Here is a 55,961-nt window from a genome sequence, read left to right as displayed (position 1 = left end):
ACTTTAAGCAGCACGAAGCGCACCAAAAGAGTGCGTAAGGTCACCCCATGACAGGTTGCAATTCACTCCAGGTCCAAGCCTTCAACACCGACGATGTCGCTGAGCAAATCCGCGCCACGCCGGGCTGGGTCCAGCATTACCAACAGATGTCGCCGGGGCATTTCGCAGGCCTGGTGCGCTATCTGGATCTGCAGGGCGTGGAGATTTACGAAGAGTCGATGAACACCCGGGTCGAGCAGAATTTCAGCGCGCCCCTGGGTTCGTTGTCGTTCTGTTTCGATCGCGGCGACAACGCGCTGTACGTGTTGAATGGCGAAAGTCGCAACATCTGGATCACCCCGGAGAACTACCAGGAAATCGCCGTGGTGTTCGGTCCGGAGTTCGTAAAGCGTCATAGCCTGGACATCGCCCGGCTCGAAGGGCTGTTCATGGCGCCGCTCAACTCCCGGCAGAACGCGCTGTTCTGCCGCTGGCTCAGCGGGACCTTGACGCGGCTGTCGCAGACCTTCGATCCACCGAGCCGAGAATCTTTGACCCAGCAACTGCTGGAAGACTGTCTGTTCATTCTCGACAACGCCTGTGTCGGCCTCGACCAGGGTGCCTTGCAGCGCCGCGCGGGAGAGCGGGCGATCATGAAACGGGTAGGGGAATGGGCCGCGGACACTCCGGAAGAACACCTCAACCTGCTGGAACTGTCCCAGGTGGCCGGGGTTTCACTGCGCCAGTTGCAGCATGCGTTCAAGACCTACACCGGCATGGCGCCGACCCATTGGCTGCGCCTGCGTCGCCTGAACAGCGCTCGGCGTGAACTGCTCAGTTGCACGCCGGCACAGACCACCGTGGCCGAGGTGGCGATGCACTGGTCGTTCTGGCACCTGGGGCGGTTTTCCAGCAGCTACCGCGCGCTGTTCAACGAGCTGCCGAGTGACACCCTCAAGCGTGCTAGTACCACTCAGTCAAGTGGTCGCGGCCGACGTTAGAACGTCGGCGGCGTAATCACCCAGATCACCACCGCATCCACCTCACCGGGATTGCCATAGCGATGCGGTTCCTGGCTGGAAAAGCTGAAGCTGTCGCCTTCGTTGAGCTGGAAATGGCGCTCACCGACCCACAGCTCAAAACTGCCGGACAGCAGGTAACCGGCTTCCTCACCGTCGTGGCTGTAGCTTTGCTGACTGTAGGTACCGGGCGGGAAACGCGAGTGGAGCATTTCCAGTTGGCGGTTGGCTTGCGGGGTCAGCAACTGATCGACGATGCCGTCTTCGTAATGCACGTTCAGGCGGCTGTTCTTGCGCACCACCACGCCATCGTCTTCGGGCGCGGTGACCGCTTCACTGGCGAAGAACCACTGGATGGTGACGCCGAGGCTGCGGGCAATGTTGAACAGCGCCGGGATCGACGGGTAGGCCAGGTTGCGCTCCAGCTGGCTGATGTAGCCGGCGGTGAGCTCGCTCTGTTGCGCCAGTTCCGCCAGGGTCATGCCCCGGCGTTTACGCAGGCCGCGAATGCGCGTGCCGAGAAAATGCGGTTCGGCGTTGCCTGATGCGGGCTGGGTCTTGCTGTTGTTGCTCATGGAAAGTTCCGAACCGAAGGCTACGCCACGCCCCTTGTAGGAGCGAGCTTGCTCGCGATGGACTTCAGAACACCGCGTCTTATCCAGAAAACACGCGTCATTGTTAACGACCATCGCGAGCAAGCTCGCTCCTACAGAAAGCGATCATTTGAATGTAAAGCCCCGGAGTATAAACAGCCTTAAAGCTCCCACGCGACTTTCAGGCCTTCATAAATCGCTTCTTCGGCGGTGCGCGGCGCCAGGCAGTCGCCGATCCGGCGCAACTCCACCAGCCCTTGCAGTTCAGCACCCAGGGTATCGACCGGTTGATGGCCCTGGCACAGCACCAGGGTGTCGATGTTTTCCATCAGCATCGGCTCGCCGCTGGCGGTGTGTTGCAGGTACACCGTGTTGTCATCGCAGCCATACAACCGCGCGTACGGCGTGATTGGCACACCCAATTTATGCAGCTCGCCGGCCAGTTGATCGCGCACGTACAGCGGCAGGTTTTCCCCGCAATGGGTGCCGTTGACCGCCAGTTGCACCTGGTGCCCGGCGCGCACCAGGCGTTCGGCGATGCCGGGACCGATCCAGTCGCAGCGCCAGTCGACCACCACCACCGAACGGCCGACCTGTACTTCATCGCGCAGCACCTGCCAGGCGTCCACCACCTGCAACTCGCCACCGCGCTCGAAGGCCGGCCAGTAGGGCTCGGCACCGGTAGCGACGATCACCATGTCCGGTTTTTCCTGCTCCACCAGCGCGCGGTCGACCCGGGTATTGCGCACCACGCGCACACCGGCCAGTTGCATTTCCCGTTGCAGGTTGGTGCTGGCACCGCCGAATTCGCTGCGTCGTGGCAGCAGCTGCGCGAGCAACACCTGACCACCCAGTTGTGAGCTGGCTTCGTACAGCGTCACCTCATGCCCGCGCTGGGCCGCGACGGTGGCAGCTTTCATCCCGGCCGGACCACCGCCGGCGATCATGATGCGTTTGCGCTGTGGCGCTTGTCGGCGTTCGCCGAAGATCAGTTCGCGCCCGGTCTCCGGGTGCTGGATGCAGGAAATCGGCAAGCCCTTGTGGAAGTGGCCGATGCACGCCTGATTGCAGGCAATGCACGCCCGCACGTCTTCGACGCGGCCGGTGTCGGTCTTGTTGGGCATTTGCGGGTCGCAGATCAGTGCCCGGGTCATGCCGCAGACATCGGCCTGGCCGCGAGCCAGGATCAGCTCGGCTTCCTGGGGCTGGTTGATGCGCCCGGTGACGAACAGCGGAATGTTCAAACTGGCCTTGAACGTCCCGGCTTCTTTTGCCAGGTACGCCGCTTCGATCGCCATGGGCGGCACGATATGCACCGCGCCACCTAGCGACGCCGAAGTGCCGGCGACAATGTGCACATAATCGAGCTGCGTTTGCAGCGACTGCACGGCGGCCAGGGATTCGTCCTCGGTCAGGCCTTGCGGGTCGCGCTCGTCGGCGGAAATGCGCAGGCCGACGATGAACTGCTCGTCGGTCGCCGCGCGCACGGCCTTGATGACTTCGCGCAGAAAGCGCAACCGCTGTTCCAGCTCACCGTTGTAGCCATCGGTACGCCGGTTGACCCGCGGATTGATGAACTGCGCCGGCAGGTAACCGTGGCTGGCCACGACCTCGACGCCATCGATCCCGGCCTGATGCAGGCGTCGGGCGGCGGCGGCATAACCGGCGACAATCTCGTCGATCATGGCCTGATCCAGCGCGCGGGGCATCACCCGGAACCGTTCGTTGGGCACCGACGAGGCGGAGTAGGCCACCGCCAGCAGGCCATCGCTGGACTCCATGATCTCCCGCCCCGGATGGAACACCTGGGACAACACCACGGTGCCGTGGGCATGGCAGGTTTGCGCCAGTTGGCGGTAACCCTCGATGCACGCATCGTCGGTGGCCATCAGCACATGAGAGGTGTAGCGCGCACTGTCATGCACGCCGGCCACTTGCAGCACGATCAGCCCGGCACCGCCTTCGGCACGCGCCCGGTGATAGGCGATCAATTGCTCATTGACCAGGTTGTCGGTGGGCATCGAGGTGTCGTGACCGCTGGACATGATACGGTTTTTCAGGCGCTTGCCACGGATCTCCAGGGGTTCGAACAGGTGCGCGAAGGCGGGTGTCGAGGTCGGCATGGTGCGGGTACTCCAGGCAGGCTGACCTGTGTAGGAGCGAGCTCGCTCGCGATGGACTTGAAAGCGACGCGTTCATCCAGATAACACGCGTTATCGTTAACGTCCATCGCGAGCAAGCTTGCTCCTACAGAGGCATTCAGGTTTTCGGCGTTGTTATAATTGGCCTATAAAAATTTACCTTCAGTAAAAAATCAACTTGTTTTTTTACTGTGCCTTGCAGTTCTTTCGCCTCGAGCCCGCTCCTGGGCCGAAAAGCCGCCGGGGAGGTTGTGCTGCTGGATCGAGTGGCGCCGGGGTATCGGGACTGATCCGGAATCACTGTTGAAAGGACTGGCCTCATCGCGAGCAGGCTCACTCCTACAGGAGAAGAGGGTGTACGCAAAATCTGTGAACTACCCAAATACTGTAGGAGTGAGCCTGCTCGCCATGGGCGCGCCACGGTCTATCAGACTGGCAACCGACTGGAGAAATGGCCCGCTCTTGCTGTACATTCGTTCAGCCCGCCGCTTACCCGCGCGGGCCTGAACGACTCAACCAAGGAGCGTGTCGCCGATGAATCAGGAAACCCGTTTTTCCCGCATGGAACCGGAGTTGCGCAAAGCCAACCTGATCGAGGCGACGCTGGTGTGCCTCAAGCGCCATGGTTTCCAGGGCGCGTCGATCCGCAAGATTTCCGCTGAGGCCGGGGTCTCGGTGGGGCTGATCAGTCATCACTATTCCGGCAAGGACGAACTGGTGGCCGAGGCCTACATGGCGATCACCGGGCGGGTCATGACCCTGCTGCGCGACGCCATGGAGCAAGCCGCGCCGAATGCCCGGGAGCGCTTGTCGGCGTTTTTCCGCGGATCGTTTTCCGCCGAGCTGCTCGATCCGCAATTGATCGATGCCTGGCTGGCGTTCTGGGGCGCGGTGAAAACCGCCGAGGCCATCAACCAGGCCCACGATCATTCCTATGGCGAGTATCGCGGCATCCTGCGCAAGGTGCTGGCGGAACTGGCCCGGGAGGAGGGCTGGGAAAACTTCGACGCCGACCTCGCCGCCATCAGCCTCAGCGCCTTGCTCGACGGCTTGTGGCTGGAGTACGGGCTGAACCCAGGTACCTTCACCCCGGTGCAGGGCATCCAGATTTGCGAGGCCTGGGTCGACGGGTTGCAGGCCGGCGGACGCCAGCGCTTCTGCGTGCAGACGAGCGACTGTTGATCAGTCGTTCAGCAATCGTTACTCTCTGGCGCCGATGCAGGAAAACACTCTAATAAGAAACTGGCCTTCGGGCCTGAGCCGGACACCAAGCGATGACTCCTCGGGTATTGATCGTCGATGACGATCCGCTGATTCGCGATCTGCTGCACGCCTACCTGTCCCAGGAAGGCTACTACGTCCATTGCGCCGCCACGGCGGAACTGGCGGAAACCTTCCTCGCCAGCCAGACCGTCGACCTGGTGATGCTCGACATCCGCCTGCCGGGCAAGGACGGCCTGACCCTGACCCGCGAATTGCGGGTGCGTTCGGAAGTCGGGATCATCCTGATCACCGGGCGCAACGACGAAATCGACCGCATCGTCGGTCTCGAATGCGGCGCCGACGACTACGTGATCAAACCCCTCAATCCAAGGGAGCTGGTGTCGCGAGCGAAAAACCTGATTCGCCGGGTACGTCACGCGCAAACGCCACAGCCTGCCGTCGCGGTGGCCAAGCCGGTCAAGCAGTTCGCCGACTGGTCACTGGACACCGACCGCCGTCGCCTGATCGATGCGTCCGGCAGCGAAACCCTGCTGACCCACGGCGAATACCAGTTGCTCAGCGTGTTCCTGCGCAACAGCGGCCACACCCTCAGCCGCGACCAGTTGATGGACCAGATCCGTAACCGCGAATGGGTGCCCAACGACCGCTCCATCGACGTGCTGGTCGGGCGTCTGCGTCGCAAGTTGCACGACGACCCGGCCGAACCGCAGTTGATCATCACCATCCATGGCGCCGGTTACCTGTTCACCGCTGGCGTGGCAGCCTGAACCTGATGGCGCGATGGCTTTGCCTGCTGGCGCTGCTGGTGGCCGGCCATGCCGTCGCGGCGGACAAGGTTCGCTATTGCGATTACCCGGTGTACCCGCCGATCTCCTGGAGCGACGGCAAGCAGGTGCGCGGCCTGGCGCCGAGCGTAGTGAAAAGCCTGTTCGGCCAGTTGGGTTACGAGGTCGAGATGGTCGTGCTGGGCAACTGGAAACGCTGCCTGCTGGACGCCGCCGAAGGCCGGGTCGATGTGGTGCTGGCCTACAGCACCGTGCAACGCGAACAGAGCATGCTGTTCTCGACGGTGCCGGTATTGCGTGAAGAAGTGGCGCTGTTCATCAACCGCCAACACCCGGTGAAATTCGAACAACTGGACGACCTGGCCCATTACCGTGGCGGCCTGTTGTTCGGCGAGAGCTATGGTGTGGCGTTCGATCGCATGGTCGCGCGCAACAACAATATCGAATGGGTTTCCGACAGCCACCAGAACTTCGGCAAGCTGATTCGCGGGCGCATCGATTTCATCACCCAGGAGCGGCGCACCGGTCAGCTGTACGTGGAGAACCTGCCCGGCGGCCAGGACATCGTCGCCTTGCCCAAGGCATTGAGCGTGGATTATCTGCGGGTCGCCGTGTCGCGGCGCTCGCCCTTGGCCGCTCGCATGCCCGAGATCAATGTGCAGTTGCAGCGCATGGTCGATGCCGGTGACATCGAGCGCTGGCTCAACGAAAGCGAAGTGACCTACCGCGACATGATCAACCTGCCGGCGGATGCGCAATGATTCGCGCCCGTTCCGGTGGACTGTTGCGACGCCTGTTGCTGTTCATTCTGTTGTTCAGCCTGTGCTTCACCGTACTGGCCAGCAGCGTGCAACTGTATATCGAGTATCGGCGGGAAATGCGCGACATCGATTCGCGCATGGAGCTGATCCGCGCCGGCTACCTGGCCAGCCTGGAACGCAGCCTCTGGGACTTGAACCAGGAACAGTTGAACGTGCAGTTGCGCGGGCTGGTGGACTTCTCCGACGTCGCGCGGGTGCACTTGACCAGCGCCGATTTCGACCTGGTACAAGGTAATCCGACCCCGGCGGGACCGCTGCGTATCGAGCGCTTTGCCCTGGACTATCAGCCGCCGTCCGGCCCGCTACGTAACCTTGGCGAACTGGAAGTGAGCACGGATCTGGGGGCGGTGTACCAGCGTCTCTACGCCACCGGTTTAACCAGCCTGTTGTGGATGGCGGTGTTCCTCTGCGGTCTGGCCGTGGCGCTGTCTGGATTGTTTTATCGACTGGTGACCCGGCACCTGAAAGTCATGGCCGAGTTTGCCCGGCGCATCGCCGCCGGTGAATGGCAGGAACCCCTGCACCTGGATAAGCGCCGCGGCAGCGACGAAATCGACACCGTGGCCCACGCCCTGGACGACATGCGCCGGGCGATCCTGCGGGACATCGAGCGCCGGGAAACCGATCGCCTGGCCTTGCAGGATAACCGTGACGAGCTGCTGAAAATGGTCGAGCGCCGTACCGCCAGCCTGATGCGCGCCAAGGACGAGGCGGAAGCGGCCAACCTCGCCAAGTCGCGGTTTCTGGCGACCATGAGCCACGAACTGCGCACGCCGCTCAACGGCATTCTCGGCATGGCCGAACTGTTGCGCGGCGCGCCTCTGGATGCCCGGGACGGCAAACGCCTGGACGCTTTGCACAAGGCCGGTGAAGGCTTGCTGACGATCCTCAACGAAGTGCTGTATTTCGCCAAGCTGGAGGAGGGCGTCAGCCATCCCGAGCCGGTGGATTTCTCGTTGCGCCAGTTACTCGATGAGGTACTGACACTGTTGGAACCGCGCGCGCTGAACAACGATACGATCCTCAGTTGCCGCATCGATCAGCGTATTGCCGAGTATCACCACGGCGCCGAGCAGTTCCTGCGCCAGGTGCTGAGTAACCTGCTGGCCAACGCGATCAAGTTCACCGAAGGCGGCGAAGTCAGCGTCGAGGTGGCGCTTCTCAGCGAAACCGGCGAACAGACGGGGCAGCGGTTGCGGGTCAGTGTCACGGACGACGGCATCGGTATTGCCCCGGCGATGCAGGCGAAGATTTTCGAGCGTTTCACCCAGGCCAGCGAAGAAGTCGCCCAGCGCTTTGGTGGCACCGGGTTGGGGTTGGCGATCTGCAAACATCTGGTGGAGCAGATGGGCGGCTGCATCGGCGTGGACAGTGAAGAGGGGCGCGGCAGTTGTTTCTGGTTCGAGCTGTCCTTGCAGCCGGCCAGCGACCTGGCTGAGGCTCCGCCGGTTCGCGCGGCGGGGCCGGCACTGAACATCCTGGTGGTCGAAGACGTGGCGCTCAACCGCGAAGTGGCCAAGGGTTTGCTGCAGCGGGACGGCCACCGGGTATGGCTGGCCGAAGAGGCGGAGCAGGCGCTGCAATACTGCGCGGCGCGGGTTTTCGATCTGCTGCTGCTGGACGTGCATCTGCCGGGCATCAGCGGTGTCGAGTTGTGCCGGCAGATCCGCAACAGCGACGGGCCGAATCGCCGCACCCGCCTCTTCGCCCTGACCGCCAGCGTGCAGCCGGCGCTGGTGCGCGGTTATCTGGAGGCCGGCATGGACGGTGTCCTGGCCAAGCCCTTGAAGCTGGAAAACCTGCGCCAGGTGCTGGAAGGGCATGCGCCTGTGGCCGAGTCGCTGCTGAGCGATGAGGTAATGGACTGGCCGCTGTTGCAGACCCATCGCAGCCTGCTCGGCGAGCAAAAGGTCCTGAGTCTGCTGGCGGTGCTGCGCGACTCGATTCTCCAGCACCGCGATGCGTTGAGTGAAGCCATGGCCGCCGATGACTGCACAGAGGTCGCGCAACTGGCGCACCGTCTGGCCGGCAGCTGCGATTCACTGGGTTTTCGTGCCTTGGCCGCCACGTTGAGGGCGCTGGAGACCTTGGCGCTGGCAAACGATGAATCGGCGATCCAGCGCCTGAGCCCCACGCTCGATGAGCAAATGCAGCATTCGCTCGATACCCTCAAAGGCCTGTTGCAGAGCTGACGTACAAATTTGTTACGACTTTGTACAACTTCGATCTTCACGGTCAACGCGAACTTACATGGCTTTCCAATAATCGACGGCAACCGCCGCAGCGCGGTCTTCGAAGCTTATTGGAGATAATAATAATGAATTGCCGTAAAGCCGATCCCTCCCTGCGTCGTGACGTCCTGTCGCGCGCTGCACACCTCATTGACTGCTGAGGTGCCGACATGAACGAAAACACTGATCACAGCACTGAAAGTAAAGGCATCCAGCTGACCCGTGCCCTCAAGAGCCGGCACATTTTCATGCTGTCGTTGGGCGGCGTCATCGGCACCGGGTTGTTCATGGGGTCCGGCGTGACCATCAACCAGGGCGGCCCGGTGGGGGCGATCCTGGCTTACCTGGTCGCGGGTTTCCTGATGTACCTGGTGATGGTCTGCCTGGGTGAACTGTCGGTACAGATGCCGGTGTCCGGTTCGTTCCAGACCCACGCCACCCAATACATCGGTCCGGCCACCGGGTTCATGATCGGCTGGGTGTACTGGATGAGTTGGGCCACCACTGTGGGCCTGGAGTTCACCGCCGCTGGCATGCTGATGACCCGCTGGTTCCCGGCGGTGCCGATCTGGTACTGGTCGGCGCTGTTCGTGGTGGTGCTGTTCGGCATCAATGCCATGGCCACCCGCGCTTTCGGTGAGGCGGAATACTGGTTTTCGGGGATCAAGGTCGCGGCGATTCTCGGCTTCATCGTGGTCGGCGTGCTGGTGATCTTCGGCGTGATGCCCCTGAGCAGCGGCGCACCGGCACCGATGGCGACCAACCTGATCGGCGATTCGTTGTTCCCCAACGGCCTGTCGGCGGTGTTCGCGGTAATGATGACCGTGGTCTACGCGTTCCAGGGTTGCGAGATCATGGGCGTGGCCGCCGGTGAAACCGATCAACCGGAAAAAAGCATCCCGCGGGCCGTGCGCAACGTGGTATTCCGCGTGTTGATCTTCTACGTGCTGGCGATCATCGTGCTGTCGGCCATTGTGCCGTGGCAGCAGGCCGGCCTGATGGAAAGCCCGTTCGTGCAGGTGTTCGACATGGTGGGCATTCCCTACGCCGCCGACCTGATGAACTTCGTGATCCTCACGGCGATCCTGTCGGTGGGCAACTCCGGCCTGTATGCCTCGACGCGCATCCTGTGGGCGATGTCGAAAACCGGCATGGCGCCGAAAAGCCTGTCGCCATTGAGCAAGCGTGGCGTGCCGCTGCGCGCCTTGAGCATCACCCTGTGCTTCGCGCTGGTGTCGCTGATGACCAGCTTCGTCGCCGCCGACACCTTGTTCATGGTGCTGATGGCGGTGAGCGGCATGGCCGGCACCGTGACCTGGATTGTCATCGCGCTGGCGCAGTACAAGTTCCGCAAGGCGTACTTGCGTGACGGCGGCAAACTCAGCGACCTGAAATACCGCGCACCGTGGTTCCCGGTATTGCCGCTGATGTGCATCACGCTGTGCTGCTCGCTGTTCGTGTTCCTGGCCCTGGATGAAACCCAGCGTCCGTCGCTGTATTGGGGCTTTGGCTTCATTGCGCTGTGCTATGGCGCGTACTTCCTGATTCACCGCAAGCGTCAGGGCGCGCTTGCACCGAGTTTGCCGACTGCGTGATCCCTTGAACTAAACACTTACCCCTGTAGGAGCGAGCTTGCTCGCGATGGACTCAACAGCGCCGCGTTCATCCAGCCAGAACGCGTCACCGTAACGACCATCGCGAGCAGGCTCGCTCCTACATTGGCTTAGTGGAGGGCCAGAAAGATCTGCGACTGTCTCCTGTCGTCAGTTGTTCGAAGTTGTAACAGCGTCCACGGCCTACGCTCGCGCATCAATAAATAATTCAATAAAACCAATGTGTTATCGAATTTTTGAGCTTGTTACAGCCCATTTTCCCGCCAATTGCCGCCTTGCTGAACACTCGTTTAGTATGGCCTCAAGTCGCATCACCTCAGACCCATCACAATAATTCGAGGATTCCCATGACCACTCAATCGTCGCTGCTCAGCCAGGTCGAAGCAGGCGTTGCCTGGATCACCCTCAATCGTACTGCCCAGCGCAATGCGCTGGACATTGCGACGCTGAAAAACCTGCATGGCTTGCTCGACGCTTTCAACGCCGATCCGGCAGTGCGCGTGGTGGTATTGACCGGCAGCGGCCGCAGCTTCTGCGCCGGTGCCGACCTCGATGAATGGGCCGATGCCGAAGCCCGGGGCGCCCTGGAAACCTACGGCTGGACCGAAACCGCCCACGCCTTGATGACCCGCCTGCACAGCCTGGAAAAACCCACCATCGCCGCCATCAACGGCACCGCCGTCGGCGCCGGGATGGACTTGACCCTGTGCTGCGACCTGCGCATCGCCGGGCAATCGGCACGCTTCAAGGCCGGCTACACCAGCATGGCGTACTCGCCGGACGCCGGCGCCAGTTGGCACCTGCCGCGTTTGATCGGCAGCGAACAGGCCAAGCGCCTGCTGTTCCTCGACGAGCTGTGGGGCGCCGATCGTGCCCTGGCCGCCGGTCTGGTCGGCGAAGTGTGCGCCGACGATCAATTGCTAACCGTTACCAGTGAACTCGCTGCACGCCTTGCCAGTGGCCCGACCTTCGCCTTCGCCCAGACCAAAAAGCTCATGCGTGAAGGCGCGGAACGCAGCCTGCCGGAACAGCTGCAAGCCGAACTCGCCGCCGGCCTGCTCTGCGGTCGCAGCGAAGACGGCAACGAAGCCCTGCGCGCCGCCATGGAAAAACGCCCGGCAACTTTTATCGGCCGCTAATCCGTTAGCACACCCATCTGTAGGCGCTGGCTTGCCAGCGAAGGCTTTTAGCATCTCCCCAATTCGCAGTTAACGAACAACAGGTAGCACCATGAATTTCCAACTGACCCAAGAACAAGAAATGTTGGTGGACTCGGTACGCAGCTTCGTCGAGAAGGAACTGCTGCCCTATGAAGAACAGGTCGACCGCGCCGACGAGGTGTCCCCGGAACTGGCCGCGCAGATTCGCGGCAAGGCGATCGCCGCCGGTTTCTACGCCTTCAACATGCCTGAAGAAGTGGGCGGTGGTGGCCTGGACTATCTGTCCCAGGCGCTGATCGAACGTGAGCTGTCCAAGGTGTCCTGGGCGCTGCACGTGTTTGTCGCGCGGCCGTCGAAAATCCTCATGGCCTGCACCGGCGACCAGATCAACGACTACCTGTTGCCGTGCATCCAGGGTGAAAAGATCGACTGCTTCGCCCTGACCGAACCGGGCGCCGGCTCCGACGCCAATGCGATCAAGACCCGCGCCGTGCGTGAAGGCGACGACTTCATTCTCAATGGCAGCAAGCATTTCATCAGCCACGCCGGCCATGCCGATTTCGCCATCGTCTTCGCCGTGACCGACACCTACGAACACAACGGCAAAAAGCGTAACGCCGTGACCTCGTTCCTGGTCGACCGCAACACCCCGGGCATGACCATTCGCCGTGGGCCCAAATGCGTGAGCAACCGCGGTTACCACACCTTCGAAATGTTCTTCGACGACTGCCGGGTGCCGGCCAGCAAAGTGCTGGGCGAAGTCGGCAAGGGTTGGGAGGTGGCCAACGCCTGGCTGACTGCCGGGCGGGTGATGGTGGCGGCCAACTGCGTCGGTCAGGCCCAGCGCGCACTGGACGTGTCCTTGCAATGGGCGGCGGACCGCAAGCAATTCGGCCAGCCGATCGGCACTTACCAGGGCGTGTCGTTCAAGCTTGCGGACATGGCCACGCAAATCCGTGCCGCCGAACTGCTGACCCTGCACACCGCCTGGAAAATGGACCAGGGCACCATGACCGATGGCGAGGCCGGCATGGCCAAGCTGTTCGCCAGTGAAGTGCTCGGTCGTGCCGCCGATGAAGCGGTGCAGATTTTCGGCGGCATGGGCCTGATGGACGAAGGTCCGGTGGAGCGCATCTGGCGTAACGCACGGATCGAGCGGATCTGGGAAGGCACCTCGGAAATCCAGCGCCACATCATTTCCCGCGAGCTGCTGCGGCCGCTGTTGCGCTGATCGGCCCGGAGAATTCCCATGTCCCAAACCATTCGTGACAACCTCAAACGCATGCTCGCGCCGCAACACGTGGCGTTCGTCGGCGGCCGCAGCATGGCCCGCGCCCTCAAGCGTTGCGCCGAGGGCGGCTACCAAGGGCAAATGTGGCTGGTCAACCCGCAGCACGACAGCCTTGAAGGTGTGCCGTGCGTGCGCAGCGTGGCCGAGTTGCCTTGCGGCCCGGACGCCGTGTTCATCGCCACCAACCGCGAACTGACCCTGACCTGCGTGGCCGAACTGGCCGCTATCGGCGCGGGGGGCGCGATCTGCTACGCCTCAGGCTTCGCCGAAACCGGCGCCGAAGGCCAGGCCCTGCAACAGCGACTGCTCAAGGCCGCGGGCACCATGGCCTTGCTCGGTCCCAACTGCTATGGCCTGCTCGACTACCTGCACAGCTGTGCGCTGTGGCCGGTGGCCCATGGCGGCAAAGCGGTGGAAAAGGGCGTGGCGGTGCTGACCCAGAGCGGCAACTTCGCCTACAACCTGTCCATGAGCGACCGTTCGCTGCCAGTGGCCTACATGGCCTCGGTCGGCAATCAGGCGCAACTGGGTATCGCTGAACTGATGGACGCGTTGCTCGACGAGCCGCGCGTCACCGCCATCGGCCTGCATCTGGAAGGCCTGAAGAACGTGCCGGGTTTTGCCCGTGCCGCGCACAAGGCACTGGAGAAGGGCGTCCCGATCATTGCCCTGAAAACCGGCGTATCGCAGATCGGCGCCGAACTGGCCTTGAGTCACACCAGTTCGCTGTCCGGCTCCGATGCGCTGTACGACGCGTTGTTCGACCGTCTCGGGGTGATCCGCGTCAGCGGCCCGGTGAGTTTTGTCGAAACCTTGAAAGCCGCAGCCTGCGGCAACCTGCCGGCAGGCAACAGCCTGATCGCGCTGGCCTGCTCCGGTGGCGACGCCGGGTTGATTGCCGACTACGCCGAACGCAACGACCTGGGCCTGCCGAAACTCGATCAAGGGCAGGTCGGCGAACTCGCGCAAGTGCTGCCGACCTACGCCAACCTGGTCAACCCGCTGGATTTCACCACGGCGATCTGGGGCGACGGCGAAGCCTTAAACCGCATGCTCGACAGTGCGCTGCGCACCGAGGTCGACGCGGCGATGCTGGTGCTCGACTACCCGGCGGAGTTCACCGGCGAGCGCAAGGAATGCGACCTGCTGCTGCAGTTGTACTGCGCGGCGCTGCAACGTCACGGCAAGACCGGTTTTGTCACCTCCGCCTTCCCCGAACTGCTGCCGGCCCATGCCCGTGAGCGTCTGCACGCCGAAGGTGTCGCGGCCTTGCAGGGGGTTGAAGATGGCTTGGCCGCGTGGGGTCGCATCGCCGGTTATCAGCGCAACCGCCAGGCCTTGTTGGCTTTGGGCGAATCGGCACTGGTTCCGCTGTGCCCGCGCGCATTGGAAGGTGAGGGGCGTTTGCTCAATGAGTGGAACTCCAAACAGGCGTTGAAAGCCTTTGGCCTGCCGACGCCCAACGGCGTATTGAGCACCCCGGACATGGCCCTGAAGGACGCCGATGCATTGGGCTATCCGCTGGTACTCAAAGCGGTCAGCGCACAGCTGCCGCACAAGACCGAGGCTGGCGCCGTGGCGCTCAATCTCAAGGATGGCGCGGCGCTAAGCGCTGCACTGGAGAAGATGCGCGCCAGCATTGCCGCTTACGCCCTGGGCGTACCCTTCGATCAAGTGTTGCTGGAGCCCATGGCCAAGCCGCCACTGGCTGAGCTGATTGTCGGCATCAAGCGCGAAAACGATTTCGGCCTCGCGCTGGTGATCGGTGCCGGTGGCATTCTGGTGGAGTTGCTCAAGGACAGTCGCAGCCTGTTGCTGCCGACCACTGACGGCGCGATCCGCAATGCCTTGCTCAGCCTGCGCAGCGCACCGTTGCTGCAAGGTTTCCGTGGTCGCGAGCCTGCTGACCTGGACGCGTTGGTGAGCGCGATCCGCGCCGTGGCGGATTACGCCTGCGAGAACACCGGACATCTGCTGGAACTCGATGTGAACCCATTGTTGGTCGGTGCCCAGGGCACAACTGCGGTCGATGCGTTGATTCGCCTCGGCCAGGAGTGAGGACATGAATATGCAAAGCAAAACCTTGACCGGTGGCCAGGCCCTGGTGCGTCTGTTGGCCAACTACGGCGTCGATACCGTGTTCGGTATCCCCGGCGTACACACCCTGGAGCTGTATCGCGGCTTGCCCGGCAGCGGCATTCGCCACGTGCTGACCCGCCATGAGCAGGGCGCCAGTTTCATGGCCGACGGCTACGCCCGGGTCAGTGGCAAACCCGGCGTGTGCTTCGTCATCACCGGCCCCGGTGTGACCAACGCCGCCACCGGCATCGGCCAGGCCTACGCCGACTCGATTCCGATGCTGGTGATTTCCAGCGTCAACCACAGCGCCAGCCTCGGCAAGGGCTGGGGCAGCCTGCACGAGTGCCAGGATCAACGGGCGATGACCGCACCGATCACCGCGTTTTCCGCAGTGGCTCTGACCGCCGAAGACCTGCCGGAACTGATCGCCCGTGCCTACGCGGTGTTCGACAGCGAGCGCCCGCGCCCGGTGCACATCTCGGTGCCGCTGGACGTGCTGTCGGCGCCGATTACCCGTGACTGGAGCAACGAGGTGGTGCGCCGCCCGGGTCGCGGCCCGGCATCCGCCAGCGCAATCGATCAAGCCGTGGCCAAACTCAACGCTGCCAAACGCCCAATGATCATTGCCGGTGGCGGTGCGTTGAACGCCACTTCGCAGCTACAGGAAATCAGCACCCGGCTCGCTGCACCGCTGTTCACCAGCGTCGCCGGCAAGGGCCTGCTGCCGCCGGATGCGCCGCTCAACGCCGGTTCATCCCTGTGTGTGGAGCCGGGCTGGAAGCTGATCGCCGAGGCCGACGTGGTGCTGGCGGTCGGCACCGAAATGGCCGACACCGACTACTGGCGTGAACGACTGCCACTCAATGGCGAACTGCTGCGCGTCGACATCGACCCGCGCAAATTCAACGACTTTTATCCGTGCGCGGTGGCGTTGCATGGCGATGCACAACAAACCCTCAGTGGAGTGCTTGAGCGCCTGCCATCCGACGTACGCGACGCTGGCGCAGCCACTGCCTCGGTCGCGGCCCTGCGCGAAGCGGTCAAGGCCAGCCATGGCCCGTTGCAGTCGATCCATCAATCGATCCTCGACCGTATCGCCGCGGAGTTGCCGGACAACGCGTTCATCAGCACCGACATGACCCAACTGGCCTACACCGGCAACTACGCCTTCGACAGCCTGGCCATCCGCAGTTGGCTGCACCCGACCGGCTACGGCACCTTGGGTTACGGCCTGCCGGCCGGCATCGGCGCCAAGTTCGGCGCGCCGCAACGGCCGGGCCTGGTGCTGGTGGGTGATGGTGGTTTCCTCTACACCGCCCAGGAGTTGGCCACGGCTGTTGAAGAACTGGACAGCCCGCTGGTGGTGCTGCTGTGGAACAACGACGCCTTGGGGCAGATTCGCGACGACATGCTCGGCCTGGACATCGAGCCCATCGGCGTGCTGCCGCGCAACCCGGATTTCGCCGCCCTCGCTCGTGCGTTCGGCTGCACCGTGACCCAGCCGCAAAGTCTCGCCGAGTTGCAGACCGACTTGCGCCACGGCTTCAAGCGTAACGGCGTGACCCTGATCGAACTCAAGCATGCCTGTGCGCAGTGATTTGCATTTTAAGGGGATGAAGCCATGCGCTTTTCCGATCTGACTCAACGAATCGCCGGCGACGGTGCCGCCGCGTGGGACATTCACTACCGCGCCCTGGCACTGCGCGAGCAGGGCGAAGACATTCTGCTGTTGTCCGTGGGCGATCCGGATTTCGACACGCCAGAGCCCATCGTGCAGGGCGCCATCGACAGCCTGCGTAGCGGCAACACTCACTATGCCGAGGTTCGCGGCAAGCGTGCCCTGCGTGAGGCCATTGCCAAACGTCATCAGCAGCGCAGCGGCCAAACCGTCTCGGCGGATCAGGTCACCGTGCTGGCCGGGGCGCAATGTGCGCTGTTCAGCGTGGCCCAATGCGTGCTCAATCCCGGTGACGAGGTGATCGTCGCCGAACCGATGTACGTCACCTACGAAGCGGTGTTTGGTGCTTGCGGTGCCGTGGTGGTGCCGGTGCCCGTGCGCTCGGAAAACGGTTTCCGCGTACTGCCCGAAGATGTCGCCGCGCGCATCACCCCGCGCACCCGGGCACTGGCACTGAACAGCCCGCACAACCCGTCCGGCGCGAGTTTGCCGCGCAGCACCTGGGCCGCCTTGGCTGAGTTGTGCATCGCCCACGACCTGTGGCTGATATCCGATGAGGTCTACAGCGAATTGCTGTTCGAAGGCGAGCATGTCAGCCCGGCGAGCCTGCCCGGCATGGCCGAGCGCACCGCGACCCTCAACAGCCTGTCGAAATCCCACGCCATGACCGGGTGGCGTGTCGGTTGGGTGGTGGCACCGCCATCCCTGGCCGCGCACCTGGAAAACCTCGCGTTGTGCATGCTCTACGGCTCGCCCGATTTCATTCAGGACGCCGCCGTGGTAGCCCTGGAAAACAACCTGCCGGAACTTGTGGCCATGCGCGAAGCCTATCGCCAGCGTCGCGATCTGGTGTGCGACAGCCTGGCCGATTGCCCCGGCGTGCGGCCGTTGAAACCCGATGGCGGGATGTTCGTGATGCTCGATATCCGCCAGACCGGGCTCAGCGCCCAGGCGTTTGCCGACCGTCTGCTGGATCGCCACGGTGTGTCGGTATTGGCTGGCGAGGCCTTTGGTCCGAGCGCGGCGGGGCACATTCGCCTTGGTCTGGTGGTCGGCGCCGAACCGCTGCGCGATGCCTGCCAGCGTATTGCCCGTTGTGCTCAAGAACTGATGGAGGTTCAGGTTCATGCTTAACCACAAGGCGTTGTTTATTGATGGTCGCTGGCAGAAACCTTCGGGGCAGGGCATCGCCGAGGTGATCAACCCGGCCACCGAGCAAGTGTGCGGCAGCGTGCCGCTGGGTGATGAACTCGATGTCGAAAATGCCGTGGCGGCTGCACGCCGGGCCTTCGCCTCATGGTCGCGCACGCCGTCCAGCGTGCGGGCCGGTTACATCCGGGCACTGGCCGATCAACTGCGCAATCGTGCCGACGAGATGGCCTCGGTCATCACCACGGAACTGGGCATGCCGGTGCAATGGTGCCGTTCGGTGCAGGTCGATGGGCCGATCATCGGCCTTGAGCAGTACGTCGAACTCGCTCATCTCATGGACGAGGTGCGCGAAGTCGGCAATTCGCTGGTGATCCGCGAGGCGGTGGGGGTCTGCGCGTTCATCAACCCGTGGAATTACCCGCTGCATCAATTGATCGGCAAACTGGCCCCGGCACTGGCCGCCGGTTGCACCGTGGTGGTCAAGCCGAGCCAGGAAACCCCTCTGCATGCCTTCCTGCTGGCGCAGATGATCGAGGACATCGGCCTGCCGGCCGGGGTGTTCAACCTGGTCAGCGGCCCGGGCTCGAAAGTCGGCGAAGCGCTGGCCAAGCACCCGGACGTGGACATGGTGTCGTTCACCGGTTCCACCGGCGCCGGCGTTCGCGTCGCGCAGGCGGCGGCGCCATCGGTCAAGCGCGTGTGCCTGGAACTGGGCGGCAAGTCGCCGCTGCTGATCGCCGAGGATGCCGATCTGGCAGCGGCTGTGCGCTACGGCGTGCAGGACGTGATGATCAACTCCGGCCAGACCTGCACCGCGCTGACGCGCATGCTGCTGCCGGCCAGCCGCTACGCCGAGGCCGTCGAACTGGCGCTCGCCGAAACCCTGAGCCTGCGTATGGGCGATCCCCTCGACCCGCAAAGTTTCCTCGGTCCGATGTGTTCAGCCGGGCAAAAACGCACCGTGCTCGATTACATCAAGGTCGGCCAGCAGGAAGGCGCACGGCTGCTGTGCGGAGGTGACACGCCATCGATGTTCGAGCGCGGCTTCTATGTCAGCCCGACGCTGTTCGCCGATGTCGACAACCGCATGCGCATTGCCCAGGAAGAAATCTTCGGCCCGGTGCTGTGCCTGATTCCCTACACCGATGAGGCGCAAGCGATCCAGATCGCCAACGACTCGCCGTTCGGCTTGTCCAGCGGCGTCTGGGCCGGCAGTGTCGAGCACGCCTTGCATTTGGGTCGCCAACTGCGTGCAGGCCAGTGCTTCCTCAACGGCGCGGCATTCAATTATCAGGCGCCGTTTGGTGGCTACAAACAGTCGGGCAACGGTCGCGAATGGGGTGAGGAGGGGCTGAATGAGTTCGTCGAAGTGAAGGCGATCCAGGTGTGACGGTTGGCGACTCGAACTGTTCATCACCCACTGCTCCACACCTTCAATCGATACGCTGTAAAAAGTCTAAGGAATCACCATGAATGTACTGATCGTCCACGCCCACCCGGAACCGCAATCCTTCACCGCCGCCCTGCGGGACCAGGCTGTCGCCACCCTCGAAGCCCAGGGCCATGAAGTGCAGGTCAGCGACCTGTACAAAATGAACTGGAACCCCGTGGCCAGCGACGCGGATTTCTCGAATCGGGAAAACCCGGAGTACCTGGTCTATGCCCTGGAGCAACGTCTGGGCGTGAAGAGCCAGTCGCTGGCGGCGGACATTCAGGCTGAGCTGGACAAGCTGCTGTGGGCCGACCTGCTGATCCTCAACTTCCCGATCTTCTGGTTCTCCGCCCCGGCGATGCTCAAGGGCTGGATCGACCGGGTGCTGGTGTCCGGCATCTGCTATGGCGGCAAACGCTTTTACGATCAGGGCGGATTGGCTGGGAAGAAGGCACTGGTGACCGTGACCCTGGGCGGGCGCGAACACATGTTCGGCGAAGGCGCGATTCATGGCCCGCTGGAGGACATGCTGCGGCCGATCCTGCGTGGGACTTTGGCTTATGTCGGGTTCGATGTGCTGGAACCGTTCGTGGCCTGGCATGTGCCGTACATCAGTGACGAGGCGCGCCAGCAATTTTTGGTTGATTACAGCCAGCGTTTGCAGCACTTGAGCGACGACCAACCACTGGTATTTCCGAAGTTGGCGCAGTTCGATGACAAGCTCTATCCACTGACCACCAATGCCTGACTGACACCTCATACCCTGTAGGAGCGAGCCTGCTCGCGATAGCGGTGGGTCAGTAAGCAAGATGTTGACTGACACGCCCTCATCGCGAGCAGGCTCGCTCCTACAGTTCTTTGTGTTGGCTGTCCTATTTGGGGGTGTTTAAGAGGTTGTTTAGCGGGTGTCAGCGTTACGTCTGGCAAGCTACAACGGCTTGCGTCATTGCCTACAGCTACGCCAGAATCCGCCGGCTTGTGCGTCTTGGAGCCGGGTTCTATCGTTTGCCGGTCGCTGCAAACAGCAGCGATCGGGTTTGGTAGCCCGTCTTCGTTCTAGGCGCATTGCGTCACCTTAATGCAGTCATTTTTTGGGCTGTGTCTTATATGGTGGCCATGCGCGGGGTCCCTTGCGGGCGCCGGGTTCTAGTGCGACCGGTCTACCAACCCGCGTGTGGCCGCCACCCTTCGTTTGGTAGCGAGGGTGATGGTTCCTTATTATTCGCGCTAGAGGTCCATTCCATGTTCAAAGTCACACCCAACCCGCCGGACACCGATCCCGCATCCCCGTACGAAAACCTCGACTCCCAAAAACTCCACGAAGCCGCCGAGCGCGCCCTCGATCATTACCTCAACCCCGGCCCCGGCATCATGGCCACGCCGCGAAAACCCAGCTCCATGTTCATCGTCAATCCCGAACTCAATGTCGAAACCTTACTGGTGCATGCCTGTGAATCTCTGGCGTCGGCCAATGTCATGGCCAACGATCTGGTGGATCATCTGCAAGGAACCAGCCGCAATGCGCTGCTGGGCATTGCGCAGGTGATCATGCTCGGCGAGCTGGCGGTGAACCGGGCGCTGGATCAACTCGATCCGACGGAATAACTACAAATCTCCAGATCACCGATAGACCTGTAGGAGCGAGCCTGCTCGCGATTGCGTAGTGTCAGTCGACGTCTATTTTGTCTGACACGCCGCCATCGCGAGCAGGCTCGCTCCTACACAACTCCAACCGCTTGTTCGGAAGTCTTTCTCTGAGGGGCCGTTGAACTACACTTTTCAGTTGCTCCACCCGATCGGCAGGCGACGCATGGCGTCGCTTGCCGCCGCCAGTCGACCCAAAGGCTTGCCCGTTGTGGCAAGCCTGTCGGAGGTCATCATGAAAAGGTTTTCACCGGTCAGCCTGTGTCTCGCATTGTCGATTTTGAGTAGCCCGGGATGGGCGCAATCGGTGGTGCCGATGAAAGGGCAGAGTTCGCAACAAACCCAGGCAGATATGTCGGAATGCCAGAGCATCGCCAACAGTCAGGCTGCATCGACGTCTTCGACGCCATCGGGCGGGCGGGTCAAAGGGGCGGCAGCGGGGGCTGCTGCCGGCGCCGTGGCGTCTGGTGTGCGCAGTAATCAGCACGAAGCGTTTGATGATCGTGTCGACAGTGACGTGAAACAGAACGTCCGCCAGGACCGCGCCAAGGAAACCGCCGCGGCCGGTATGGTCGTCGGTGGTTCACGCCAGCGTCAGGAACGCCGGGAGCAATCGAAAACCACGCAGGCGAACACCACGTCGGCCTACAGCAGTTGTTTGCAGGGCAAGGGTTACCAGGTCAACCCTTGAGTCAGGTACGAAACACACTGTGGGAGCGAGCCTGCTCGCGAAGGCGGCGGCACATTCGGCATCCCGGTGCCTGATCCACCGCTATCGCGAGCAGGCTCGCTCCCACAGGGGGCTCAGTGTTTTCTGAATCCGGTTAATTACGCGCTTTCTGCTGCTTGAGCCACTTTCATGGGCTGGTGTCGGCGCACTGTATCGAGGGAAAAGACCCCTGCGCAAACGGCCTGCAGCTCCAATCTGACAACCGTTCATCGGTGAACTACGCTGCGATACGTACCCTCGATCTGAATTTCGTGACGTAAGGATCCGACACATGCGGAGCAGGCTGCTCGCTGTAATGTTTACTGTCTTCGGGATGTTTGGGTCGGCGCAATTGTGGGCCGAAGACGCACCGAAAGTGGTTGAAGCTCCCGTTGAATTGAAAGTGGCCAACCGCAGCATCATGGTGTTTCGCGCGACCCTCCTCGGTGAAGCCCCGGCCGCGCGGGTCAAACGGGCGAAAGCGGTGATCGGTGAGGCGCTGGATGATACGGACGACCTCAATGTCACCCTCGACCCGATCATGAAAAGCTACATGGTGCTGCTGGGTAGCCGGCGCGCCTTTATCGTTTCGCCCAAGGATTTCGACGAGACCGAATATGACTCGGTGCAGCAGGCCGCCGAAGCCGCAGCTGAAAAGCTGCGCCAGGCGGTGGCCGAAACCCGGGAAGCCCGCAGCCTGCGCTTGATCCTGCGCTCCGTGATCGCCGCGCTGCTCGCTACCGGCATTTACATTGCGCTGCTGTTCGGCATGTCATACCTGCGGCGCAGAGTGCTGAAGAAACTGCCCGAACTGATGCACCGGCACACCCAGGCCCTGAAGGTCGGGCGGGTTCCGTTGATCGACGCCAACTTCCTTTATCCAGTGGTCAGCCGCGTGCTGGAATGGCTGCTCTGGGCCATCGTGTTATTGCTCACGTACGAGTGGCTGGGGTTCGTCCTGTCGCGCTTTCCCTATACCCGGCCCTGGGGTGAAAGCCTTAACGACTATCTGCTGGAAGTCGCCGACTATTTGCTGCAAGGCGTTCTCGGGGCCGTCCCCGGGCTGGGCGTGGCACTGGCGATCTTTTTCATTGCACGGGGTGCGACAGCGTTCGCTCGCCGGATACTTCGGCGCATGGCCACGCCCGGCACCTTCAGCTGGCTGAACCGCGAAACCCTGCAGCCTACCCAACGCCTGACGTCGCTGGCGATCTGGCTGTTTGCCCTGGCCATGGCTTATCCCTACTTGCCGGGCGCTGGTACCGATGCGTTCAAAGGCTTGTCGGTGTTGGTCGGCCTGATGATCTCGCTGGGCGCGTCCAGCGTAGTCGGCCAGGCGGCGGCCGGATTGATCCTGACGTACACCCGAACCCTGCGTCCCGGTGAATTCGTACGCATTGGCGAGCACGAAGGGACGGTCACTGAACTGGGCATGTTCACCACAAGCATTCGTACCGGTCTGGGCGAAGTGCTGACCTTGCCCAACTCGATGATCACCGGCACGGTCACCAAGAACTATTCACGGGTTGTACAAGGCCCCGGTTATGTGGTCGATACCGTAGTCACCATTGGCTATGACACACCGTGGCGGCAGGTCGAAGGCATGTTGCTGGAGGCCGCCAGGCGGACACCCGGCATCCTCGAAATACCGCCGGCGCAGGTGTTTCAAACGGCATTGTCGGATTTCTACCCCGAGTACCGGTTGGTGGCTCAAGCCATCCCCAGCCAGCCACGGCCACGTGCCGTGCTGCTGAGCATGCTGCACGCCAACATCCAGGATGTGTTCAACGAATACGGCGTGCAGATCATGTCGCCGCACTACCTGGGCGATCCGCAACAAGAGAAATGGGTGCCCAAGGACAAGTGGTACCCGGCCCCCGCAGAAGAACCGAAGGAACCCTGATTTCGCCTGAAACGGAGTTCACACCGTGATCGAGTTTGGGCTGCATGCTGAACAAGATCATCGAGCAGTCCGGCAGCAACACCCCGGTGCCTGGTTTTACTGTGTGTTATGCGATTTCCAATGTGTTGCTGGCGGTTTGTGGGCGGATCGTTGTGTTTATGGTGGCGGGTTAGTGGAACGCATGCGATGCACGATGACCATCTATCGTGCTTGACGATTCGGAGTTATCAGATGTGATTTAATCTGCTTCTTATTGAAGCAATTTAAATCACGTTAACAGGTGTCCGCTGCATCTCGTGGCACTGGAGCAAATATCATGGCTACTACCGTCAAAACCCGCTCAGTGACGGCACACGTCCCGGTTGACCTGGCCGAACGGGTTGATCAGCTCGCTGAGCGTCTGGATCGCTCTAGAAACTGGATCGTCAAGCAGGCCCTGTCGGCGTGGCTGGATCAGGAAGAAGAACGCAGTCGCCTGACCCGTGAAGCCTTGGCCGATGTGGATGCCGGTCGTGTTATCGACCATCAGGCTGTCCAGGCATGGGCCGAAAGTCTCAGCACAGAATCTCCGTTACCGGTGCCGCGCTGATGGAGTTGAAGTGGACTGGCAAGGCGCTTTCTGATGTAGCCCGTTTGTACGAGTTTCTAGCCACCGTCAATCAACCTGCCGCTGTCCATACGGTTCAACAGCTGATTGCTGCTCCAGGCACTTTGCTAACCAACCCGCGCATTGGAGAGCGTCTGGATGAGTTCGACCCGCGGGATGTGCGGCGAATTCTGATCGGCCACTATGAACTTCGATATGAAATTCAGCGTTCAACGATCTATCTGCTGCGCTTGTGGCATACACGCGAGCATCGATAGCGCCTGCAAGCAAGGGACGAATCTCAGGTCCTGCCTTCAAAAACCACTTTCCCTCATCAGTTGACTGGCGCGGGGGCTGCCGATCTCCAGCACTGGGCCATTGAGCGGGGTGGTCTGTCAGGATGTCGGGTGGCAAAAAGTAATCGCGGGGGCAGGCAGGGCGGGGGAAGGGCGTTGCGAAAAGGGCGTTGAGCGACCTGCAAGGCCGCTCAGTTGTAGCGGTGTTAAAAAAGCATATAGGCGGATGCGGTTGTCTGGTTCAGGTCGATCTCGCCGACCTCCAGGACTTCGTACTCAGCGCGCAGGCCGATGTTGCGAAAGACATCGACCTCAAGGCCCACACCGTAGGTCAGGTCAACCCCGGTATCGTCGTCGGTGGCATTGCCGTCGGCGTCCCAGGCGTGAGCACCGACACTGCCGAATACCCGCATCCGATCGCCCAGGGGAAAGCCGACATGGGCGGCAGCCTGGGCCGATTTGCCTTCGAAATCGACATTCTTGTCCTTGAATTGACCGAGATCGACGTAGGCCCCCTCGAAGGCCAGGTAACTATTGACGCGATACCCGGCATAAACCTTGTAGCTGGTGTCGTCGTCGTCCAGTCTGGATTCGTCGGTCTGTATGCTGCTTACGCCAGCTCCAAGATATAAACCTTTGTCATCGGCGAGCGCCTGAAAAGACAGCAACGATAGCAGTGAAGCGAAGCCAAGGTTTCGAAGTAGCATGTGTGGTGGAGTCCTTGTACAGGTTTGTCAGGTGTTAGGGTTCGGCGAGCATTTGAGGGGCCGTGAGGGGTTAATAGAAGTCATTGATTGATATTTTTGCGTCGTGAGGCGGGATGTTTGCCGGGCATTGAAAGTAGCGTCTTGCCAGTGCTTGAACAGGCAGTGCTTTGCAGAACAACCAGCCTTGCGCCAATACAACGCCCTCCGAAACCAGATGCGGCAGTTGCTCCTGAGTCTCGACGCCTTCGGCCACGACCTTGAGTCTTAGCGATTTGGCCAACCGGGCAATGTGTCGCCACAAGGCATCCTCGGCAGCGATCTTGTCGTCTGCAATGAATGAGCGATCTATTTTCAGAATGTCGAAAGGCACCGAATCCAGAAGCGAGAGGTTGGAATAGCCGATACCGAAGTCGTCCACGGCAATGCGATGTCCGCACGCACGAAGCCGTCGCAATTGCATGGCGGCAGGCTTCTGATCGAGCATCGTCCTTTCGGTGATTTCAAAGGCCATGGCGGACACAGGCATGTTGTAGGTTGCCAGCACGCTGGCCACATAGTCCGGGAAGCTCGGGTCCTGAATATCCTGGGCGCAAAGATTGACCGTAATGTAGAAGTCCTTGCACGCCCAAAGGTAGGTGCTGTAATCCACCGCCACTTGTCGAATCACCGAGCGCGTCAGTTTGCGGATCAAGTCAGACTTCTCCGCCACTGGAATGAAAACATCCGCAGGCACTAGGGTGCCGTTGTCGCTCCAGTGAGAAAGTGCTTCGGCGCCCACCAGATAGCCCGTCGTCAAGTTAACGATAGGCTGGTAGTGAACACCCAGCGTGTTGGCTTTCATGGCATTGCGAAGTCGTACGGCGGTAGAGGTGTAATGTCGTTGAACACACATTGCGAGCAAGAGCAGCGTTGCGAACACGCCCGCAAGGCCAATGAATAATTTGAATTTGAGACTTGTCAGGTAGCTCAACGGAAGAGAAATGACCGAGATCAGTTCATTTCGGTTGCCCGCGAAGGCGATCAGGACCTTGTCTGCCGAGGTAACCAGCTCTTCAAGGTGGAAGGGCTTGCGCATCGTCAGCGGCCGAGGGCCCGTGGAGGCAATGGGCACTGCGCCGCCGGGGCCGATCAGGTCCAGTTGCAGGTCCTCGGGAAACTTCAAGTTGTCGAGCAGGATCTTCTTGTTTGCCCATACGTAGGTTGACTGTTCCGACACAATGATGAAGTCGGTGTCCGCAGAAGCTGCGTGGCCGGATCCTACCCAATAAGTTCGTCTTCCAATTGAGAACTTGCGCTTCTCATTGCCTGCCAGTACTGAAGGGAGTTCTTGTCCGTAGGAGGAGCAGATCTTGCCATTGGGCAACTGGATTGCCGCTTGATCGACAAATCGCAGGTTCTTGACCAGGTCGGCCAGTTGTGAATATTGCTCGGCGGAGCATTCCTGGCCCGAACGATCGAGATCGCCGAGGGTTTCCAATACTTTGTCGATCTGCGCATTAGGTTCTACTTGAGCCGCACGCAGATCGGCATAAACGTTATTCAACTTCCGAGCGATGAATTGCTCAGCCAGTCCTCCAGCACAGAACCATGCAGCCCAGCACGTCGCAGCAATCAGGCATACAGTGACTGCGTGCCTTCCAGGTAACGCTTTATATGCGGCAATCATCGAAAAACCCCGAGGTATCAATATTTCACTGTGCGCCCTGTAGTCGCGGATTAAACGTCTTCAGTACCAGTCAATTACCCAGGCCAATAAGATGCCACTTGCATAGACGGCAATGCACAGTGCGATTTTCTGCTTGAGCGGAAGTGTGTTTATTCGATGATGCATGCCTATTTCCTTGAGTGGGCAAATAAGCAATGGTGGGTCCCTATGGTTAATCAAAGGAAATTATTAATCATCATTTGCAGGGCTTGGCGGAGTTGCGCCTGGCCGTTTCTGACGGAGTCTCTCCGTAAGCAATCTGATACGCCTTGGAAAATCGACCCAGATGGTGGAAATTCCAGAACATCGCGGTTTCTGTTACGGTGGGCCACGTTTTATTAATCAGGTCGCGGCGGGCACTGGCGAGTCTCAGGTTTCTGATATAGGCGATTGGCGACATCCCGAACGTTTCAATAAAGCCAAAATGCAGGGTGCGAGTGGTGGTATCGAGTTGCCTTACCAGCGATTTTATAGAGAGCGTTTTTTTTGTGTTTTCATGAATGTACTGTATGGCTTCTATCGCCACCTTTCTTCTTGTCGGGACTTTGCGGCTGAAGCCGCCAGCGGGTGTCAACGACTGCAATAGAGCAGCAAGCACTGCACGTTCAATCGCTGAACCCTCTGCTGCGCTGCGCTGTGATGAATCAGAGTCGTTGATGTCGACACAGCAAGCGCTGATGGCTTGAACGGCCGATTGTATGAATTGAAAGTTTTCAGCCTGGAAGCTGTGTTGTGTTCTGTTGGCAAGTATATCTATGACAGCGTGATGTTGGCGGCACCGGTCATAGTTTTCCAGTGTTGTGGTTATGCTGAAAAGTGTTTCATTCGGTTCGCAGGTGTAATGCACCGATTCATCGCTGTGCAGTACGATGATTTCGTCAGGCCGTAGTTTGTGATTGTTTACGACGGGACGACCAATCGGAGGTTGCGAGATGGCGAATGTCACGAATCCGGCAGGGACAGAACTGACCAGGGTGACGGATGAGTCGAACTCAAGACGGCTGCATTGGAGTTCGGGACTGTGAAAGAGCTTATGTTGCCGAATGCACGCCTCTTGCTCGGTCGGAATAAGGCTCATTTCCCATTTGCCTATTGTTCTATTCAGTTGGCTCGGCAAGGCAGAAGACAAATGAAAGATCTCGTCGGGCGGTGCGATACTCATGAAATTGAAGGCTCATCTGTTAAATGATTAGGGTCAAGCCTGACGGGCAGTCATGGAGAAGGTACGCGATTCGGCGTCCTTGCTGCCGGTGAGATCGCCCCCATTGGCTTTGAACGGGTTGTCAGAGTCCCCGGATCAGTTCCAGCTCCGCCGAAAATGCATACTTGCTGCCCAACGGTGAATCGTCCATGTGTTGAACGTTGCGCGGGTCAATTTTCGAACTGAAGATCTGCGATTGGGGTTTCATCGGGTCAATGGCTGCAGCTGTAAAGGCGTAAAAGTCGTCAATACGATAACCGGTTTTTACCTGATAGCTGGTTTTCACTGCACTTGGGACCTTCTTGTTGGTTTCAACACTCGTCAATTTGGTACTGTAGACACCTTTGTCGTCGGCCATGGCCTTGAGAGAAAGCAATAAACCAAACGACACGGTGACGAAGTTTTTCAGTAGCATCGAGGCGATTTCCTTATGAACAGTTTATTCAGGCAGAGCAGTATGTCAGCTGCATCTCTGCCACGACCTGGCCTGAAAATAATCTCACCCCGATGGAGTCTGCCAAAGTCAATAACTCATATTTATGAGGTCGTCAGAATGGTCAAAACACTGCTTGCACCGGGTTACACCCTACACGTCAGAGTAATATGAGCGAACTGGCGTAACTCGTGCCGGTATCACCTTGTGGTGGGGTGGAGAGAGGAAAATCACTGTCCTGATCGTCCGTGTGATACTCATTCTCACTATGGATTTTCAGATGCGATAGTTTCTGGCGATCATCCGGGCTTGTTTCAATTTCATAATATTCAATGGTCGTGCTTTCGACGGAGTGCTCGTCGTGAGCTAACGAATAAAGTGGCATGGCAGACAAAAATACTACCGCCAGAAATCCGAAAGTCGTCGAATGATGGGGTCGCAGGAAATGCATGGCTTTCACTTGATTCTCCTGTATAGGGCATTGTCCCGGACGAGAATCAAGCAGGCTCGACTCCAAGGATTATCAGCGAGGGATTTTTGGCAGGAGAGGCGTTTGATTCAAATCAATAAGTATTATTTTTGTTTGAAAATTCTTTGATGTGAAGCTGTGCCAGGCGGGCGTCGAGTCGCTGCGGGAGCCCGATTAATGGTTCATGCAGCGCAAGCGGCCAAGCTCATGGATGTAAAAACACACGGCGTTTTTATCCTGGGTCGGGATCAATTCGTAGTTTAGAATAGCGCCTTCTTGCAAGACATATTGACGTCTGAAAAACAGGTCAGGGGTCTTTTCAATGGCAAAAAGTTCATTGTCCTGGCTGAGTTTGATATTGCTGACTTTTATCTCGACGTGTGTATTGTTTTCTCCGATTATATTCGCCGAGATGGTCGCGTTGCGGATTTTCCCATTCAGGCTTTCAAGCGTAGTCCCCGTGAGTCGACCATGCCCGATAGTGAGGTACTCTTCGGTGTTGAGTTGATTGAGATCCTCCAGCCATTGTCGGGACTTTGTCTGGTAACTGGTATTTTCCATGTAGTGCGAAGGTGAATAGACAAAAGAGAAAATACACAGTGCATTGATCAAGCCTATAAGGGGCCAGTGAACGGCTTGCGGAATTCCGAACTTCATAAGGTGACTTCCAGACATTGGCGAATCATCAAGGCGAGGTCTCTTTCGCTGCTGTTCAATTGCAGATTTGCAGTGCTTAGATCCGGGCGAATGCACGAAACGGAATAATTGGCTTTATACAGGTTGATCCAGACCTGGCCTTTCAGGTTAGGCGGTAGCTGTTCAGTTTGTTTGACCGACAGATCCATAAGCGCTTGCGCCTCGGCAAGATCGCTGCCCACGGCGTGTATGACCAGTCCATTCTTGTCGACGCTGGAAATTTCAATTCTTCGCGCGTCGAAGTCGAATTGAAAAATAGTAAAGGCAACGATTGCCAGCGTAACCATATAAGCGATCAGCTGGGCCTTTGTAATGCGAGTGGATTTATTGGTTTTACCTGAGGGTGCAAGCAGCCCATCACTACCAGGTGGCGGTAGTTGTCCAGGGATGGGGGCGGGTGGCTGCTCTGTTTGCTCTGAGGGTGCTGGTACATCTGCTGCTGCATCGACTACACAGTGCCGGTTGAAGCAGTATCCGCGTCGAGGAACAGTCATCAGGATCTCGTGATCCCGACTGTCATTGAGAATATTGCGTAGCGAGAAAACCGTTTGGTTCAAACTGCCGGAGGCAACCACGCGGTCATTCCAGGTGTAGTCGATGATTTCATCGCGGCTTTTAGTGACACCTGGCTCCGTGAGCAGCAGGTCCAACAGACGCGACTCAGCTCTACCTAACGTGGAATTTTGTACATCTCCATGGGGTGTTGTAATGGAAAGCATGGCGCTGTCCGGGTCGAATACCGCCACGGCGCCATTTTTCAACTTGAAGGTGAAGCTCATAGAAATCTTCCGTTCAGGCGGTACTGGCCTGAGTATAGGGGCCGGATTTGGCTCGGTGCATTCTGGTCTGCGAGGTGAACGAAGATGAGGGCCAGGCGGAAGGTGCACTGTGTGTCATATCTACAATGCTGGACTGGCTCGTTTCAGAGGCGTGCCGTGTGGCAAACAGCCCGGCCTGTCAGAGGTATCAGTTCAATCAAACAAAGGAAAAGCATTGCTGGATGACCCACGGTTTTTGATTTGGACACCGTGAATAATGCTTGGAATGGATTATCTGCGCTATCCGAAAACTGCAAGCTCGGGCAGGTGGGTTTGCGCGGAGCTACGCCTGAATGAACTAACCTCGCTGTTGCGACAGGCTTCTATTTCAGCCTGAACTATCAGGATACAAATCAATGATTGTGTTTTTGTGCGCCAGGTTTGTGAAAGATTATTTTTGATTCTTATTAGCTTTGAACCAGGGCTTTTACCGATTTAAATGGATCTCGAGGAGCGTTGACGCACATCGCGTACAGGGTTTGTTTGTCGCGGCGTAAACGATCCTCACCTCTCGTTCTACGGCTTTGCCCCGAGTCCTTTCATGAAGGGCCCGGGGCTTTTTTTTGGTTCTTCACGCAATCCCGGGAAACACATACACAAACACTTCAGGCCATTGTCGTCGCCGATCAAGGCAAGACGTCGTAGCCACGTTGTTGCAGGCAGCTGCTGTAGACGGAGTTGTTGGCGGTGATGCTTTGTTCGCTCGCACTCAGATTCTGCCGCCGCTCCTGGCGTTGCCTGGAAGCCCCCACGACGGCGCCGGCAGCTGCGGCACTGTGTGCGCGGTTCTGGCGATAATCTTGCTTGGTATCGTTGTCGATCTGGTCATAGAGGTTTTCATGTTGGCGACCGCGAATTTCTGCCGCGGTGGCCCCGGCTACCGCGGCGGTTGCGGCGCCCTTTACCCGACCACCGGATGGCACGGTGCTTTGTACCGGATGTTGCGCGTTGGCCTGGGACTGGCAGGCACTGGTGTCCTGCTGGATGGTCTGGGAGGTCTGACCTTTGAGGGGAACCACGGTCGCAGCCAGGGCGCTGGTGCTCAGCAACATCGTAACGAGCGCTACGTTATGGGCCAGTATTTTCATCATTGAGTCTCACGTCAGGCGTCGGTACGGTTAACGGTTTGTCAGAGGGAAAACACGGCAAAGTATCACATTGAAACCCCATGCAGGTTTGCTTGCGATGGGGTTTGCCTGAGCGTCAACGCTTGAGGAGGAGGGCCTGCATATCGTCGGTCATGCCTTTGAGCGCAATCTTGAAGTCCTTGGCAACAATCGGCTGTTCGGCATTCTTGATGGTCTCGCCGAATACCTTGCGAACGATCTTCGCGACCGGCATACCGGTTTTGGCGTCGATCAGGTTGGCTTCGATGTACATCTCGGCAGTCTGATCGCGATGCCCGGTGGCGGCTTGCGTCGCCCCGACAATGGCCCCGATTGGAACGGCCTCATACCAGTGCATGCCTTCGTTGTTGGCGCTGACGTGAGTGATCGCCGCTTGCAGGATCAGCGATCGCGAATCGCTCGGTACCAACTGTGCATAGGGGACGATCGTGTAGCGCTGGGCAAAGGCGGTCTTGACGCTGTTGCTGGCCATCAATTGCAGGTCTTGCAGCGTCTTCAGGCTGACGCGCGCGGTCGACTGCGGCGCTGGATACAGCTCCATCTGCCGGAACACCACCGTGGAGTACGCGCGAGGATCGAACCCCGGCGATACCCAGCGCAATACCTTCTGCTCACTCGGCGTAGTTTGCTCCTCCAGGCCCTGGTAGTTGCCCAGGAAGCCCGAGTATTGCTCTTGCTGCGCCACTTTCGAGACACAGCCGACCTGAAATACACAACTCAAAGCTAAACCCGCAATCCATTTATTCGACATGCCCATGTATTTGGTTCTCAAGTGATGAAAGTTGTCATTCGGGTTCCGAGCTGGCTCCAGGCATTGGTCTGGGCGCCACGTATTCGGGCACTGGTACTCGCCAGCCGGTTACGCAAAGCAGGTGCTTGCACGCCGGTCAATGCGGGCTGAATGCTGCCAGTAGCGGCTGGATAATCCGAATCAATAACTCTCAAAAACTGTTAAACGCACGATGGGAAATTGCACTGGCTTGACCACCGAATTGCATTGCCACTGACCAGGCATTCGCATTCGTATTGACCACCTGTTTGCATGTGGCTTGACCAATGACATGCCGCAGCGACGACCGGCTGCACACGACCCAATATAGACGTTGGGGAAAGGTCCAGAGTACATACAAAAAAGCCTGGACGCTTTCCCAACACTCTTTCCTGGGGGCATCCGGGCTTTGGCGTAATGCTCGAATCAGATGACACCTCTTGGGAGATGGTCGATACGAGCGCAGAGAGCTCAGATCGAGCCGGCCGGCGTAACGGCAGGGAAGTCCTTCTCGGGATCGAACACGTTATTGAAAAAGTTCGTCAGGGAGTACATGGCCACCAACGCGACAATCTCCATGATATTCGCATCGGTGTATCCCGCATCGCGGACGGCTTTCAGATCAGCGTCACTGACCTTTCCGCGAGTCTCGATGACTTTGTGCGAGAACTGGAGGGCAGCGTCGCGCTTCGGGTCGGGGGCATGGCCCTTGCGAGCGAGAATGATTTCATCGGCCGGCAGCTTGGCCATATGTTCGGCCGTAAAGCTGTGAACCGTCAGGCAGTAGTTGCAGCCATTCGCTTCGGAGACGGCGAGGCCGATACTGTCACGCGTCTTCACATCGAGCGCTTTGCTCAAGGAACCGAGCAGAGTGGCCCATGAGTTGAACGCGATTGGACTCTGCGCGAAGGTCATCATCATATTTGGAGTGAACCCGATGTTCTTGGTGAATGCATCGAGCGTCGGTTTTGAATCGGCCGGCACTTGTTCCGGCGTTAGAACTGCACTTCTAGGCATCATAGTCTCCGTAAGTTACTGCGTTTATTAACGATTAAACGAGATCCAATACATCTGACAGCGGACGGCGCGGCTTCTGAGCCCAGTTTCCCGGACGCTCCGCGCCTATGGACAACAACATGACCGGCACTTCGTTTTCAGCCAGTGCGAACTCGCGGGCCACCGCTTCGGCATCGAAACCGATCATCGGCGTCGAACCCAGGCCTAGCGAGCGGGCGGCATAGATGATCGCCGATGCACCGAAGGTGCCCGTGCGTACTGCCTCGTCGCGCTGGCGCTGTGGGTGCTCTAAATACAAATCGCGTGCAGGGAGTTCCCAATCCGGCACCATCGTGGCCGGCATTACGCCCGCTTCCACCAGCGGTGCAAGGCGTTCGGGTATTACGCTGGAATCGGCCAGTTGGCCGCAGATGATGAAGGTAACGGCTGCTTCAGTGATCGGGGGCTGACTCCAGGCGATAGGACTCAACCGGGCTTTGGCTTCAGGCGTACGTACCGCGATGAAACGCCAGTTCTGTATATGGAAGGATGTTGGTGCGGTGGTGCCGATTCGCACCAACTCACGGATTTGGTCGTCGCTCAAAGTGGCGGCAGGGTCGTAGTACTTGGCGGCGCTGCGACTCACGATACATTCGATGACGGCGTTGGTCATGATGGTTCCTATGTTTGAGGGGTAAGTTGCTCCGTCTTGGTCTTTAAATCTTGTACCGTCGATGGTACGAATAAAAGAACCAAGATCCCCTACATTTGTGTGTACCAAGAACATGAATTCAGACCTGCACATTCAGCTCGACCGCACAGCAAAGCTGTCCCTGTCAGAACAAATTCGTATGAGTATCAGCAGGGCAATAGAGTCAGGCCTGCTCACACCAGGTACTCGATTGCCTTCGTGGCAGGATCTCGCCGCGCACCTTGGTGTGGCGCGCGGGACCGTCCAAACGGCGTATGAACGACTAGCCGACGCCCAAATGATCGAAACATTCGGAGCAAAGGGCACACGTGTAGCGCCGCGTCCCCGTGCACTGGCGGCTCAACCGGAACCACCGGAGCCTGGTGCTTTTATGAGCGCCTATGAGCGGGTGAACACTGGACCCGCGATCTTTCAACTCGGCATTCCAGCGTTTGATGGCCTGGAAAAGCTTTTCACACGTGCGCGCTCGTCCAATCTGTTAAAAGCGGGATCTTTCTCGTCACTGATCTATCCCGATCCTCGAGGGGAATTGGAGCTGCGCCGAGAGATCGCCGGCTATCTCTCCATCGCCAGAAACCTCCACTGCTTCCCTGAGCAGGTGTTCATCACTTCGGGATACAGCGCCGGCTTGGGGCTCGCACTGCGCGTCTTAGGTTTGGAGGGTAAGAAGGTCTGGATGGAAGAGCCTGGTTTCTTTCTTACCCGCAAGGGCTTGGAACTCGCCCGTTTGAATGTCATTCCGATTCCGGTGGATGCCGAAGGCCTCAATGTGGACTACGGAATCGAGAAGGCCGCGGACGCCGCGTTAGCCGTCCTGACGCCCGGTCAACAAGCACCCTTGGGCTCGACTCTGTCATTGAGGCGACGGCTTCAACTGCTGGAATGGGCGGTCTCCAGCAACGCCTGGATCATCGAAGATGACTACCTCAGCGAGCTGCAACTGGAAGGCAGGGCGGCCCCTGCCTTGGCGTCTTTGGACGAGGGAAAACGGGTTATCCACATAGGTTCTTTCAGCAAGACTGTGAGCCCGGGGCTGCGACTTGGATTTGTTGTGGCGCCAACCGAACTGGTTACTGTGTTCTCCGAGGTGGCGACGACGCTTGCCCCCGCGCCTTCCCCCGTCATTCAACTCGCCACGGCTCAATTTATGCGCGAAGGCCACTACATTCGGCGTGTCCGTCGGCTCAAGCGACTGTATGTTGCCCAGCGTGACGCGTTATGCGAGCAGTTACGAATGCACGATGTAGAGTGGGTCAAGGCAGGCCTGGCTGTGCTTCTCAGACTCCCCGACGGCACACCCGACGTGCAAATCGTTCGGGAAGCGATGACCTTTGGCATGGCCCCATCGCCTTTGTCAGCATGGTTCGCGACTCCGTCCGGGAGCTCCTCTGGCCTGTTGCTCGGGGTTGCCACAGCGCCTGAACCTTACCTCGCTACATCGTGCCATCGGTTATTCGAGATCATCGGGCGATATTGCGAACCAAGTGTTCCAGGCTTGACGTAAGTGCAGGAAGGAAACTCCAGTTAGAGTTTTCCCGCCTGCTCATGCCGCGAGGAGGCGGACAGCTATGCTGAAGTCACTACTCGTTATCGCTATTGGCGCATCCCTCGGGGCCTGGTGATGCTGGCTACTGGGCATCAAACTCAATGCCCTGTTCCCGACTGTTCCGCCAGGAACCCTGATCGCCAACATGATCGGGGGATACATCATCGGTTTTGCGATTGCCTTCCTGGCTGCAACGCCATCACTGAGTCCTGAATGGCGACTTATGATCATCACCGGCTTCTGTGGGGGCCTGACGACCTTTTCTACATTCTCGGCCGAAACTGTCACCTTGATTCAGGAAGGCAGGCTTCTTTGGGCAATTGGCGCCATTTTGCTACACGTGGCAGGCTCACTGGCGATGACCGTTGCAGGGCTTGTTTCGTTTCAATTGATTGGCACACGCTAGAGAGGTGATGAGTCATGAAAGGCTTTTTGGTGATTTTCTTTACCCAACAGAACCGTCGACATCGCGGAAAAATGCTGGGTGAATGGCTCGTCGATCTGGCCAAAGAGATGGGCTTGCGCGGTGCCACCTTGGCAACGGGTATCGAAGGCTTCGGGCATTCAGGGAAACTGCATTCCTCGCATTTTTTTGAGCTGGCCGATCAGCCTACCGAAATCCACCTGGCAATTACCGAAGAGGAGTTCGTTCGCCTGTTTGAGCGACTTGATGTCGAAGATATCTCCTTGTTTTACATAAAGACCCCGATTGAATTCGGAGCCGTCGGTAGACAGGCCAACCAGCCCAATCACCAGCCTTGAATCATGAAGCATCGATTACTGCCAAGTCAGTAATGATCTGATTGACTACCTGTATTCCTGTGAGGGGGCAGGTCGCAGCTTTTCAAAACTTTAAAGGTCGCATCGCGCGCTACTCGTTTCTGGCGGTGTGAGCAGCTCCTCTCGCGCTGTTCCGGTCTGGGTTCTAGTCTCGATTGATTCGAGACGGGACTCGGAGAAGGGAGGTCCGGCCGCGGCCTCATCAACGCTCGGCAGATGGCTGTTCTCCGAGGACGTGATGACGACAACGCCAGGCGTCGAGATGACCCGTTGCCTGAAGTGGACTTGAGTTCCAGCGAGCTGTGGAATCGAACCGTACATGCACTTTTATAAAGCGCTATGCGTAACAACGTGCACCAGTCAGATGCGCCGCAAAGCGCTTTCGCCTGCGGTTGCTCCAGCGTCTCGAATGGTTGCCCTGACCATTCACCTTCCCTGGAAATCGGCTGACACTTGCCGAAACGCGCCTGGACAGCAGTCGCCGTGACAATCCCCTCCGGCTCAAGAGTCAGTGTTTCCAGATAGTTGAAGTCTCTTTGCTGCTCACTGGCACAAAGGCTGCAAGGCTGACATCAGGTCCACCTGGAGCGCATTCGTGTGGACAGCCCCCTCGGTCAACGACGATCGATTGGCCGGACAGGTCGTGGGCAGCATCGGTGGATCAGGCATAGACGTCTGGTTTCAACACCGCAAAAGAACAGGCAAAGACGCCTGGAACCGCAAGGTTTCAGGCGTTTTTTTTTGCTTTTAAAACCGTGATTGGCTCGGGCTGGGTGCTTTCTATGAATTCCAATGTTGCCACGTTGAACAAGATGCAAACGCTGATCGTGATCGGTAATGGCATGGTCGGACATCATTGTGTCGAACAGTTGATCGAGCGGGGAGCGCTTGACCATTACCGGCTGCACGTCTTCAGTGAGGAGCCGATGCGTGCCTATGACCGTGTGCATCTGTCCGAGTACTTCTCCGGTCGCGATGCCGAGTCGCTGGCGCTGTCCGATGCGTCGCTTTACCAGACGCCCGGCGTTACGCTGCATCTGGGTGTGCCGGTACTGGAGATCGACCGCGTCCGTCGCCAGGTGGTCACCTCGCAAGGTTGCGTCACGTATGACAAATTGGTTCTGGCCACCGGGTCTTATCCGTTTGTTCCACCAATCGAAGGCGCCGAAGGTGAATCGCGTCTGGTCTATCGCACCCTGGAAGACCTCGATGCCATTCGGGCGGCAGCGGCCAATGCCCGGCGCGGCGTGGTGGTCGGCGGTGGCTTGCTGGGTCTGGAAGCCGCGAACGCGTTGAAGAGCCTGGGTCTTGAAGCCCACGTGGTGGAATTCGCGCCGCGCTTGATGCCGGTACAACTCGATGACCTCGGTGGCCAGGCACTCAAGGCACAGATCGAACGATTGGGCGTCGGTGTACACCTGTCCCGCGCCACTCAATCGATCAGCGCGGGCGAGCAGTACCGCTATCGCATGAATTTCGCCAATGACGAATTCCTCGAAACCGACCTGATCGTATTTTCCGCCGGTATCCGCGCTCAAGACGCGCTGGCTCGTCAATGCGCGCTGGAGATCGGTCCGCGCGGTGGCGTAGTGATCGACGACACGTGCCTCAGTTGCGACCCGAATATCTACGCCATCGGTGAGTGCGCTTCATGGAACGGCAGCCTGTTCGGCCTGGTCGCGCCGGGTTACCAGATGGCGCGCAGCGTCGCGGCCCGTCTGTGCCACGAAGTCGCCGAGCCGTTCACCGGTGCGGACATGTCGACCAAGCTCAAGCTGCTGGGGGTGGATGTCGGTTCCATCGGCGACGCCCACGGCAATACCCCGGGCGCGCGCAGCTATCAATTCATCGACGAAACCAGCGCCAGCTATCGCCGCCTGGTGGTGGATGCAAGTGGCAAACACGTCCTCGGTGCAGTTCTGGTCGGTGACAACAGCTACTACGACACCTTGCTGCAATACATGCAGAACGCCATTGTCTTGCCGACAGAGCCCGCCAGCCTGATTCTGCCGTCCTCCGAAGGCGCGCCGACCCTGGGCCCGGGTGCGCTGCCCGAGTCGGCCACGGTGTGCTCCTGTCACAACGTCACCAAGGGCTCCATCTGTTCGGCCATCGACGGCGGCTGCACCGAGCTGGGCCAGCTCAAGTCGCAGACCAAGGCCTGTACCGGCTGCGGCGGTTGCGCCGGTCTGCTCAAGCAGGTGTTCGAGCATGAGCTGATTGCCCGTGGCGTCAGTGTCGACAAGAGCCTGTGCGAACACTTTGCCTACACCCGCCAGGAGCTCTATGCGCTGGTACGGGTAGAGGGCGTGATCACCTTCGATGAACTGTTGGCCAAGCATGGCCGTGGCCACACCGGTTGCGACGTGTGCAAACCGGCGGTGGGCTCGATCCTCGCCTCGTGCTGGAACCAGCCGATCATGGACACGTCGCTGGTGCCGTTGCAGGACACCAACGACACCTTCATGGCCAACATGCAGAAAAACGGCACCTATTCGGTGGTGCCGCGCATCGCCGGGGGCGAGATCACAGCCGACAAACTGATTGCGATTGGCGTGGTGGCGAAGAAATACGACCTCTACACCAAAATCACCGGCGGGCAGCGCATCGACCTGTTCGGCGCTCAGTTGCATCAGTTGCCGGATATCTGGGCCGAGTTGATCGAGGCCGGTTTCGAAACCGGGCATGCCTATGGCAAATCGACCCGCACGGTGAAGTCTTGCGTGGGCAGCACCTGGTGCCGTTACGGCGTGCAGGACAGCGTGAAAATGGCCCTGACCCTCGAGGATCGCTACAAGGGGCTGCGTTCGCCGCACAAGCTCAAGTTCGCGGTCTCCGGTTGCACCCGTGAGTGCGCCGAGGCGCAGAGCAAGGACGTGGGCGTGATTGCCACCGAGAAAGGCTGGAACCTCTACGTGGCCGGTAACGGCGGCATGCGCCCGCGCCACGCCGAGCTGTTCGCTACCGACCTGGATGATGAAACCCTGATTCGCTACATCGACCGCTTCCTGATGTTCTACATCCGCACCGCCGACAAGTTGCAGCGCACCTCGGTCTGGCGCGAGAGCCTGGAGGGCGGCCTGGATTACCTCAAGGACGTGGTCATCAACGACAGCCTGGGGCTTGGCGCGGAACTCGAATCGCAGATGCAACTGGTGGTCAACCGCTACGAATGCGAATGGGCCAACGCCCTGAAAGACCCGGAAAAACTTAAGCGCTTCCGCACCTTCGTCAACGATCAACGCCCGGACCCGGACATCCACTTTGTCCAGGAACGCGGTCAGCGCCGGCCGATCATGGCCTCTGAACTCCACCTTATCCCTGTCATTGAGGAGATTGTCTGATGAGCCAGTCCGATACCCTGCGAGCCTATTCCAGTTCCTCCCTGGTCAATCCCCAAGCCTGGCAAGCGGTGTGCAGCCAGGAGGACCTGGTGAGCAACTCCGGCGTCGTGGTCTGGCTCGACAGTGCACAGGTGGCGCTGTTCTACCTGCCGGATGCCGAAGGCAAGAGCCTCTATGCCATCGATAATCATGACCCGCAATCCGGGGCGAATGTCATTGGTCGAGGACTGATCGGCAGCATCAAGGGCGACCTGGTGATTGCCTCGCCACTCTACAAACAGCATTTCCGTCTTGAGGACGGCAGTTGTCTGGAGTATCCACAGCAGCGCCTGCGAGTCTGGCCGGTGCGGCTGAACGCAGGCCTGGTGGAGGTCGCAGTGGCCTGACCCCATGGATTTCGCGGGGGTCTGAGCGCTCATTCAATTAATGATGTATGCCAGGCGCCGGCGGAGTCGATGATCAATGACAAACAGTATCGGAGGCTCGTATGAAAACAGCCGCACAACTGCTGAAGCTCAAGGCCGTGCAGAACCGGCGGGTGCATAGCATCGCGCCAGACCAGATGGTGCTTGAAGCGTTGAAGATGATGGCGGAAAAAAATGTCGGTGCTCTACCCGTCATAGAGGAAGGGCAGGTGGTCGGCGTGATCAGCGAACGCGACTATGCGCGCAAGGTCGTTCTACAGGGGCGCTCTTCGGTCGGTACGCCGGTCCGGGCCATCATGAGCGCGCCCGTCGTGACAGCAGACAGTCAGCAGAGCATCGAGCGTTGCATGGCGGTCATGACCGACAGTCATCTGCGCCATCTACCGGTGGTGGAGGGCGACCAATTGATTGGCCTGTTGTCGATTGGTGATCTGGTCAAGGAAGCCATCGTCGAGCAGACCGAGCTGATCCGGCAGCTGGAGCACTACATTCGTGGCCATTAAAGCGACCGTGGCAGGGTGGATCGAAGGCTTGTGAGTGCATGAGGTTTTCAAATGTGCTGCCCGGCGGGCGGGTATTAATCGGGGAGCATGTGACATGGCCAAGTTAAACACGGCACAACGTATCGTTATCGGCTTTGCCATTGCGCCGTTGGTACTGACAGGCCTGGCGTTATATGCGTTGCGACGAGGTCGCACGCAATGCCGTCAGCGCCAACGAGGCGTCCCGGGTGTCCGAGCAAACCGCACAACGCGGCCGTGAGCAAGTTCAGGAAACGGTGGCCTCGATAGCTTGAGAAGGAACGACCGTTTTTGACGTAGTCAGTTGAAGAGGAAGTTACTGGTGGTCAGTCAGGTTGAGCGTGTCCTTCCAGAATCTCAAATCCATCATCAAGGGGGGTGTACCCCACAACTTTTCTGGTCTTCTCGATAGAAAGTCGCTTATATCTGTTATCTGAGACCCCGTGGATAACATGAAATCCGCTCAGCTCGGCCTCGACGCAATTTCTAAGGAGTGCGACAACATCCCTGATACTAATAAAAGCAGCTACATCCCTGTGACTGTGATTTTCCCCTTGGTGAAATATAGCTACGTTTGCAATACGGACTGCGATTGTTGTCATTTGACCATCGTTTGCATACATCGAAGCCAGAGCTTCCCCGAACGCTTTGCTGACCCCGTATAGATTGCCTGGCTTAGGTGCCATACATTCATGTATCTGGACATCCTCTGGATAACCTTCGATAGCCTGAGCGCTGCTCGCAAATATAAAGCGCTCGCAGCCTTGAGCCTTTGCGGCGAATAGCATGTTGTAGGTGCCCACAATATTCACAGGGAGCAGGGAGGTCATGAAATCGGCGTCTGGGCGAGGGTCAGCCGCTAGATGAATCACTGTATGTATGCCTTCGCAAGCTTCAAGGCAACTGGCTTGAACGCTGATGTCGAGAGCGAAACGTTGTGCCGATTGCGGAAGTGTTGATACATCTATGTCGGCTAAACGCAAATCTGATTTATCGTTATGCGCTTTCCAAAAAGCGCTGCCGATTCGGCCCGCAGCACCTGTGATTAAAATTTTTCGCGCGTTCATTTCAGCATGTCCTTATGGTAAACGTCACTGTAGCTTCCCAGCGTCGTGGTCGGTTGACAACCTCCAATGAGAGTAACAAGCGTCAACATGTCCGCTTCTGGCCCAGAGTGTGTAATAACGCTCATGGCCTCATCGCATTCGATCATCGACGCCGAGGCGTTGACTGAGCGATTGCGCAGTCAACGCCTCGGCGTCGCATCAGTCGCGACCTGGAACACGTCAACGCTGTTTTTACAGCTTTGGGGGATGGTCCAAAGTCAGCCTTTTTAGGCCGATGAATCGGTGGCCAACCGCTGACGGTGCAGGCCGGCCCGCGCTACTGGCTCGACAGCCCGGAGGACGGCCCGCAAGGCTGGGGCTTTCGCGCTGCCGTGACATTCCTGTTTCCACGCTGATACGCCGTTTCGGACAGCCTGGAGGAGACACTGCATGGACCAATTCACCGGCGGTTGTTTGTGCGGCAACGTACGCCTTGTCGCAGCGGGGTGTCCATTCCGGGTTGGCGTTTGTCACTGTCTCGACTGCCGCAAGCATCACGGGGCGCTGTTTCATGCGTCCGCGATATTTCATCAGGATGCGGTGACGATCGAAGGCGAAACACGCGCCTTCGCCGGGCGGCATTTCTGTCCGCACTGCGGTTCGTCCGTATTCTCGCGCAGCGCAGACGAAATCGAAGTGAACCTCGGGTCCCTCGATGCCCCAGACCAACTGACCCCAACCTACGAGAGCTGGATCGTGCGTCGCGAGGCCTGGTTGCCGCCGTTTGCGCTCACACGCCACTACGAACGCGATCGGGATGCCACGGGGCGTTTTGAGGACTAGCGGCGATAGCCTTTGGCGTCTCCATAATTGCCAGGACCTGCATCGATCCACGCAATAACGCTTGGTATCAGAAGTGTTATTGCTGCAATCTGTGCACTAATGATCTGCATTCAACCCGTCTTGTTCATTACAGGGTCAGTTCTCACACTAGAGGCACTTATATGAAGGCAGCTTCTGACTGAAGGGGAAATGACCATGGTATCTGCGATCCGGTTTAACCAGCCCGGCAATCCTGAAGTACTGAACCTGGAAACATTGAGCGAACAATCGCCAGGGCCCGGCGAGGTCTGGCTCGAGCAAGAAGCTATTGGTGTGAACTTTCTCGACGTCAGCCAACGTAAAGGCGCGGTGCCCGTTGCGTTGCCATCCGGACTTGGGCTGGAGGGCGCCGGGCGTGTCGCCGTTGTGGGTGCCGGTGTCAGCAATGTGCAAGTTGGGGATCGCGTCGCCTATGCGACCGGCCCTATTGGCTCGTATGCTTCGGCCCGGCTTTATCCGGCAGAGCGGCTGGTGAGGATTGCGGATGCACTGTCGTTCGATGATGCTGCGGCTGTCATGTTCAAGGGCATCACTGCGCAGTACCTTTTGAAAACCACCTATCCCGTAGGGCATGGCACAACCATTCTGCTCTACGGTGTGGCTGGAGGGCTGGGGGAAATTATGGTGCCGTGGGCAAAACACTTGGGGGCCACCGTGATCGGCGTGGTATCAAAGCAGGCCAGTGTCGAAAAAGCTCAAGCGTCGGGATGTGATGAAGTCCTGGTGTTCGACGCTGATAGCCTGGCATCGAATGTCGCTCGTATCACCAACGGGAAAAAGGCCGACGTCGTCTATGACCCGATAGGGCGTGTTTCTTTCCAGGCCTCCCTGGATAGCTTGCGACCACGTGGTGTGATGGTATCGTTCGGCGCTTCATCAGGTGCGCCGTCAGCCGTGGAACTGTCGACACTCAACGCCAAAGGCTCGTTGTTCCTGACACGTCCTTCGTTGGCAGCCCATACGGCGAGTGTCACGCAATACCAGGAACGAGCGCAGGATGTGTTGGCCGCCATAGGTGCGGGTATTATCAAACCTTCGGTCCGGGCAAGCTATTCACTGGCTGACGCAACATTGGCGCATGCCAACCTGGAGTCGGGGCGTACATCGGGGGCGATCATTCTAAAACCATGAATCCTGATGTTCTGAACAATCAGCACAGTGACGAAATCGCTGCGTTCCTGGCCGTGGCCTCGCAAGGCTCATTTGTCGGCGCCGGCCGGCTATTGCAGCGACACCCAACCATCGTCTCAAAGCGGCTCGCGGCAATGGAAAAACGCCTTGGCGTTCGGCTTGTGGAGCGTTCGACCCGGCAGGTGCGAATTACTGAAGTCGGTGCCAAGCTGGAGCTGCGTCTTCGCTCAGCCATCGAGTTGATGAATGAAGCGCAGCAGCAAGCGGCCGAAGGTGCCAGCGAAATTCGGGGTACGTTGCGACTTGCATTGCCCGCAGCCATGGGACGGCTTTGGCTTGGCCCGATGCTGCCGGAGTTTCTCAAGGCTTATCCGCATGTCTCGATCCTTGCAGACTATAGCGAGCGTCTGGTCGACATCATTGATGAAGGTTTTGACGCTGCAATCCGGATCGGAGAATTGGAAGACAATCGGTTGATAGCCAGAAAACTGAGTGACCATCGCCGGATTCTGTGCGCCTCGCCTGCCTACATCAGAAAGTTCGGCATGCCCGAAACGCCACAGGCGTTGATCAAGCACAATTGCCTTCGCTTCAGCGGTCTTGCGTCTTTTCCCCAGTGGAGACTCCATCGCGGCAGCGAACTTCAGACGGTTTCTCCGAAAGGAAACCTGACGGCCAATGACAGTGAGTCATTACTGGCAGCGGCCCGCGCGGGTGCGGGAATACTGGGCGCCGGTGACTGGTTGATGAGTCGTGATATTGCTGCCGGGCGGCTGTTGCATGTCCTGCCTGACTGGCAACTGGATGCCGCAGGCGGGGTTTATCTGGTCAGGCCATCGGCCAGATTTCCCAGTGCCGTGGTTGTCGCGTTCAAACAATGGATCGAGTCAAAGTTTATCCCTGCGCCCCCATGGGCCATTTGATCGATGCTGTAACTGAGCATGGGGGCATATCCTGATTGGCAAGCTAACGCTCAAAAAAGCACGAACTCGATCGTCTGGCGATACAGTTCAGTTTTTCTTCTTGATGAGTTTATTCATGTAGTACTTCAGGCTAAAACGATCTTTTGGCCTTGGTTTGTAGTGGGTTTTGTTTCTTTGTGCGGGATCGATCACCATGGTTCCTGCGGTATAGTAATAAAGTGCTATAGACCTGCGGGTGATGTGCTCTGGAGTCGTTAAAGGCTCTGGGTGCCCATGATTACTGTCTTTGTCCGTATTAAAAATGACACAACGATTGTAAATCGGCAGGATTTTTTTAAGGCAGGTCTTCATGTCGACATCCCAAAGTTCCAGGTTGCCGCCGTATTCCTCTCGCCAGTCTTCAGTCAGATAAATTATGATATTCAGTCGGCGCTCGACATTAAGCTTTTTGTTGAGCCTGAAGTCCGAGTGCACCCCCAGGAAACCACCGCTTTTGGTTTCATGCAGGCCGCCACCGACAAAGTAGGGGTCGGGTATCAAACCTTCGATGCCTGTGAGCTTTTCAAGAAATTGCAACATGGGGGCCGAGTTAAAGATGTTGAAAACAGTCTTCAAATAGGGCGCGCATTCGTTGGGACTGATTTGACGTTTTCGTTGACCTTTATAGCCTCGCTCGTAGAGCATTTCGTTGTTGGTTGGCTCGGTCGGGAAGTGCGAACAGATGCTCGCAATCAGGTCCTCGTGCAAGAAGTTGTCGATGACGATGTGCGGAAATGGCGTAGCCTGAGTGTAGCGACTGGTCAATGACTCACCAAAGGCGCTGGCGGCGTTTTGATCGAAATCAAGCTCCGGGGACAGGGTGATAGGTAGTGCTTGAGTGATGGGGGCCATTACCGCTCCATTAACTGAATATAAAGACTTGTAGGTGACGTCAAACAGACGTTGAGCACACTGCTCGTTGCGTCTATTCGTAGCTTAACTTTTTTTGTCGTCCTGGTTCAGACGTTTAAGGATGTTATTGTACATTTTGGTTCGTCTATGAGTCTTGTCATAGCCACCAGCCGCTGCGACAGTGCCGGCCTGAATGTGATCCAGATAACTGAAAATTTTACGCGGCGATAACATTTCAACGACATAACCAAGCTCGGTCATGCGGTCTTGGAGAGTATAGCCTGGTACACGATCATCCATCGAAAAACGCAAGTCGTGCTGTTTGATAAGTTTGCAGTTCCACAATGTGCAGAAACTTTTCAAGTAGACTTCTTTGTACGGTTTTGGCTCTCTGGAGCGTAATCCCATCGAAATTTTCAGACGCCGGAAATGATGCTTGAATAGTCGCGAGCTAAAACGCCAAAAAGCTCTGGTGGCACCGCGGTTTAATTGCTCAACACAACCGACGGCCACGACGTTCGGGTTTTTTAAGCATTTATTCATCATCATCGGGAAAACATTTTTATCGAAAACAAACGTATCAGTGTGCATCAAGAATAAATAATCAGTTTCAATCCGCTCCAGCACCAGGTCAAGTGCCTTGCCATGCGCGATGTGGCCCGGTTCTGGTTCGGTTACAGACCGCTCGATTAAATTGATCCAGTCAAGCGTTCGTAAATACTCAGTGCTTTCATCGGCGGAGTAGTTGTCAACTACCCATATTTGGACGCCTTTGGTGCCCACATGCTGGTGCAATAAGTCCAGGCATATCTTGGTGATTTCCGGTGTTTTGTAATTCACTATGACGATGCTGAAAGCGTTAGAGCTTTCGGGCGGAGAATCAGGGTTGTTCATTGTTCAGGTGCTCAATGGTATTGTATTTAGTTGTAGAAGTAGTTGAATCTGCATGCAGATTCTGCTTGGTTTTCTACGCAAAATTTTCGTGGCTATAGAGCACATTTTGTTAGATCGCTTTGTTATGCATAACAACCATAGCTTACTCAGATCTGATGGCGCGCAGTAGAACGGACTTCATCGTATAAGGATCTGCTCTACAGGTAAATATCCGTGACTTGATTCGTTGAATCCGGAGGCTGCTCAGGCGAGCGTCTTGGGAAGGTGTGAACTGAGCTCATTGATCACTCCAGTTCGTCATCCGGCACACGCCACCGCTACTTTTTCGCAGCGAGAAATGACTTGGAGCTACCCCACGCCAGCGCTTGAATGCCTGGGAAAAGCTCGACAGGTCACTGAAACCCGGTCGCTCGGTAATCTCGGTGAGGCTCAAGCGTTCGGCATTGAGCATCTCGATGGCGCTGCGGCTGCGGGCTTTGGCCAGCAAGGCTCGGAAGGTGGTGCCTTCATCCGTGCAGGCACTAGCGACGATAGTAGCGGCGATCGTCCTCGTAGCGGTGCCGCATGGCCCGATCCTGGTGGTATTCCCAATCACGATGGCGCAGGGCTTCTCGACGGGCTTGTTCTCTACGCCACTGTTCTCTGCGCCATTCGTCTCGGCGCCAATCGTCTCTACGATCATGCCAACGGCCGTCGTGCCAGTATCGGTCATCATGGGCAAGCAGCGGCCCAGGCTGCTTGCCGGCCATACTGGCCAGGGTTGGCCAAGGGTTGCCGGCAGCCTGGACCGGAACCTGGACAGCTGCGACTTCAGTTGCGAAAACAGAGGTTGAGGCCTTCATCTGTGTTGCTGATGCCGAGCCCATTGCCGCGAGCGCGAACAGGCCGAAGAGCACCATCCGTGGGTCATGGAATTTCATGAGCGAAGAAAACCTCTGGTTGACATTTGGGGGTATGGCCATCTGGCTGCGGGAAGCCTGCGAGCTCGCGCTTACCGAGCGGATGTGCCTACCCACATAGACCGATAAATAAGGAAAAGTTCTAGGGACCCGCTGCAAACGACACGTCGCAGATGTTCAGCCAGACGAAATCAAACCAGTCCCTTTCTCACGAAATGCCCGCTCTGCGATTCACAGCTTGTAGCCAATCTGCCGCAACAGGTTCTTGCGCCACTGGATGTCTTCATCGCCTTCAATGTCATGGGCACAGAAGCCATCCACTACGCCCAGGATTGCTCGCCCTTGTTGCGTCTCAGCGAGAATCACTTCGACTGGATTGGCGGTTGCACAAAAAATACGGCATACCTCTGGAACCATTTTGATGGTGTTCAACACGTTTAGCGGATAGAAGCCGTCGCCCAGGAAAATGATGAAGCTATGGCCTGCGGCGATGGCTTTGGCATTCTTCTGTGCAAGTTCAATCATTAAGGTATCGGTGCCAGACCATCGCACCAGGCACTTGCCGGAGGCTTCACAAAAGGCCACGCCAAACTGGATACCCGGCACGGCATTGACCAGCGCTTCGTGGATGTCCTCGACGGATTTGATGAAGTGCGTCTGACCCAAAATGAAATTCGTCACATCCGGTTTATCGATTTTCAAGGTGATGAGTTGCATCTCAAACGCCTCCTTTCACGATGTTGCTAACAGAGTCTGCCAACAAACCAAGCATAGCTACTCATTGGTTATTGCTCCGTCCACTGGCTGTTCATGGCTGTGGATTCAACTGTCGGTCCTGCACCGATTTCCCAATCCCTGGTTTGCGCCACATTCGGCAGCCGCAAGCTTCAACGCCGTCCCCATACCCTGCAACGGCACCTGTTTCGACATCACCGGCAAACCTGGTGCATGGTTTTTACCCATTGATCTCAAGGAACTCGAGGAGACCCTGGCTGGGCCACGCTGGCCCTCAGCGCTCTGGCTACCTGGCTCTGGATCTCGTAGGCAGGCGTTTCGACGGCTGAGTAATCACGGGCATAGCGAGTGGCGAACTCGCTGACGCCCCATTGCTGGTACTGCTGCACGTGCTTCAGTTCGTGCGCCCACAGCGCGACATTGTTCAGTGCATCGTCGGGACTGCGAAAGACGATGATGTCGACAAGGGTGACTGCATTGACATCGGGATTCTGCAGCATGGCGTTTGCGGCGTTCAGCTGCGCATCGTCGCCAACCTTGTAGCGAGCCGAATCGAGCACTTGAATGTCATAGTAGGGTTCGAGTTGGGCCCGGATATTCAACGGGACAGGCCGGATATCACCCGTTGCCAGGGTGTTGCGCGATTGCACGATCCAGCTCTGTAAACCGGCGGCCGCCATCTGGTTCATGTTATCGAAGATCTCCCCAACGTCCCCTTTGGAGCCTGGAGCACAAAAACAAGCGACCGCGCAGACCTGGTACTGTCCTTGCGGGCAGGCGAAAGCAGAAAACGAAGTACCAACGCAGAAAAGCGGTATCGCCAAGCGGACAAGTTGACGCATAAAGGCAGGTGACAATTGGTTCTCCCTGAGGCAATGGCGGTCGGCAGGCGATCATTCGGGCAGCTTGCGCACGTGTTGGACCGCTTTGGGTGCCGTTCGATTCCCTGGGGTCCACATATTATTCAGGCCATTGCCCCTATCGTTCTGGAGCGTGCATGAAAGTTGGCGTGATTTCCGATACCCACGGCTTGCTCCGTCCCGAAGCGCTTGCCGCCCTGGCGGGGTGCGAGCAGATCATTCATGCCGGCGACATCGGTAGCCCGGAAATTATTGAGCGACTGGCGTCTATTGCTGCGCTGCACGTCGTGCGCGGGAACAATGATCAAAACCAGGCATGGGCAGCATATCTCCCTGATTTTCTGCGGTTGGATCTCAACGGTTGGCAGACGCTGGTGGTGCATGACATTGCCGATGTTCCGGTCGATCTGGACCCAGGCATAAAGCTGGTGGTCACCGGCCACTCCCACAAGCCACGCATGGAATGGCGTGGGGAGCGATTGTTTATCAATCCAGGCAGCGCGGGGCGACGACGCTTCAAGCTGCCTGTCACGCTGGCCTTGCTCGAGGTAACGGCGACTTCGATTGAGCCTCGGTTGCTTGACCTGTTGGAGCAGCCCCCGGATTGATTGAACCCTTGACGATTTGAAACAGCAGTATTCAGAAAATACAAATGAGAATATGTATTAAATGCTGGTGATACGTCATCAGAGTTGTTTCAGGAAGCCCAGTAGCCGTTCATTGACCTCTGTCGCGCGCTCTCGCTGTATCCAGTGGCCGGCACCTTCGAGGATATGGCACCCGCGCAGGCCCGGCAGTGTCTGCGCGAAGGCTTCGATCTGCTGCGGGGAGCCCGGAAACTTCAGCACGGCGTCGCGGCTCCCGGCAATGAACATCGACGGCTGCCGGATAATGCAACCGCGCCAGGGTGCCAGCAGTGCCCATGAGCGCGTCATGTTGCGGTACCAGTTCAAGCCGCCACGAAATCCGCTGCGGGTGAATTCGCCGGTGTAGTAGACAATATCCTCGAGGCTTAGCCAGGCTGGCAGGGTTTCGGGCTCGATCATCCCTCCCAGGAAGCCCTGGCCCGGCTGCAGCCGGCCGAACACCGGCCCATCGGGCCCGTCACCCGAGCCACTGAAGTAGATGCGCCGGATCGACGACTCGACATCGCTTTCCAGCTCGGCCTCGGCCACACCCGGCGTCTGGAAGTACTGGATATAAAAGTCGCTGATACCCCGCGAGGCAAGCGCGCTCAGGAGCTCCACGCGACCCGGTGGCGAGAACGGAACGCTCATGCCGACCACTGCGCGGAACAGATCGGGTCGCATCATTGCTGCGCTCCATGCCACCAGCGCACCCCAGTCATGACCGACGATCACGGCTTGTTGTTCGCCGAGTGCGTTGACCAGCTCCACCATGTCGCCTACCAGGTGGAGCGTGGTGTAGGCGTCGGGTTCGGCCGGCGCATCGGTGCCGCCATAGCCACGCATGTCAGGCGCGACCGCTCTATAGCCAGCGGCCGCCAACGCCGCAAGCTGGTTGCGCCACGAGTACCACAGCTCCGGGAAACCGTGGCATAGCAAGACCAACGGGCCGCAACCTTGCGTTGCTACCTGCATGCGGATGCCATTGATATCAAGCATTTCGAGGTGTGGCTCGTTCATGTGCGCTTCCTGCCATTCAAGCGATGGACTCCAGCAACCGCGGCAGATTTGCCTGAGCTTTCTGCCTGCTGACAGAGAGCCGATACAGTTGTGCCATTTTCTCGGTGTCGGTTTCTTGCAGGCCCCTGAGCACCGCAGTCAGAAAGAATAAGCGCGACTGCCTGATCCAGCGCGACAGGCCTTCATGCTCTGCCCAGCGTAGTTGGTTACCCAAGTAGACCGCCCACATTCTGATCCAGTCCGTGGGGACGTGAGGCGGGGGGACCATCGTGCAAAGCGCGTTCATTTGCGCTTGATCGGTCAGGTGGCTTTCCACATAAGCGATCAAGGCCGCGCTGAACACGGGTTGGCAACTGCTTACCATCAACAGGTTAATCTTGCCGCCGTCGAACACCTTCATTTCAGGCAGTGACGGGATGGCACTGGCGCTGCAATCAATGTGCAGAGTACCTGGGTTCGTGGCGATGCTGCCCTGGTCGAGCACGATGCGTGTTGGCTCGATAGCTCGCACCCTGCCCAGGCGCACAATGTTGCCGATGCGTCGAAGCTCGCGTAATTCCGCCTGTGTGACGGTGGCGCAGCGGTAAGCCGTGGGTTCGACGGACTTGTCCAGGCGCAAGAGTTGGCCCGCGGCCTCAAGCCTTGCGAACAGGTTCGGGATCGAGTCTGCGGCTGCGATGGCCTCGAATTGTGCCATGAGGCCGCCGATTGTTCGTTCGAAGCTGTCGGGGCCGGGTTGCAGGTTGGCCCGGTCGATCAACCAAGGATCGTTCGGCATGATCCAGCAGATTTTTGCGGGCGAAACACCGTTTTGCAGACACCACAGGCAAGCGTCGATCCCGGTCTTGCCCGATCCCACCACTACGTAGCCAGAGGGGGGGTGCCGGATCTTCGGCAGGTCGTTCAGTGGCACGCATTGCACACAGGGCTCCACCCTGTACCTGGGCGGGTGAGTCGAGGGAACTGCCGTCTGGGCATGGGTGGCGTCTACCACCTTTTTGTGCACCCGGACCTGATGGTTTACGCCGCTGAGCAGCGAGGTAAACCGGTGCTCGTCAATGCGGTCGCCGGTGTAGTTGCACATGGGGAAGTAACGGACTTGACCTGACGGCAGAAACTGCTGATTCATCACCTGGTCGTAGTAGCTCATCACCTCGGCGCCGGAGGCCAGCTCATATAGGCCCTCGTTGAGTTCCGCCTGGTCTTTCGTTCCGCTGCCCAGCTCCCGTGAGTTGACGCCATAGAAGGCCGAGGGCTGGTGCAATCGGACGAACGGGTAGGCATCATTCCAGTGCCCGCCAGGTCGGTCGTGTCGATCGACCATTACGATGCGTGCATTCGTTTCCTTGAGTAGCGTATCGACGAAAGCCATGGCCGTCGCGCCAGCACCGATGATCAGGTAGTCGGTTTCGATCAGATTTGCGTCCATATGCTTTCGCCTTCCTGAAGGTTCCCCCGCTCAACCTCAGAAGATTAGCCACCTGTACCGAGCCCAATAGAACGAATGCTCCTCACACAAATAACCGATGGAATTAATGGTTGCAGTCTGAGTCGCGACTCTGCAGTCGATGCAATACCTGACGCTCTGGCGCATGCACGTGGTGGCTCCACACTCGCGCATTCAAACGCCAGTTCGGCACCTCCCAAGGCACCTGGCCGTTACTCAATAAGCTGATCGATCAGCACCGCGTTGGTATAGATCAAGCTGCCGTCGCTCGCACGGTGCCCGACCAGGTGAAACTGACCGCGTTCGTCGTGCAGATAGACACGCATTTGACAGTCGGACAAGGGGGCGTATCCCTCGGGCATGATCAACTCCATCGAGTCCATGTCGACGTCGACCATGGCTTCAGGCTCGTGGGTCTTCTGCAGGCGCTCTTCGGCCTCTTCCAGACGCATATGCAAAGGCCCGTCGACGTAGAAATGGACTTCCCCCATCGGGGTGGACTTTTGGGCGCCGCTGGTTTTGCACCAGCCTTCGATCGTCAAGGCACTCATGACGAAACCTCCCATTTGGATTGCTGGACGCTGTAGCTATCGTCCCTGCTCAATGCCATCACTTAAATTTGATGACTGCACAAGGGCAGGGTTCATCCTTTGGGGCCGCCTCCGGTCGCACTCTGCCGTCCGTCATCAGAAATTAAGTATAGCCGGCAACCGGAACTCCCTTGCCGGCCTCACGGTACAAGCTGATGGCTCTATACTTCTCACTGACTTTACCGCCCGGATGGGTGGTACGTGTCTGCCCTGCCTGGACGTAAGTGGCGATGCTGTTGCATAACCAATGAACAACAGGAATAGGATGAAGAGGACATGGCAATAGCAATTGTCTTGATACTAATCGTTATTGCATCAGTGCTATTCAACATACTAGCGCCCTGGCAGGCGACACCGGCAGCTTCCAACTGGGGCTCCATAGATACCACCCTGTTCATCACCCTGGTCATTAGCGGAATATTTTTCGTTGCCATCACGGTATTCATGGCAATAGCGGTGATGCGCTTTCGGCACAAGAAGGGGTCTCGGGCGGCCTATCAGCCAGAAAATAAAAAGCTGGAATTATGGTTGATTATCGTTACCTCGCTAGGGATTGCCGGGATGTTGGCGCCTGGTCTGGTTGTTTATAACGATTTCATCCGGGTGCCGAAAAATGCTTACGAACTTGAAGTGGTCGCCCAGCAGTGGCAGTGGGCCTTTCGTTTTCCCGGTCAGGACGGGAAGTTGGGCAAGTCGGATATCAGGTTTGTTGATTCCGCCAATCCCCTCGGCCTTGATCCCAAGGATCCTGCAGGGCAGGACGATGTGCTTGTAATGAATAATGAAGTTCGCCTTCCGCTCGATCGGCCGGTGAAAGTCTTGCTGCGCGCTAAAGATGTCCTGCACGATTTCTATGTACCGCAAATTCGCAGCAAGATGGATATGGTGCCAGGGATGGTGTCGTACTTTTGGTTTACGCCGACTAAAATCGGAAAATACGAAGTCCTTTGCGCTGAATTTTGTGGTGTAGGGCATTACAACATGCGCGGCCATATGATCGTGGAAGAGCAGGGCGTCTTCGATCAATGGCTAAAGGGCCAACCGACTTTTGCGCAGACATTGACGACAGCGGCCAAACCCGGTCGAGACAGCGTGCTGGAAAAAGGCCGCCAGTTGGTCGAACAGCACGGCTGCAAGGCCTGCCATAGCCAGGATGGCAGTGCCAGCCTCGGCCCGGGATGGAAGGGGCTGTACGGCCGCACTGAAAAGCTTGCCGATGGCACCGGTGTGTTGGTCGATGAGGCCTACCTGAAAGAGTCGATTCTCGATCCGAAGGCCCGCCTGGTACAGGGCTACCCGCCGGTGATGGTGGCCTATACTCTGAAAGACGATGAACTGGGTGCTGTCATCGCCCTGATCAAATCACTGGGTGCTGCGGGGCAAGACGATAGAGCTTCGACTGGCGAAGCGTCGAGCCCGGGTGAAGACCTGGTGGCGCAGGGGCCGCGACTGGCCGGGTCGCTCGGTTGTCTGGCCTGCCACAGTGTCGATGGCAACAAGGGCGTCGGTCCCAGCTGGCAGGGCCTGTATGGCAAGACGGAAACCCTTGCCGACGATACGCGCGTGAAGGTCGATGAGGGCTATCTCAAAGATTCGGTTCTTCATCCCAATGCCAAAATCGTCAAGGGCTATGCAGCCGTCATGCCGGCCCTGGCTCCGAGTGATGAGGAGCTGAATGCACTGATCGCTTTTATCAAATCCAAAGCGAATGCTGACGCTGACACGAACAAGGCGGAGCCAGGGAAGTAGCCGTAAAGCAGCCAGAAATACACTGAAACTTCGACAGGAGGATGACGTGATGGCCTATGCGGAACAAGCCGAAACAGAAGCATTGCACGAGCCAAAAAGTTTCCTGACCAAATACATCTGGAGTCAGGACCACAAGGTCATAGCCATTCAATATTCCTTGACGGCTCTGTTCGTGGGACTTATCGCGTTGGTGTTGTCCAGCTTGATGCGCATGCAGATAGGTTTCCCCGGTAGTTTGGCGTTCATGGACGCCAGTACTTACTATCAGGCGATGACCATGCACGGCATGATCATGGTCATTTACTTGCTGACGGCCTTGTTTCTGGGGGGCTTCGGCAACTATCTGATCCCGTTGATGGTGGGTTCCCGCGACATGGTCTTCCCTTATGTCAACATGCTGAGTTACTGGACCTACCTGCTGGCGGTACTGGTATTGCTCGCCGGTTTCTTTGTTCCTGGCGGTCCCACGGGGTCGGGCTGGACGCTCTATCCGCCACAGTCCATTACTCAGGGGACACCGGGAGTCGAGTGGGGCATCGTACTGATGCTCGTCTCACTGGCGATCTTTATTGTCGCAACCACCATGGGCGGGTTGAACTACGTCACCACAGTGTTGCAGGCGCGCACGCACGGCATGACATTGTTTCGCATGCCGCTCTCGGTCTGGGGCATCTTCATGGCCTCGATCATGGCCTTGCTGGCCTTCCCGGCGTTGTTTGTCAGCGCGATCATGATGCTGTTCGACAAGCTGTTGGGTACCAGCTTCTTTATGCCGGCGATGGTCTCGCTGGGGCAGCAGCTCGGTCACCAGGGTGGCAGCCCGATATTATTCCAGCACCTGTTCTGGTTCTTCGGCCACCCGGAAGTCTACATCGTAGCTCTCCCTGCATTTGGCCTGGTCTCCGACTTGATCAGCACGCATGCGCGTAAAAATATCTTCGGTTACCGAATGATGGTGTGGGCCATTATCGCAATTGGCGTACTCAGTTTTGTGGTCTGGGCGCACCATATGTATGTCAGCGGAATGAACCCGTACTTTGGCTTTTTTTTCGCCGTCACCACTTTGATCATCGCGGTGCCTACCGCGCTGAAAGTCTATAACTGGATACTGACCCTGTGGCGCGGCGACATCCATCTCACCGTGCCGATGCTGTTTGCCCTGGCCTTTATCGTCACCTTCCTGGTCGGCGGTCTGACCGGGTTGTTTCTGGGCAATGTGATCGTGGATATACCGCTCTCGGACACTTATTTCGTCGTGGCCCACTTTCATATGGTCATGGGGGTCGCACCGGTACTGGTGGTGTTCGGCGGCATTTATCACTGGTTTCCGAAAGTGACCGGGCGCATGTTGAACGACACCCTGGGCAAGCTGCATTTCTGGATTACCTTTGTGGGCACCTACGCCATCTTCTTCCCCATGCACTACCTGGGTTTCCAGGGCATGCCACGCCGCTACTACGCCTATGAAAACTACGCGTTCATTCCGCAGTCGGCGCAGGAGTTGAATGCCTTCATTACGGTAGTCGCATTGACTGTCGGCGTTTCCCAGTTGCTGTTCCTGTTCAACCTGGCCTGGAGTGCATTCAAGGGCAAACCGGCAGGCAGCAATCCCTGGGGCGCGGCCAGCCTGGAATGGCAAACGCCGGACACTCCGCCGAAACACGGTAACTGGGGAGAGAAGTT

At 58.3% G+C, this 55,961-nt stretch carries 53 protein-coding genes and 2 pseudogenes (1 of these 55 only partly in view); 32 read left to right on the top strand and 23 right to left on the bottom strand.

Annotation, left to right across the window (positions count from 1 at the left end):
- The first annotated feature begins 47 nt into the window (after window positions 1-47).
- The gene (locus KW849_RS05770) at window positions 48-980 is read left to right on the top strand and encodes a helix-turn-helix domain-containing protein (protein ID WP_218428513.1); all 933 of its coding nucleotides are present in this window, start codon (window positions 48-50) and stop codon (window positions 978-980) included.
- Here KW849_RS05770 and KW849_RS05765 read toward each other — a convergent pair.
- Together KW849_RS05765 and KW849_RS05760 are read right to left on the bottom strand one after the other, a co-directional pair.
- Entirely contained in the window at window positions 977-1,573 is a 597-nt protein-coding gene (locus tag KW849_RS05765; protein WP_218428511.1) for a helix-turn-helix domain-containing protein, read from the bottom strand. The genes KW849_RS05770 and KW849_RS05765 overlap by 4 nt on opposite strands.
- A gap of 179 nt (window positions 1,574-1,752) precedes the next feature.
- Window positions 1,753-3,714, bottom strand: a complete 1,962-nt coding sequence (locus tag KW849_RS05760; protein ID WP_218428509.1) for an FAD-dependent oxidoreductase — start codon at window positions 3,712-3,714, stop codon at window positions 1,753-1,755.
- A gap of 552 nt (window positions 3,715-4,266) precedes the next feature.
- On the opposite strand from KW849_RS05760, the gene KW849_RS05755 reads away from it, so the two are divergent.
- The 18 genes from KW849_RS05755 to KW849_RS05675 all read left to right on the top strand — a co-directional run bounded on the left by KW849_RS05755 (window position 4,267) and on the right by KW849_RS05675 (window position 24,318).
- Entirely contained in the window at window positions 4,267-4,914 is a 648-nt protein-coding gene (locus tag KW849_RS05755; RefSeq protein ID WP_218428507.1) for a TetR family transcriptional regulator C-terminal domain-containing protein, read from the top strand.
- Between the two features lie 92 nt (window positions 4,915-5,006).
- Window positions 5,007-5,723, top strand: a complete 717-nt coding sequence (locus KW849_RS05750) for a response regulator (protein ID WP_218428505.1) — start codon at window positions 5,007-5,009, stop codon at window positions 5,721-5,723.
- Between the two features lie 5 nt (window positions 5,724-5,728).
- Entirely contained in the window at window positions 5,729-6,502 is a 774-nt protein-coding gene (locus KW849_RS05745; RefSeq protein WP_218428503.1) for an ABC transporter substrate-binding protein, read from the top strand.
- Entirely contained in the window at window positions 6,499-8,754 is a 2,256-nt protein-coding gene (locus KW849_RS05740) for an ATP-binding protein (RefSeq protein ID WP_218428501.1), read from the top strand. The genes KW849_RS05745 and KW849_RS05740 overlap by 4 nt, the downstream gene beginning before the upstream one ends.
- A 209-nt stretch (window positions 8,755-8,963) precedes the next feature.
- Entirely contained in the window at window positions 8,964-10,388 is a 1,425-nt protein-coding gene (locus KW849_RS05735; RefSeq protein ID WP_218428498.1) for an amino acid permease, read from the top strand.
- A gap of 365 nt (window positions 10,389-10,753) precedes the next feature.
- Window positions 10,754-11,545: an enoyl-CoA hydratase/isomerase family protein gene (locus KW849_RS05730; RefSeq protein WP_218428496.1), complete on the top strand. Its 792-nt coding sequence runs from the start codon at window positions 10,754-10,756 to the stop codon at window positions 11,543-11,545.
- Window positions 11,546-11,636: 91 nt separating this feature from the next.
- A complete protein-coding gene (locus KW849_RS05725; protein ID WP_108215771.1) occupies window positions 11,637-12,797 on the top strand; it encodes an acyl-CoA dehydrogenase family protein in 1,161 nt (386 codons plus the stop codon).
- 18 nt (window positions 12,798-12,815) lie between these two features.
- Window positions 12,816-14,915, top strand: coding sequence for an acetate--CoA ligase family protein (locus KW849_RS05720; RefSeq protein ID WP_218428493.1), 2,100 nt, complete (start codon window positions 12,816-12,818; stop codon window positions 14,913-14,915).
- 10 nt (window positions 14,916-14,925) lie between these two features.
- A complete protein-coding gene (locus tag KW849_RS05715) occupies window positions 14,926-16,533 on the top strand; it encodes a 5-guanidino-2-oxopentanoate decarboxylase (RefSeq protein ID WP_218428739.1) in 1,608 nt (535 codons plus the stop codon).
- 24 nt (window positions 16,534-16,557) lie between these two features.
- Window positions 16,558-17,748, top strand: coding sequence for a pyridoxal phosphate-dependent aminotransferase (locus KW849_RS05710; RefSeq protein WP_218428491.1), 1,191 nt, complete (start codon window positions 16,558-16,560; stop codon window positions 17,746-17,748).
- Window positions 17,741-19,156: an aldehyde dehydrogenase family protein gene (locus tag KW849_RS05705; RefSeq protein WP_218428489.1), complete on the top strand. Its 1,416-nt coding sequence runs from the start codon at window positions 17,741-17,743 to the stop codon at window positions 19,154-19,156. The genes KW849_RS05710 and KW849_RS05705 overlap by 8 nt, the downstream gene beginning before the upstream one ends.
- Window positions 19,157-19,235: 79 nt before the next feature.
- Window positions 19,236-19,946: an NAD(P)H-dependent oxidoreductase gene (locus KW849_RS05700; protein ID WP_218428487.1), complete on the top strand. Its 711-nt coding sequence runs from the start codon at window positions 19,236-19,238 to the stop codon at window positions 19,944-19,946.
- Between the two features lie 494 nt (window positions 19,947-20,440).
- The gene (locus KW849_RS05695; protein WP_218428485.1) at window positions 20,441-20,803 is read left to right on the top strand and encodes a DUF6124 family protein; all 363 of its coding nucleotides are present in this window, start codon (window positions 20,441-20,443) and stop codon (window positions 20,801-20,803) included.
- Window positions 20,804-21,077: 274 nt separating this feature from the next.
- Window positions 21,078-21,533, top strand: a complete 456-nt coding sequence (locus KW849_RS05690) for a YMGG-like glycine zipper-containing protein (RefSeq protein WP_218428483.1) — start codon at window positions 21,078-21,080, stop codon at window positions 21,531-21,533.
- 310 nt (window positions 21,534-21,843) lie between these two features.
- Window positions 21,844-23,454: a mechanosensitive ion channel family protein gene (locus tag KW849_RS05685; protein WP_218428481.1), complete on the top strand. Its 1,611-nt coding sequence runs from the start codon at window positions 21,844-21,846 to the stop codon at window positions 23,452-23,454.
- A gap of 44 nt (window positions 23,455-23,498) precedes the next feature.
- A complete protein-coding gene (locus KW849_RS31265) occupies window positions 23,499-23,627 on the top strand; it encodes a hypothetical protein (RefSeq protein WP_256357116.1) in 129 nt (42 codons plus the stop codon).
- 143 nt (window positions 23,628-23,770) lie between these two features.
- Entirely contained in the window at window positions 23,771-24,043 is a 273-nt protein-coding gene (locus KW849_RS05680) for a CopG family ribbon-helix-helix protein (protein ID WP_108215763.1), read from the top strand.
- Window positions 24,043-24,318 carry a type II toxin-antitoxin system RelE/ParE family toxin gene (locus KW849_RS05675; protein WP_218428479.1) on the top strand — a complete coding sequence of 92 codons (276 nt, stop codon included), beginning with the start codon at window positions 24,043-24,045 and terminating at the stop codon, window positions 24,316-24,318. Before KW849_RS05680 ends, KW849_RS05675 begins: the two co-directional genes overlap by 1 nt.
- 224 nt (window positions 24,319-24,542) lie before the next feature.
- On the opposite strand, the gene KW849_RS05670 is transcribed toward KW849_RS05675, so the two are convergent.
- The 11 genes from KW849_RS05670 to KW849_RS05620 form a co-directional block, all read right to left on the bottom strand.
- A complete protein-coding gene (locus KW849_RS05670) occupies window positions 24,543-25,043 on the bottom strand; it encodes an outer membrane beta-barrel protein (RefSeq protein WP_046037049.1) in 501 nt (166 codons plus the stop codon).
- A 70-nt stretch (window positions 25,044-25,113) separates the two neighbouring features.
- A complete protein-coding gene (locus KW849_RS05665) occupies window positions 25,114-26,709 on the bottom strand; it encodes an EAL domain-containing protein (RefSeq protein WP_218428476.1) in 1,596 nt (531 codons plus the stop codon).
- Between the two features lie 235 nt (window positions 26,710-26,944).
- Window positions 26,945-27,910 (bottom strand): helix-turn-helix domain-containing protein, encoded by a 966-nt coding sequence (locus KW849_RS05660; RefSeq protein WP_218428474.1) that lies wholly within the window; start codon window positions 27,908-27,910, stop codon window positions 26,945-26,947.
- A 121-nt stretch (window positions 27,911-28,031) separates the two neighbouring features.
- Window positions 28,032-28,364, bottom strand: coding sequence for a hypothetical protein (locus tag KW849_RS05655; RefSeq protein WP_218428471.1), 333 nt, complete (start codon window positions 28,362-28,364; stop codon window positions 28,032-28,034).
- 178 nt (window positions 28,365-28,542) lie between these two features.
- On the bottom strand, window positions 28,543-28,833 hold the full coding sequence (locus tag KW849_RS05650; RefSeq protein WP_218428738.1) for a hypothetical protein: 291 nt from the start codon (window positions 28,831-28,833) through the stop codon (window positions 28,543-28,545).
- A 192-nt stretch (window positions 28,834-29,025) separates the two neighbouring features.
- Entirely contained in the window at window positions 29,026-29,508 is a 483-nt protein-coding gene (locus KW849_RS05645) for a hypothetical protein (RefSeq protein WP_108215758.1), read from the bottom strand.
- A complete protein-coding gene (locus KW849_RS05640; protein ID WP_218428469.1) occupies window positions 29,505-30,326 on the bottom strand; it encodes a transcriptional regulator in 822 nt (273 codons plus the stop codon). The genes KW849_RS05645 and KW849_RS05640 overlap by 4 nt, the downstream gene beginning before the upstream one ends.
- A gap of 665 nt (window positions 30,327-30,991) precedes the next feature.
- Entirely contained in the window at window positions 30,992-31,456 is a 465-nt protein-coding gene (locus KW849_RS05635) for a hypothetical protein (protein ID WP_371319111.1), read from the bottom strand.
- A 112-nt stretch (window positions 31,457-31,568) separates the two neighbouring features.
- Window positions 31,569-32,249, bottom strand: coding sequence for a DUF3313 domain-containing protein (locus KW849_RS05630; protein WP_218428467.1), 681 nt, complete (start codon window positions 32,247-32,249; stop codon window positions 31,569-31,571).
- A 483-nt stretch (window positions 32,250-32,732) separates the two neighbouring features.
- Window positions 32,733-33,278: a carboxymuconolactone decarboxylase family protein gene (locus tag KW849_RS05625; protein WP_218428465.1), complete on the bottom strand. Its 546-nt coding sequence runs from the start codon at window positions 33,276-33,278 to the stop codon at window positions 32,733-32,735.
- A gap of 34 nt (window positions 33,279-33,312) precedes the next feature.
- Window positions 33,313-33,930 (bottom strand): nitroreductase family protein, encoded by a 618-nt coding sequence (locus tag KW849_RS05620; protein ID WP_218428463.1) that lies wholly within the window; start codon window positions 33,928-33,930, stop codon window positions 33,313-33,315.
- Between the two features lie 112 nt (window positions 33,931-34,042).
- On the opposite strand from KW849_RS05620, the gene KW849_RS05615 reads away from it, so the two are divergent.
- The 6 genes and pseudogenes from KW849_RS05615 (at window position 34,043) to KW849_RS05590 (ending at window position 40,567) form a co-directional block, all read left to right on the top strand.
- Window positions 34,043-35,473, top strand: a complete 1,431-nt coding sequence (locus tag KW849_RS05615) for a PLP-dependent aminotransferase family protein (protein WP_218428461.1) — start codon at window positions 34,043-34,045, stop codon at window positions 35,471-35,473.
- 64 nt (window positions 35,474-35,537) lie between these two features.
- Window positions 35,538-35,921, top strand: a pseudogene (gene crcB, locus KW849_RS05610) (fluoride efflux transporter CrcB).
- Window positions 35,922-35,935: 14 nt separating this feature from the next.
- The gene (locus KW849_RS05605; protein WP_218428459.1) at window positions 35,936-36,277 is read left to right on the top strand and encodes a DUF190 domain-containing protein; all 342 of its coding nucleotides are present in this window, start codon (window positions 35,936-35,938) and stop codon (window positions 36,275-36,277) included.
- A gap of 800 nt (window positions 36,278-37,077) precedes the next feature.
- Entirely contained in the window at window positions 37,078-39,639 is a 2,562-nt protein-coding gene (gene nirB, locus KW849_RS05600; protein ID WP_218428457.1) for a nitrite reductase large subunit NirB, read from the top strand.
- On the top strand, window positions 39,639-40,025 hold the full coding sequence (gene nirD / locus KW849_RS05595; protein ID WP_218428454.1) for a nitrite reductase small subunit NirD: 387 nt from the start codon (window positions 39,639-39,641) through the stop codon (window positions 40,023-40,025). Before nirB ends, nirD begins: the two co-directional genes overlap by 1 nt.
- 101 nt (window positions 40,026-40,126) lie before the next feature.
- Entirely contained in the window at window positions 40,127-40,567 is a 441-nt protein-coding gene (locus KW849_RS05590) for a CBS domain-containing protein (protein ID WP_218428451.1), read from the top strand.
- 344 nt (window positions 40,568-40,911) lie between these two features.
- On the opposite strand, the gene KW849_RS05585 is transcribed toward KW849_RS05590, so the two are convergent.
- A complete protein-coding gene (locus KW849_RS05585; protein WP_218428449.1) occupies window positions 40,912-41,652 on the bottom strand; it encodes an NAD(P)-dependent oxidoreductase in 741 nt (246 codons plus the stop codon).
- A gap of 278 nt (window positions 41,653-41,930) precedes the next feature.
- On the opposite strand from KW849_RS05585, the pseudogene KW849_RS31260 reads away from it, so the two are divergent.
- The 4 genes and pseudogenes from KW849_RS31260 to KW849_RS05570 form a co-directional block, all read left to right on the top strand.
- Window positions 41,931-42,047: pseudogene (locus KW849_RS31260) on the top strand (transporter); the annotation flags it as partial.
- Between the two features lie 34 nt (window positions 42,048-42,081).
- Window positions 42,082-42,474 (top strand): GFA family protein, encoded by a 393-nt coding sequence (locus KW849_RS05580; protein WP_218428446.1) that lies wholly within the window; start codon window positions 42,082-42,084, stop codon window positions 42,472-42,474.
- 195 nt (window positions 42,475-42,669) lie between these two features.
- Window positions 42,670-43,644, top strand: coding sequence for a quinone oxidoreductase (locus KW849_RS05575; RefSeq protein WP_218428736.1), 975 nt, complete (start codon window positions 42,670-42,672; stop codon window positions 43,642-43,644).
- Window positions 43,641-44,567, top strand: coding sequence for a LysR family transcriptional regulator (locus tag KW849_RS05570; RefSeq protein WP_218428444.1), 927 nt, complete (start codon window positions 43,641-43,643; stop codon window positions 44,565-44,567). The genes KW849_RS05575 and KW849_RS05570 overlap by 4 nt, the downstream gene beginning before the upstream one ends.
- 87 nt (window positions 44,568-44,654) lie before the next feature.
- Here the strand turns inward: KW849_RS05570 and KW849_RS05565 are convergent, their stop codons facing one another.
- The 6 genes from KW849_RS05565 to KW849_RS05545 form a co-directional block, all read right to left on the bottom strand.
- Window positions 44,655-45,458 carry a 2OG-Fe(II) oxygenase gene (locus KW849_RS05565; protein ID WP_218428442.1) on the bottom strand — a complete coding sequence of 268 codons (804 nt, stop codon included), beginning with the start codon at window positions 45,456-45,458 and terminating at the stop codon, window positions 44,655-44,657.
- Between the two features lie 84 nt (window positions 45,459-45,542).
- Window positions 45,543-46,352: a glycosyltransferase gene (locus KW849_RS05560; RefSeq protein WP_218428440.1), complete on the bottom strand. Its 810-nt coding sequence runs from the start codon at window positions 46,350-46,352 to the stop codon at window positions 45,543-45,545.
- A gap of 277 nt (window positions 46,353-46,629) precedes the next feature.
- Window positions 46,630-46,947, bottom strand: a complete 318-nt coding sequence (locus tag KW849_RS05555; RefSeq protein ID WP_371319110.1) for a helix-turn-helix domain-containing protein — start codon at window positions 46,945-46,947, stop codon at window positions 46,630-46,632.
- On the bottom strand, window positions 46,874-47,272 hold the full coding sequence (locus KW849_RS31255) for a hypothetical protein (protein WP_256357082.1): 399 nt from the start codon (window positions 47,270-47,272) through the stop codon (window positions 46,874-46,876). The genes KW849_RS05555 and KW849_RS31255 overlap by 74 nt, the downstream gene beginning before the upstream one ends.
- Before the next feature lie 210 nt (window positions 47,273-47,482).
- Window positions 47,483-47,968, bottom strand: a complete 486-nt coding sequence (locus tag KW849_RS05550) for an adenosine-specific kinase (protein WP_218428438.1) — start codon at window positions 47,966-47,968, stop codon at window positions 47,483-47,485.
- Between the two features lie 251 nt (window positions 47,969-48,219).
- Window positions 48,220-48,675 (bottom strand): DUF4157 domain-containing protein, encoded by a 456-nt coding sequence (locus tag KW849_RS05545; protein WP_218428436.1) that lies wholly within the window; start codon window positions 48,673-48,675, stop codon window positions 48,220-48,222.
- Window positions 48,676-48,983: 308 nt separating this feature from the next.
- Here KW849_RS05545 and KW849_RS05540 point away from each other — a divergent pair, with 308 nt between their 5' ends.
- A complete protein-coding gene (locus KW849_RS05540; RefSeq protein ID WP_218428434.1) occupies window positions 48,984-49,454 on the top strand; it encodes a metallophosphoesterase family protein in 471 nt (156 codons plus the stop codon).
- Window positions 49,455-49,532: 78 nt separating this feature from the next.
- On the opposite strand, the gene KW849_RS05535 is transcribed toward KW849_RS05540, so the two are convergent.
- The 3 genes from KW849_RS05535 to KW849_RS05525 all read right to left on the bottom strand — a co-directional run bounded on the left by KW849_RS05535 (window position 49,533) and on the right by KW849_RS05525 (window position 52,490).
- A complete protein-coding gene (locus KW849_RS05535) occupies window positions 49,533-50,492 on the bottom strand; it encodes an alpha/beta fold hydrolase (protein WP_218428432.1) in 960 nt (319 codons plus the stop codon).
- A gap of 16 nt (window positions 50,493-50,508) precedes the next feature.
- Window positions 50,509-51,921 (bottom strand): FAD/NAD(P)-binding protein, encoded by a 1,413-nt coding sequence (locus KW849_RS05530; protein WP_218428430.1) that lies wholly within the window; start codon window positions 51,919-51,921, stop codon window positions 50,509-50,511.
- Window positions 51,922-52,151: 230 nt separating this feature from the next.
- Entirely contained in the window at window positions 52,152-52,490 is a 339-nt protein-coding gene (locus tag KW849_RS05525) for a hypothetical protein (RefSeq protein ID WP_218428428.1), read from the bottom strand.
- Window positions 52,491-52,805: 315 nt separating this feature from the next.
- On the opposite strand from KW849_RS05525, the gene KW849_RS05520 reads away from it, so the two are divergent.
- Window positions 52,806-54,278, top strand: a complete 1,473-nt coding sequence (locus KW849_RS05520; RefSeq protein WP_218428425.1) for a cytochrome c oxidase subunit II — start codon at window positions 52,806-52,808, stop codon at window positions 54,276-54,278.
- Window positions 54,279-54,327: 49 nt separating this feature from the next.
- Window positions 54,328-55,961, top strand: partial view of a cytochrome c oxidase subunit I gene (gene ctaD / locus KW849_RS05515; protein WP_218428735.1) — the 5' portion only. Its footprint extends 142 nt past the window's final position; only the first 1,634 of its 1,776 coding nucleotides appear in the window; it begins with the start codon at window positions 54,328-54,330; the stop codon falls past the right edge of the window.

The sequence above is a fragment of the Pseudomonas sp. PDM26 genome, from assembly GCF_019219185.1.
Lineage (GTDB): Bacteria > Pseudomonadota > Gammaproteobacteria > Pseudomonadales > Pseudomonadaceae > Aquipseudomonas.
The sequence above is the reverse complement of the archived record's forward strand: the minus strand, read 5'-3'. Positions and strand labels throughout refer to the sequence as shown.

What these genes read in the sequence shown, in the direction of transcription:
- KW849_RS05680 (WP_108215763.1), top strand. Translation starts at nt 23,771, where the DNA reads ATGGCTACTACCGTCAAAACCCGCTCAGTGACGGCACACGTCCCGGTT.
- KW849_RS05630 (WP_218428467.1), bottom strand. Translation starts at nt 32,249, where the DNA reads ATGGGCATGTCGAATAAATGGATTGCGGGTTTAGCTTTGAGTTGTGTA.
- KW849_RS05525 (WP_218428428.1), bottom strand. Translation starts at nt 52,490, where the DNA reads ATGAGTGCCTTGACGATCGAAGGCTGGTGCAAAACCAGCGGCGCCCAA.
- KW849_RS05620 (WP_218428463.1), bottom strand. Translation starts at nt 33,930, where the DNA reads ATGACCAACGCCGTCATCGAATGTATCGTGAGTCGCAGCGCCGCCAAG.
- KW849_RS05735 (WP_218428498.1), top strand. Translation starts at nt 8,964, where the DNA reads ATGAACGAAAACACTGATCACAGCACTGAAAGTAAAGGCATCCAGCTG.
- KW849_RS05765 (WP_218428511.1), bottom strand. Translation starts at nt 1,573, where the DNA reads ATGAGCAACAACAGCAAGACCCAGCCCGCATCAGGCAACGCCGAACCG.
- KW849_RS05695 (WP_218428485.1), top strand. Translation starts at nt 20,441, where the DNA reads ATGTTCAAAGTCACACCCAACCCGCCGGACACCGATCCCGCATCCCCG.
- nirD (WP_218428454.1), top strand. Translation starts at nt 39,639, where the DNA reads ATGAGCCAGTCCGATACCCTGCGAGCCTATTCCAGTTCCTCCCTGGTC.
- KW849_RS05545 (WP_218428436.1), bottom strand. Translation starts at nt 48,675, where the DNA reads ATGAACCAGATGGCGGCCGCCGGTTTACAGAGCTGGATCGTGCAATCG.
- KW849_RS05700 (WP_218428487.1), top strand. Translation starts at nt 19,236, where the DNA reads ATGAATGTACTGATCGTCCACGCCCACCCGGAACCGCAATCCTTCACC.
- KW849_RS05535 (WP_218428432.1), bottom strand. Translation starts at nt 50,492, where the DNA reads ATGAACGAGCCACACCTCGAAATGCTTGATATCAATGGCATCCGCATG.
- KW849_RS05710 (WP_218428491.1), top strand. Translation starts at nt 16,558, where the DNA reads ATGCGCTTTTCCGATCTGACTCAACGAATCGCCGGCGACGGTGCCGCC.
- KW849_RS05745 (WP_218428503.1), top strand. Translation starts at nt 5,729, where the DNA reads ATGGCGCGATGGCTTTGCCTGCTGGCGCTGCTGGTGGCCGGCCATGCC.
- KW849_RS05650 (WP_218428738.1), bottom strand. Translation starts at nt 28,833, where the DNA reads ATGCATTTCCTGCGACCCCATCATTCGACGACTTTCGGATTTCTGGCG.
- KW849_RS05635 (WP_371319111.1), bottom strand. Translation starts at nt 31,456, where the DNA reads ATGATGAAAATACTGGCCCATAACGTAGCGCTCGTTACGATGTTGCTG.
- KW849_RS05755 (WP_218428507.1), top strand. Translation starts at nt 4,267, where the DNA reads ATGAATCAGGAAACCCGTTTTTCCCGCATGGAACCGGAGTTGCGCAAA.
- KW849_RS05645 (WP_108215758.1), bottom strand. Translation starts at nt 29,508, where the DNA reads ATGAAGTTCGGAATTCCGCAAGCCGTTCACTGGCCCCTTATAGGCTTG.
- KW849_RS05670 (WP_046037049.1), bottom strand. Translation starts at nt 25,043, where the DNA reads ATGCTACTTCGAAACCTTGGCTTCGCTTCACTGCTATCGTTGCTGTCT.
- KW849_RS05740 (WP_218428501.1), top strand. Translation starts at nt 6,499, where the DNA reads ATGATTCGCGCCCGTTCCGGTGGACTGTTGCGACGCCTGTTGCTGTTC.
- KW849_RS05705 (WP_218428489.1), top strand. Translation starts at nt 17,741, where the DNA reads ATGCTTAACCACAAGGCGTTGTTTATTGATGGTCGCTGGCAGAAACCT.
- KW849_RS05675 (WP_218428479.1), top strand. Translation starts at nt 24,043, where the DNA reads ATGGAGTTGAAGTGGACTGGCAAGGCGCTTTCTGATGTAGCCCGTTTG.
- KW849_RS05565 (WP_218428442.1), bottom strand. Translation starts at nt 45,458, where the DNA reads ATGGCCCCCATCACTCAAGCACTACCTATCACCCTGTCCCCGGAGCTT.
- KW849_RS05605 (WP_218428459.1), top strand. Translation starts at nt 35,936, where the DNA reads ATGAAAGGCTTTTTGGTGATTTTCTTTACCCAACAGAACCGTCGACAT.
- KW849_RS05660 (WP_218428474.1), bottom strand. Translation starts at nt 27,910, where the DNA reads ATGAGTATCGCACCGCCCGACGAGATCTTTCATTTGTCTTCTGCCTTG.
- KW849_RS05730 (WP_218428496.1), top strand. Translation starts at nt 10,754, where the DNA reads ATGACCACTCAATCGTCGCTGCTCAGCCAGGTCGAAGCAGGCGTTGCC.
- KW849_RS05530 (WP_218428430.1), bottom strand. Translation starts at nt 51,921, where the DNA reads ATGGACGCAAATCTGATCGAAACCGACTACCTGATCATCGGTGCTGGC.
- KW849_RS05685 (WP_218428481.1), top strand. Translation starts at nt 21,844, where the DNA reads ATGCGGAGCAGGCTGCTCGCTGTAATGTTTACTGTCTTCGGGATGTTT.
- KW849_RS05560 (WP_218428440.1), bottom strand. Translation starts at nt 46,352, where the DNA reads ATGAACAACCCTGATTCTCCGCCCGAAAGCTCTAACGCTTTCAGCATC.
- KW849_RS05575 (WP_218428736.1), top strand. Translation starts at nt 42,670, where the DNA reads ATGGTATCTGCGATCCGGTTTAACCAGCCCGGCAATCCTGAAGTACTG.
- KW849_RS05615 (WP_218428461.1), top strand. Translation starts at nt 34,043, where the DNA reads ATGAATTCAGACCTGCACATTCAGCTCGACCGCACAGCAAAGCTGTCC.
- KW849_RS31265 (WP_256357116.1), top strand. Translation starts at nt 23,499, where the DNA reads ATGCTGAACAAGATCATCGAGCAGTCCGGCAGCAACACCCCGGTGCCT.
- KW849_RS05590 (WP_218428451.1), top strand. Translation starts at nt 40,127, where the DNA reads ATGAAAACAGCCGCACAACTGCTGAAGCTCAAGGCCGTGCAGAACCGG.
- KW849_RS05540 (WP_218428434.1), top strand. Translation starts at nt 48,984, where the DNA reads ATGAAAGTTGGCGTGATTTCCGATACCCACGGCTTGCTCCGTCCCGAA.
- KW849_RS05580 (WP_218428446.1), top strand. Translation starts at nt 42,082, where the DNA reads ATGGACCAATTCACCGGCGGTTGTTTGTGCGGCAACGTACGCCTTGTC.
- KW849_RS05725 (WP_108215771.1), top strand. Translation starts at nt 11,637, where the DNA reads ATGAATTTCCAACTGACCCAAGAACAAGAAATGTTGGTGGACTCGGTA.
- KW849_RS05520 (WP_218428425.1), top strand. Translation starts at nt 52,806, where the DNA reads ATGGCAATAGCAATTGTCTTGATACTAATCGTTATTGCATCAGTGCTA.
- KW849_RS05550 (WP_218428438.1), bottom strand. Translation starts at nt 47,968, where the DNA reads ATGCAACTCATCACCTTGAAAATCGATAAACCGGATGTGACGAATTTC.
- KW849_RS05690 (WP_218428483.1), top strand. Translation starts at nt 21,078, where the DNA reads ATGAAAAGGTTTTCACCGGTCAGCCTGTGTCTCGCATTGTCGATTTTG.
- KW849_RS05720 (WP_218428493.1), top strand. Translation starts at nt 12,816, where the DNA reads ATGTCCCAAACCATTCGTGACAACCTCAAACGCATGCTCGCGCCGCAA.
- KW849_RS05750 (WP_218428505.1), top strand. Translation starts at nt 5,007, where the DNA reads ATGACTCCTCGGGTATTGATCGTCGATGACGATCCGCTGATTCGCGAT.
- KW849_RS05585 (WP_218428449.1), bottom strand. Translation starts at nt 41,652, where the DNA reads ATGAACGCGCGAAAAATTTTAATCACAGGTGCTGCGGGCCGAATCGGC.
- KW849_RS05770 (WP_218428513.1), top strand. Translation starts at nt 48, where the DNA reads ATGACAGGTTGCAATTCACTCCAGGTCCAAGCCTTCAACACCGACGAT.
- KW849_RS05715 (WP_218428739.1), top strand. Translation starts at nt 14,926, where the DNA reads ATGCAAAGCAAAACCTTGACCGGTGGCCAGGCCCTGGTGCGTCTGTTG.
- KW849_RS05570 (WP_218428444.1), top strand. Translation starts at nt 43,641, where the DNA reads ATGAATCCTGATGTTCTGAACAATCAGCACAGTGACGAAATCGCTGCG.
- KW849_RS05760 (WP_218428509.1), bottom strand. Translation starts at nt 3,714, where the DNA reads ATGCCGACCTCGACACCCGCCTTCGCGCACCTGTTCGAACCCCTGGAG.
- KW849_RS05665 (WP_218428476.1), bottom strand. Translation starts at nt 26,709, where the DNA reads ATGATTGCCGCATATAAAGCGTTACCTGGAAGGCACGCAGTCACTGTA.
- KW849_RS05655 (WP_218428471.1), bottom strand. Translation starts at nt 28,364, where the DNA reads ATGCTACTGAAAAACTTCGTCACCGTGTCGTTTGGTTTATTGCTTTCT.
- KW849_RS05625 (WP_218428465.1), bottom strand. Translation starts at nt 33,278, where the DNA reads ATGCCTAGAAGTGCAGTTCTAACGCCGGAACAAGTGCCGGCCGATTCA.
- KW849_RS05640 (WP_218428469.1), bottom strand. Translation starts at nt 30,326, where the DNA reads ATGAGCTTCACCTTCAAGTTGAAAAATGGCGCCGTGGCGGTATTCGAC.
- nirB (WP_218428457.1), top strand. Translation starts at nt 37,078, where the DNA reads ATGAATTCCAATGTTGCCACGTTGAACAAGATGCAAACGCTGATCGTG.
- KW849_RS31255 (WP_256357082.1), bottom strand. Translation starts at nt 47,272, where the DNA reads ATGAAATTCCATGACCCACGGATGGTGCTCTTCGGCCTGTTCGCGCTC.